Raw genomic sequence first — 55,116 nt, 5'->3', positions numbered from 1 at the left:
GAGAAGGATAATCCATCCGGCGAAGTATGGTATAACCAGCCTTGCATAATTTGGCTTGATCTGTCGCATTCATATTCAACAGATATTAAAGCCTTCCGACTGTTCACAGAAATCTGCCAGCATTTCTATCTTATGTAAGAACTCTTCAGCCGGTGGTTCCGCTTTTTCCCCTAACATGGATTTGATCTTGATTTGTGCCTGTTCCGACAGCTGGTCCCATTCTTCCTTCAACCCCCTTTTTACAGAGACATACCCCCTAAAGAGCCTCGCCATGATACAGGCTTCTTCTTTTGTGACCTCAAATCCGTCATTGCTTACCGGACTGCCATCTTTCCGGGAACCGTCATAAATATATTTTCCCGGAGAAAATGTGTGGTCCCCATAGCCGAACAGGTAGCAAGCACCGGTTTCGTTCAGTATGACGGGCCATGTAAATATCATTCCGCTTTTACAATCGACCCCCTTTTTCTTTGGTATTAAATCATAACCCATAATTATTCTGTTTCCTCCTGTTTTTGTAGTGTTAAACCCAAAGCGGCCATTGCCATTCCCAATTCCATTTCCTTTTTTTGTTCTCCCGCAAGTTCCGTGGGGAAAAGAATTGGTTCTGCAACCATTTTCTGCCAGACTTCATCCGACAGGTTTATATTAGCTAAAAAACACGCTGTCTGAACTACGTTCTTATCCAATTCCATTACTATTCTTACTTTTTCTTCCATGACTGATTATTTTTAATCGTTTTCTGGCACGTAAGCCGATACATAAGTTGTTACCTCACACGATACGATCACACGCCCGGAACCTTTACACTGCGGGCAGGTCGCACCCTCTTTCGTCCCCTTGCCCTCGCAGACCTTGCAGACCACGATATGCGGTGGGATCGTCTTTTCACGTTTGGGAGCCGGGGATTCCGTCTTGGCGGGTTCCGCCGGTTTTCTTCTGAATTTGTTTAAAATGTTGCTCATATTCATTTCGATTATCTGTTCTTACCTGTTTCATCCGGCTGCCAGGCGATAGTTACGACCGCCTTCAGACGTTTATTCCCTTTACACACGGGGCAATCCTGTTTGATGCGCTCCCCGTAATCATCCACTCCCCAGAACCAGCCGTTGCCGTGGCAATAACTACAGGGGAAGCCGCCGAACTCGACCCGTTCGACAGGACACTCTTTCGGGAAGAGCGGCGGCTGGATCAATAGCGCGTGTTGTTGCTTGCTCATGCCTCCGTCATTCCTAATGGTATCGCTATCCATGCCCCGTTGTCGTTCTTGACCTCGGCCCGGATGAACTGTTTGCTGATGGCCGGCTGGTAGGCCTCCTCGATGATCTGCACGCCTTCCATGAAACGCTCGTCTTCCGATTCCTCGGCTATCTTGCGAAGCTGGACGATACGGCTTGCCTTCAGCGTTCCTTGCGCGTTACGGGCCAACAGGCGGAGTACCATTTTTACGAGTGCCTTCGTTTTCTTGTTGTCGGCAAGCCCCTCGATATACTCCTTCACGATGGCGATACCGTCCTCCACCGTGTCGCGGTAGCCGTCGGTCTCATAATACCCTACGGTGATACGCTTGTCACCCGCGGAATTGGTAAAGGTGTCTGTACGTTGGCCGTCTTTTTTCAACTTCAATACTTCCGCCTTCATATTGATGACGCTGCGAAAGTCGTTCAATATCGCCAATTTCGTTTCCTTGATCCCCTGGCTGAGGTCATGGAGCAATGGGATCGCCCCCTCGATGGTTTCGTCCACCAATTCCTTATAGGCCTCGCGATCACGTTTGGCCTGTTCCTTGGCTTTCCTCGCGGCCTGTTCTTCTTTGAACGCCTCAAACTGTTTCAGTTCTTCGTCCGTCATTTCAACGGCTTTTCTTTCTTCTGTCATAGCTTTAATTAATTTAGTTGTGAATAATCCGTGTTCTTTTCCCTGTCTTTCCTTTGGATGATCCGGAGTTTGATGGCCACCGTATCCAGTTCCTCGGTCGTCAGCCGGGAGAACCTTTTGCCCGCGATCCGGGGATTCTGGCAGTAGGCGTCCACCCGGTTCCAGTCGGTCGTGTCAATGCCCCGCTTTTGCATCAACCTCAGCACCGTGGAGCGTTTCTGCCGTAGCTGCTCACGGTAGATTTCCCGCACCTTGTAATTCTCATCCATACGCTGCATGTCCTCGCACATGGCATCGTACTCGTTAACGGTCATTTCCCGGAGCGATTCGGTTCGTCCTCCGGTGTATTGACTGACCAGCGAGGCTTTCAACTCGCCCTTATCCTCCGTGGGCAGACGGTTCAAGAGGATATAAAAACGTGCGTAGTTCCTGCTCATTCGAAATCCTCCTCTTTAAATCCGTACTCGGTCATCAGCGCCGTATGCGATAAATCCGACAGGCGGTCTGATACTTCACTGTAAATGAATGATTGGTCGCCGGGGGAAAAGGCCGTTGCTCTTTCCACCGCGTCGTTTACGATTGCTTCTATCACTTCATCCATGATCCTGTTATTTATGTTGTTCGACTTCCTTTATCGCCACCTTGCAACGGGTGGCGTTCACGATTTTATTAGCCAGTTCCAGTTCCTCGACCTCGACAACTATCAGACCGGCGGTCTTGGCACGCCGTATCCGGATGTCGCAGGGGTATTCGCCTTCGTTCCAGAGCAAGATCACATGGGCGGCGTATTGCGGCTCCATACCTAACTGGTAAACCTTTTTCTTATTCATGGCCCACCGCTTTTATCCCATTGTCACTCCAATACTCCTCGGCCAGCCTCGGGTAGGCGACATACTCGCCGGTCTCACCGATAAACCGTCCCTTGCTGAAAGCCTTTCCTCCCTCGACCCATATTTTCAGCGTGGCATCATACATCACGCTTTCGGCCGCGTCACCTTTCGGGTTCTTGCCTTTGGCATGGCTGATGAAGATGAACAGCTTGCCGGGGAAAGCCTCTTTCAGCGCGATGTAGTCACGGTAACTCATGCGGGTGTACTGGAAACTGTCAACCACCACGATGTTATAACTCTTGTGGCGACGTAAGCGGGCTTTTAACGCTTCCATGTCCTCCTGTATGAAAGCCAGCCGGCGGCTTACTTCCGACATGCCGTGCATCTTCAGGTTGTTCTGTACCGTCAGGCACGCGCCCTCTTCCAGGCTGTTGTAAACCACACGGTCATACTTGCAAAGCTCCTTGCACAGTTGCATGACGAACGACGTCTTACCGTTACCGCTGTTTCCCCAGATAAACCACACGCCGACACGCTCCGGTGTTCCGAACGCCTCCTTCCATTTTCCCTCGAAGGGGAAAGTATTATATTTTTTGTCCAGTATATCCCGGACGCTCAATGCTCGTTTCATATCTTTTGAACGGTGTTTGAATGTTATTAAAACGCTGTTTTACTCACCCATCCGTTTGGCTCGGTGGATTGCCTTCTTCACGCGGCGAAGGTCGAAGTCGCACGGCTCGGCATCCCGGATCACCTCCTCGATCTTCTTCTTGTCCTGCACGCCGTTGGCCACGCAGATGGAGTAGACATCGCCGGCGGTCGTTTCCTCCAGTTCGAAGTATTTACGCCCCATGCGGCTGAAAAACTCCTTATATCCGGGTTTCTGATGGCGCAAACCGAGGCTGATGCGCTTCTTGATGTAGTCGGTGGAAAGGAAAACGATTCCGCTTTTATCCTCCAGCTTGTTGTACATGCTAATGAAGTAATGGAACACCGGCTCGGTCAGCTTGTCCGCCTCGTCGAAGATCAAAAGCGGAGCGTCCATCTGTATCACGTCGTCCAGGATCAGGCCCCAGATCTCACGGATATTGTGCCCGTCCGTCTTGATCCCGACCTTTTGGGCGATCTCACGCACGAAGTCACCCTTCTTCATGTCCTCGGAGCAAAGGATGTAGAAAACCTCCTTGTGCTCTTCCGTGTAAAGGCGCGCCGTCGTCGTCTTTCCGCATCCGGCCTCGCCGACCACCCACGTCACGTTGCGCCAGCGCTGGGCGTCATCCAGCACATAGCTTATTTCCTGATAGGCGGACGTTTCCACGATCTGCCAGCCGGTTTCGGCCTTTCCGCCGCCTACCTGCGAGGCGATCTTGCGGAACATATCGTCCGAGATATTCTCATACTTGCCGTTCATGATACTGCTGATCGTCCCGACACTGGTGTTCTTTAAGCTGCCCGCTGCCTTGTTCTGGCTCGGGTATTTGGCGACGTATATCCGGAGTGCCTCGCGGATAGCGTCCTTTTCTTTGGTACTTAATGGCTCCATTTCAATTATTTTTATCGTTATTGTTTTCTATTTATAATTTACCTGCCACCTTGCGGGTATCCACAATCTTGTTTTCCGTCAGCTGATCCCAGGTAAGGAGGCTGGCTTTCTTGGTGCTCCTACCCAGCCGGATTTCTTCCGGGTCGCAGCTGTACCGTCCGGTCCTGCGGTCGATTTCACGCTGCACCTCTTTGGTCACGCCTTTCAGTTTCGGGGTACTCAGTCCTTTCTGTTCGGGAGCCACGCCGTAAGCCCATTCTATTTCTTTGGCTATCACCTGGCGTTCGATACGGTCGCGGATATTCGCCTCCTGTTCCTGCCGGATAAATTCGGCCTCACCTTCCGCTTGGTCCTGAATGGCACGGTGAATAACCATGTAAGGTTCCGCCACCCGTTCGAACCGGAGCTGCCCGGCATTGTCCCTCCAATACAGGCGGATACTCCGGAGGTCGTTCGGGTCGTACTTGACATGGAACTTGCGGTACGTGTTTTTCCGCCGCCACTCATGGTCAGGCTCTCCGGGGACTGCAAATACCTCGTAGGTCTTTTTCAGCTTGCCGATGGTTATCTGTATGCCTTGATCGGTGAAAGTGGCCGGGCGTTTTGTCCAGATCCAGAAGATGTCCACCATGTCGTGCACCGTTACCACGTCGGTTTCCTCGTTCACGCTTTTTTCGTACATCTCAATGCGGGGAATCCCGGTCGCCGGGTGCTTGGCCTCGTTCCAAGCCTTGCGTGCTTCAGCGTAGTGGGCTTTCAGTTCGTCCAGGGTGAAAAGCTGGTCGTCGTTTTCGTCAACAAACTCAAGGTTCGGACGGCTTTCGGCTCTCACCGCCGTGATGTTCATACCGGTAAACCGCCAGTCCTTATGCAGTTCCTGCTGCTGGAACCGGCTGAATATGTTTTCAATCGTCTTGGATTGCCCGCTGTACGGGGCTGTCGGACGGTGGATATGGCATATCCTGTCGAAAAAGCCTTCCTTTTCGTCCCCTTCCTTCCGGTTCAGTTTCTTGTGTCCGCCCTGGTTGTCGTGCACAATCTCGAAAGGCTTGTGCCCGCTCACCTGGATGGCCATGCGGTAGGCGTTGTATTGCGCCTCGAAATTCTCGTGATCGCTGATATAGTAACCCAGAAGAACCTCGCTGTACGCATCGACCACTTCGTACACCATCGTGGTGCGTACCTTTCCGTCCTCGTCCCTGTAATACAAGTTCAGTTTCGTACCGTCGCCGTACCAGAGGGTGTCGCGCCGGTCGGGTAGTTTCGTCTTGTGCTTCCTGCCGTAACGCTGGTGGGCGGCCATTTCGCCGAATACAGCGTCATACCAAAGCTGCTCAATTTCCGGACGTTCGAACCATTGCACCATGCTCCGCTTGCTTTTGAGCGGTTTCCAGTCCTTTTCCAGCGCGATGCGGTTTATTTCATCAAATATTTGCGCATAGTTATAGACTGGGACCCGGCTCCGGCGCAGGGCGATCAGTTGGCGGCCCATCTCCGGGGTAATCTTGACGGTGCTTTTATTGCCGACCTTTCCGGAAATAAGGGAAGCATAACTTTCCTTTTTGTACCGGCTGATTTTCTCTTTCAGCCGGGCGAGGTTTTCCGGCAGGGTGTGGTGGTATATCTCGCGCAGGTTCTCGCTGGTGGCTGCCACATTTTCCCATACGGTGCTCAGGCTGTTGCCGTACATCTTGCGATCTCGCATCTTTATCTCCAAATCAATGACAAGCGCGTTAAGGACCGAGGCGTTCAGCGTGTATTCCGCTTTCAGCTTGTCGCTAAGGCTGGTTTCCACGCCGTTCATTTCATAGCGATGATCCTCGAAAAATGTACGGGCTTTGTCGTCTATCTTTACCCTGTCTATCATACGCTGTTGTTTTAATAATTCTGTCGGATCGCCGTATTTCGCAACGAAACGGATCTTGTATTTTTCACGGAGCGAGGAATAGATTATCAATGCGTAGGAACCTTCGCCACCGCCACGATGAGCAGTTCGGATGTTGCCTCTTGCGATATTACTTTTCAAAGTGTTATACTTTATAACAGGATCATCGCCGGAGGTAAGCTCCTCGTAGGTTACACATAGTTCGTTTTCAAAATATTCCATCACTCGGTTATTTTGTTTACATTTGCAGAAAAATGTTAGTTATGGATAGAATTGAAGATCCTATAACAGAGAAATTGAGAAAAGAACCCGGAACGGCAACCTATACATTCTATCGAATATTTATTGGAGATCGTGCCGGCATAGCTGAAACAGACGCGAAAGAACTTGTCCAAAGCATTAAGTCTTTCGGTGGAAGTGTTGGCATTAAAAATTTCTCTGAAGTTTATCTCCATGATAATGAAAGTATGGCATCATTATATTCTACGTTCCAAATACATCACACGCAAGATGCTGTCCTCGTTAAGGTGGCATCGCTTTTCGCGTTCGCAGCATCGCATAAACTCTGTCTCGCTAACCAAACATTTGTGCCCAAATAACTCTTTTAAAGGCGGGCGCACAATTCTATGAAATTCAGGATTGGTGCTTGAACATGCCATGTGTCTGCCTTTTTTCATCGCCCTGCAGCAGGCGTCATATACTTTCTTTGTTGCCATAATTTAATCCTCCTCTAATTTATTTGTCGGCACTCGTTTTAACAGCCGTGCGGAATTGCCGAAGTTCAGCACGACCAGCATAACCAGCCATAAGGGATTTTCTTCTGCCATTCCAAGTAGCAGGGTGAAGCTGAAAAGAAAATACCCAGCATAAAACTTTTGTTTTGCGGTGAGCGACTTCCACCACGCCAGCTCACTCTTGAACAACTCCTGCCATATCGTTCCCATGGTTCATATCGTTTATCGGTTCGTCACCCACTTCAACTCCGCCACGCATCAAAGCCATTTTCCGGATCGCCTGCGCCAGCCGGGTGTTCTTCCGGTATGCCAGGCTGTATGATACCATTTCCGGCGTGCAATTCATCAGCAAAGCGATCCGCTTTACCTCTCCATATTCTACTATGATTCGTCTCTTCATTTCTATATCTATCTTAATCTGTTATTGTTGTTACTCAGCATTTTCCACTCTAAAAGAAAAGCTCCTATCTACCAATACCCGCTTCACAAAAGACAGGTCATGTTTATCCACCGGAAAGAACACGGCTTGACAGTCCACGCTCGGATAAGACTTGATAGCTGTTTTCTCTGCCATTCCCTTAACCAGTTCGTAAAGAAATCCTACTGTTTCTGCCGTCGCCTGAGCGATAATCACTTTTGCCTTCATCGTTTCTTATTTATATTCGTTTATAATCGGTTTCAAACTCACGCCGTAGCAACTCATCAAGCGCCGGATAAGATTCTTTACATAAAAATCGGGAGCGGAAAACACAATCCCGGTCTCTTCAGTGTATCTGAAACTGATACCGTCCATCATCAACACGTAAGCGACTTTGTGCTTCACGCTTTGTGTCTGCCATTCTTGAATCTCGTCATTCATATCCTTTGTCATTTTTAAGTTTTACTTCTAATATTCGTTTATATGGCCGCCTTTTCATATCTTTGAGGCGTGTTTATATTTTAAATACACTGCAATATTAATAGTAAATCTTCTAATAACAAAATATTTCGCGAGTAAATTTACTAATAAAATTATGGGCACAGTTCAAAGAATACGGCAATACATTGAAAATAAAGGTATTAGCAAATACAGATTTTACCAACAATCTGGATTATCTAATGGAGCATTAGATAAGGGTGAGAATATAGGCTCTGACAAATGTGAGAAAATACTCTACGCATTTCCTGATCTTAATTCAGATTGGCTTCTTACTGGTAGAGGTTCAATGTTAAAAAATAATGGATTAGAATTGATTGATAATAAAGAAGATATAGAAAAAAATGAATTACCCGAAGTAAACTATGAATATAAAGGAGCACCTTATTATAATGTAGATTTCATTGGTGGCTTTGATTTAGTACTAAATGATCAAACCAATAACCCTGATTATTACATCAATTTCCCACCATACAATAAAGAAGGCGTTGTTTGGTGTAATATCACTGGTCACTCAATGGAACCAGAATTAAATAATGGTGATTTTATTGCTCTGAAAGAAATGACTGACCCGATTGAGTATTTGCCATACGGTGAAATCTATGGAATTATAACAGACAATTACAGAACAGTTAAACGAATACGCATGTCAGAAAGAAAAGGCTTTGTTCGTTTAATACCCACAAATAAGAGTCCTGAATATGGAGAACAGGAGATTCCTATCAATATGATACGAAAAGTGTTTGCAGTTTTGGGAAGTATGCATAGATTATTTTGATATTTAGATATTTACGCCTTATTATATAGGCTGCAATAATAAAAAACTTATGATTTTATACTACTCAATATGCGCAAAAACCCCGTATTAGAACCACAACGAAGTATTATATATAGGTAAATGTACCATAAAAACATATAGTTTTGCATCCCCAAACGCATCCCCTTATAATACATTTCGTTTTTGTTTTAGTAAAAATGCGCCTCCAAATGCATCCCCAATCGCATCCCCAACACCAAAAAAGCGGTATTTCCGACCGTTCAAATCGGTAGGAAACCCGCTATCATAAGGGAAGCCGTTTAAATACGGCTTAAATACTAATAAAACAACTACTTACCGCTTCTTATCAGGTGCGACTGGATAATCATTGCCCGTTTCGTTATTTTGCAGCTTCCATCGATCATCCCGGCGTGTAGAAGGCTGCTTTTGGTAATACCTACTTCTGCCTCCGTCAACACGTCAAAGATGGCTGAAAGACTGCCGAAATAATAGTTCTTCTTCTCATAGATCAAATGTACATGGATAACCTTCGTCATAACTCATTTGGTATTTTTCTTTCTCGCAAAGATACCAAATAATAATTATTTGGAATAATCAAAGAAATATTTCTCACGATCATAATCGAAACCGGATAAAAGAAAAGAGGCCGTTTAAAGCCTCTTTACCACTCCGGCAAGCAAACACCCGTCCGAGCCAATCAAACATCCCTGTGCGCCCCGTTTGCGCCCGTACGGGTCCTATATTAATCCTGTGTACCCCCCAATGTAAAGCAACCGTTTAAAAACCGTTCAAAATAGGCCGCCGATGTAAGCCCAGTGTAAAGGCTGTGTCACTTTTCGTTTTGCACACTTCTCCTACTCTTCACCCGTCTAACTTATTGATATTCTTATTGTATGGTCATTTTCCCTACCAGTAGGTCTTTACACATTTCGTTTTACCCCCCTTATATGGGAAGCTTATTCTTCTTGTCTGTAGCCATTCCCTACGAAAGGCAGACAAGTATTAGGGGTGGCTGTTCCCGGACCATTTGATCAAACTGAAATTGAAAAGCGAGAAGATGTGTTGGTATATACAACACCTGTACTCCACACAGCCGTAGGAGTGACAGGAATGGTGGAATTAAAGTTGTATGTATCTTTCAAGCAATTACAGGAAAGTCGACGAAGCTAGCTTACTTTAAAACAATGGATGTAAATGGAAAAAATTCATAACTATGAATGAAGAAAAACATAGTTATGAATTGAAAATTTCATAGTTATGATTTTTCAGTATCAAAATAGGCAAGTAATTCTTCTATCGTTTGGGTGATATAGGTACCGCCGGAAGTCTCATGGATGATAAAGTGGGTGGTCTTTAAATCGCCAGTCTCAATCCAAATATTCGATTCCACTTCCCGATTCGCCAAAATTCCGTTTCGCTGGAGCCCTTTACGCACCATAGCGTATTTCTGTCCATGTCCAACGAGGCGAATCTGTCGAGAGAATTGATTATCTATACGGAATAATCCGGTATCCTTATCGAAAACAATCCCTTTCCGGGCGAAAAAGTTGCTTAGATGACCACTCAATGCCAAATCCTCGGGAGTACCGGTAGAGATACCATTCGCTTTGTCCATTAACCAGATCTTATCCGATATCTGAAGAGCCAGCTCCAAATCGTGAGTGGACATAAATATCGTCTTATTCGTTTTCCGGGTTAGATGATGGAGTAATTGCATAATCTCTACCTTGCTGGGGAAATCAAGGAATGCGGTAGGTTCATCCAAGTAAATAACCGGAGTCTCCTGAGCGAGCGCCTTAGCGATCATCACTTTCTGGCGTTCTCCATCCGATAAGGTATGGACCATGCGGGATGCTAGTTCCTCAATGCGGACAAGGGCGATGGATTCTTCCACGATCCGCTTATCATCCTTGCTCAACTTACCCCAGAAGCCGGTATACGGGCTACGTCCCATCCCGACCAATTCCCGTACCAACATATTCCGGATCTCACATTTATCGGTCAGCACGACACCGATCGTGGTGCTCAATTCCTTATCGGAATAAGTATCTATATCTTTTCCTAGGACCAATATTTCCCCATCTAATTTAGGTTGGAAAGCCGATAACGTGCGCAATAAAGTAGACTTCCCCACCCCGTTAGCACCCAGCAAACAGGTTAATTCACCACTATAGATCGTAGAGTGTATACCTTTAGCTACCAGCTTTGTACTACTCTTAGAATGGTAACCGATCGAAAGTCCGTTAATATGAATCGTATCTTGTTTCATCTTACTCGTTCAATTCATTCTTACGTTTTCTAAATAATACTGAGGCCACTACTGGAGCACCTACTAAAGCGGTTACCGAGTTGACAGGTAACGCTCCCTCGAACCCCGGCATACGGGCGATCAAATTACAGATCAACGCCAACGCCGCACCGGCGAATAAGACCGCAGGCATTAAAATCCGATGGTCGGAAGTTTGAAATATGGCCCGGCATAAATGCGGAACGGCTAGCCCCAAGAAGATAATAGGTCCGCAATAAGCAGTGACAATCGCCGTAAGGACCCCAGCCGAGGTGATAACCAACAAACGGGCCCGCTTGATATTAAGTCCCAAATTGCGTGCGTAGCTATCCCCAAGAAGCATCAAGTTCATGGTCTTGATAAGCAGGAACGAGAGAGGGATCAAGATTGTCATAAGAATCACGAACAACGTCATCTGATTACCGGAAACACGGGCGAAACTACCCAATCCCCAAATCACGTATGCACGGATATCCTCCTCGACGCTAAAGAATTTAAGTACACCGATCACGGCGTTTGCCACGTAACCGATCATCACACCGATAATCAACAACGTGACATTTCCTTTTACCTTTTGGGAAACATACACGATCAGCGCCATCACGGATAAGGAACCGATCACGGCCGCTATCGATAAGGCGATCTCCCCCATAAAACCAAGTTTACTCAAGGCAACGCCCCCTAAACTACCGCTTAACAACACCACGAAAGCGACACCCATGCTCGCTCCCGAACTGATACCTAAGACCGAAGGTCCGGCCAATGGATTACGGAAAACGGTTTGCATCTGTAAGCCGCTGATGGATAAGCCAGCTCCCGCTACCAACGCTGTCAATGCCTGTGGTAGTCGGGATTTCCAGATAATATTCTGCCATGTAATAGGCTCATTTCCTAAATTCCAGATAATATGCCAAACCGATTGAAGAGGAATAGAGACTGACCCCAACACCAAATTCAAAAAGATTAGAACAAAAATAGCCGTGACAATCGCCAGCATCCATAGGGTATTTGAATGTCTCATCAGTGTTCCTTATTTAAGTCGAGAATAATAGACCGACTCATGATCCGGTAATAAATCCGGATGAAAGATATGAAGCAAATCCGCTAGGACGATCTCCGGTTCTGTCGGCATACTCTCATAAAACGGCGTGTTCTTCATATTACAATAGATAATTCCTTTCTCCCGGAACGCACGGAAATCCTCATAACGAGGATCTTGCTCTTTCAATGCCTCATAGCTGAACGTTCCCGGGAAACTATTCACGATACGCCAATAATCAGCGTCGTCCGCTTGGTTATAGACCGTCTCGAAGTCTAATGTAACACCACCGGATCGCTCATCATCTTTCAAGAAATAATCAGCGCCGGCATCCTTGAAAAGTTGCGCTAAGAAGCTCTTTCCTCCTACGGCATACCAGTTTCCACCCCGTAACTCGCCACTAAAAACGATCGGACGTTTTTTAACCTTACCATCCGCCGTAAGTTCCTTTAATTCATTATACCTCTTCTCGATGGTGGCGAAACGCTCATTGCCATCTTTCTCTATCCCCAACAGCAAGCCTACGAACTTGATCCACTCGGCCTGTCCCAATGGCGTAGTCTCCTTATAACCCAAATGGGGAATCAAGGGAATACCCACGTCTTTCAGCGTCTCATAGCCTCCCCGCTTGAATGGCGATACAAGGATCAAATCAGGATTCATGCTCATGATAACCTCGTTATCGAAATTCCCCTCGATACCGATCTTAGCGGTTTTACCTTCTTTCAGGCGTTCGTTCATCTCTTTATTGAACAAATGCCGTGTACTGGTAATCCCAACGACCCTATCCAAGGCACCCAATTTAATAAAGTTCGATAATTGCAGGGAAGTCATACAGATAACGCTTCGGATAGGAAGCTCTATCACCGTATAATCAGCGGGAATCCCCGTGGGTTTCGCACCTCTTTTCACGAACGCATAATGAAACGTGGTGCTTTCCTCATTTTGAGGATCTTGGATATCAGCCAAGAGATATTGATCCGCATAGGTAAGCTTGAATCCTTGGGCGTATAAAGGCTTAACCTGCTCTTGCGAGAACGCAGATTGCTCTACGGAAGCCGTCTTCCCTATTTCTCCTTTTTCACGGATACCTGAAGTACATGATAAAGTCAATACCGATAAAAGCAAGCATCCACCCGCTATAAACTTATTCATAATCCTTGTTTAATTGACAGTTGATCATTGACAGTTACTCTCGTCCTGCTCCACGGGACAGCAACATTTATTTATGAACCGGCAGGTCTTCTGACTTACTTCCATTCAGGACGCCTTCCCGATTACAAAACCAGTGGCCAAGGTATTGTCCGAATGTTTAAAAGTTCACAGCAGCGTGGTCTGTCCGGGATTCTCACCCGGTTCCCTTTTAATCCGCCTCCCGGAAAAAGAGATAAGCGGAGCCTGTTACAGTGACAAAAGTAGTAAGAATATTTGTATACATCCACAATTTTAAGGACTTTTGCGTTTCAAATAAAAACAGATACACATGAATCATCCTATTCACTTCGTCTCATTAGGTCCCGGTGATCCGGAATTAATTACGCTGAAAGGGCTTAAAACATTACAAAAGGCTGATATTATCTATTGTCCTGCTACACAAGGCAAGCATGGAATCATATCTCGGGCGACGGATATATTGAAAGCTATTGAGGTAGACGAATCCTTGATCCATCCGTTTATTTTGCCAATGAGTAAGGAACGGACAGATGCGTTAAACGCTTATAACGAATTGTTTCTGGATGCCCAAGCTGAATATTTGAAAGGGAAACAAATCGTGATCGTCGCCGAGGGAGACGCTGGTTTTTATTCATCTATACAATATGTATACGATAAATTCGAGGAAACAGGAATCCCGGTAGATCGAATCGCAGGAATTCCGGCATTTATAGCGGCAGGTGCCTTGGCCGGGATACATATCGTAAAACAAGAGGAGCAAATTAACGTAATCCCCGGGACTGCGTCGTTCGATGAACTTTCGGCAAAAATAGAAAATGGAATGATCATCGTCATCATGAAATTACCGGGTTGCCAAGAGGCTATTCATACTTGTATCCGGCAGTATGCGGATAAGGCGGTTTTTCATTATTTCGAGAATGTAGGAACAAGAAAAGAATATTATACTACTGATATCGCCACTATACATTCCAAGGATTTCCCCTATTTCTCCCTACTGATTATCCAACCTCGCTAAAAGAAGAAGGCTGCCCGGAGAGTAACCAAACCCGGACAGCCCATCTTATTACGCTACATGCAATATATGCTTAAGCTGATCGATATGGAAACGAAGTGTATCCATATAAGGTTTCACTGAATTATGGTACATGACCGCTTTTGCGTGCATATCTTCCAACTCGCTTACTTTACGGTTCGCCTCACGCATTTTACAAGCGTTGTAGCGAATACCCGATACATGTCCTTTGATATCCTCGATCGCTTGGTTTCCCCGGTTGAAGATAGACTCTGCTTCTTCCGGAGCGTATACCGTATAGGCTTGGGCAACGTCATCCAGTAACGCCTGTTGATAAGAGCCGGCTATCGGGAGCAATTGATGGATCGCATGATGACATAAAGAATGAACCTCGTTTTGAAGCTTCTTCAATTCTACTTCCCACTTTGATTCACATACTTCATCCAATTGTTTGACTTCCGCTACGACACGACCGCTAAACAATTCCACTACCATCTTTTCCCATGCTTCTGCTACCCACGATTTAGTAGCAAATGTAACCTGACTAAATCTTACTGTTGACATAACCTTAAATTTACATATTATATTGCTAATGTTATTAGTCTCTTATCTGTTTCAATTTATCACACTCAAACCATTTTAGGTTTCTTTTTATCGTTGTGACATCACAAAATTAATCAAATTATTACAGATGAATAATTTTAAAGACTATTTTATAATTCTTTAAAAGTACAACAAGCAAAACGTATGATTTTTGCAAAGCTCACTTTACAAAAAGTTTAATTTCAAGCCTGACAGCTATCACAAAAAGCAAGATCCTCGCCATCTTCGCACAAAAATATCAAAATAACACAATCTTATTATTCCATAAAGGGGGAAAACCTTGTTCCGTATCATTTTGTTATTATAATAAATTAGATTTACTTTGTTCAAACTATATAAACTTACATAAAGCACATGAAATCGGACATTGAGATAGCAAGAGAAACAGACTTGCGTAAAATTAAGGAAGTTGCGACAACGTTAGGTATCCCTCGTGAGGAAGTACAAAATTATGGCAGGTATATTGCCAAGGTTCCTATCCATTTGATCGATAAAAAGCAAATGGACCAGCATAATTTAATTTTAGTGACCGCTATCACTCCCACTAAAGCGGGAATCGGAAAGACTACGGTTTCGATCGGTCTGGCTTTAGGGCTGAATAAAATAGGGAAGAAAGCGGTGGTCGCTTTACGTGAGCCGTCTCTTGGCCCGTGTTTCGGCATGAAAGGTGGTGCTGCCGGAGGTGGATATGCCCAAGTGCTTCCCATGGAAAACATCAACTTGCATTTTACAGGGGATTTTCATGCGGTTACTTCCGCCCACAATATGATTACCGCTTTATTGGATAACTATATTTATCAGACCCGCAACACCTGCGAGGGATTGAAGGAGATCAAATGGAAACGGGTTCTTGACGTAAACGACCGTAGCTTACGTAACATCGTATCGGGTCTAGGCGGCTCGGCGAACGGTGTCCCTACCGAGACCGGATTTGACATCACTCCCGCTTCAGAGATCATGGCGATCCTTTGCTTGGCTACGGATATAGAGGATTTGAAACGACGTGTCGGAAATATTTTATTGGGTTATACAAACGAAGATAAGCCTTTCACGGTAAATGATCTTGGCATAGCCGGAGCTATTACCGTATTGCTAAAAGACGCATTACTGCCGAACCTTGTACAAACAACGGAGAATACTCCCGCATTTGTACATGGAGGTCCTTTCGCTAATATCGCCCATGGATGTAATTCCATATCGGCCACCCAAATGGCTCTTACTTATGGAGATTATGTGATTACGGAGGCTGGTTTCGGCGCTGATCTGGGCGCGGAGAAATTCTTTAATATCAAATGTAGAAAAGCGGGGCTTTCACCGAAACTGACAGTCATCGTAGCGACTGCCCAGAGCTTGAAACTTCATGGTGGCGTTCCGGAGAAAGAAATCAAGGAACCGAATATCGAAGGATTAAAGAACGGATTCGCTAACTTAGATAAACACATTGAGAATATGAAGAGCTTCGGCCAGCAAGTAATCGTTACTTTCAACCGTTTCGCTACCGATACGGACGAGGAGATTGCGTTAGTGGCTGAGCATTGCGAGGAGAAAGGGGTTGGATTCGCCATGAATAACGTTTTCGCCGAAGGCGGTGAAGGGGGTACGGAGCTTGCCCGCTTAGTGGTTGATACGATCGAAAATCATCCTTCCGCTCCTTTACAATATACATATGATCTGAATGATCCGATCCGTACGAAGGTACAAAAAGTGGCCCAGAAGATATACGGAGCTTCTTCGATTGTTTATACGACTTTGGCCGATAAAAAATTGCGTCAGATCGAAAGCTTGGGTATTTCCCATTATCCGATCTGTATCGCCAAGACTCAATATTCATTCTCTTCCGATCCGAAAGCTTATGGGGTCGCCAAAGATTTCGAACTAAAAGTACGAGATGTAATCATCAATAACGGAGCCGAGATGATCGTTGTCGTCATGGGCGAGATCATGCGTATGCCGGGACTCCCGAAAGAGCCGCAAGCCCGAAAGATCGATATCGTGGATGGCATGATTGAGGGATTGAGTTAATAGACAGTAAAACGATTCAAATAAAAAAGGTGCGCCTCACACATTCAGTAAGGCGCACCTTACTTTTGCTTATTTATGAATAAACTTTATAGAACCTCTAGCTGTATTTAGCAAATAGATTCCTGCTGGCAAGCGAGAGATGTCAATACGATTCGACTTACTCTCTGCCATTTTCCCTCCAGTTATCGCATAAATAGAAATCCCGCTTTCCGTTCCTTGTACTTCCAACACATCTCCATAAATATGAAGTTTCAGTTCGTTCTCCTCTACTACAGGAGCGATAGAGGTTGTTCCATTGAAATAGTCATGTGTCTTTCCTGAATATTCCCAGCTTGTCTCAGCGGGGAAATACATTTTCTGATAATTTTTCGAAATCATCGGGTTTCCCGCGTCCACGATCTCCGTCTTGCTTTCTGACATAAGCATCCAACTACCACCGAAATCAATGGAAGACGAGGTTTTCGTGACATTCTTATCGTAAGACCACTCCATTTTCATCTTGAACGTCTCTCCCTCAGCCGTACCTGTCATGAGTATCGAGACCGGATATTTATCTTTGTTGAAAGTGGCTTCTATATCCACTTTCGCCTCGGCTTTCCATGCGCCTCCCTCAAAGCTGGAGGAAGTGACGGAGAACTTCTCATAGCCATTTCCGGTATAAGTGTATTCTGTTTTCTCGCCTGCCACGTCGGCTGCCGAATAAGAGATAGCGACCAAAGTGCGTCCTTGGTTATCATTCTCCATCACGGTCTTGCCATCATATACCCAATCAGACGAACTTGAGTTCCATTTATAACTGTCTATACGAACCACGCTTTTATTACCATCGCATATATAAACATCTTTCTGTTCCTGCGCATCGTTCTTGTCATAGGTAATACTATAGTCCGGACATCTTCCAAACAAATACCCCGGAAGAGAGAATGATTGCGCCATCAATGAAGAAATACCTACTAAACAGGCTACCAATGTAAATAATACTCGTTTCATATTCTTGATTTTTTACGATTAAACTTAAAAACTATAACCTTTCTCCGCAATTCCCGCAAAATGTAGCGGTCGGAGCTAATTGCATTCCGCATTGAGGGCAAAAGCGGCTTTCCGGCGTTGAGACCTGTCCCGGTATCTGCGGTCGCAAAGGATCTTGTGCTGCGGAAGTAGCGGTGGGATTCGGTTGCGGCATCTCGTTACCTTTCTTGAAAAGCTCCTTGAACTTACCGGACAAGCCGCTCAACTTACCATACAGATCGAAAGTAACTTGCGTGGCGGGAGCTACTTGCATATAGCTGCTCATCATTTTCACCAAGATCCAGCTATCAATAAAGGCATACTTTACTGTATAGGCGAACAACAATGAAATAATGAAAGCCATGAAACCGCTCCAGCCGAACAAGCGGAACAATCCACCGAAGAGGATAAACGCAATCAACGTAACCACCACGAACGATAAGATGACCATCCCCGTTGTCTTCGCCGCATCCTTGAGCAACGTCTTCCAGTTCTGAAAATAGATAATGACACCATCTGCCGCCGATTTATAAGGGTTTTGAGCCGGATGGTAAAAGGTGTAACCTAAGCAGCACTCGTCCACATACCCCAACGAGATATCGAGAAACATGTTGGTGAGGCTCTTTATCCCGTCAGCTCCGGGGAGCGCCCCGAGCAAACTGTCCGTAACACGTCCCAACGTACGTTGTAACTGTTTAATGGAACCCGCCACAAGTTTATCCAAGGCAAAATACACGTTGGATGTACCGAAACGTTCCTTTACCATCGTCTTTCCCATCTCGAAGGGTTTGGCAGGTACATAGCCGGTTTGATACGCCATCGCGATCACGGCCACATGCCCGGCTTTTACGAGATAACCGATGTAGTGATTCAAGAAGAAATTCACTACCCCTATAAGTCCCAACCAGATGAAAAACATGATCGCTACCACTCCGTCGCTATTGAACAGGACCGATATGCCCATCAAGATAGCGAAGAGCAGCACGGCTATCAATATATTCAGCAATCCTAATCCTAGTTTTATCCAACCGAATTGCAGGGTCTTGAAGAAAATCTCTTTTGCTGTCATAAAGTATACATTTATGGGTTATTATGCTATTTCAACAGACGGTATTTACCGATGATAGGTAATTCCTTAGCTCGCCCGTTCAGCGCGTTAATGATACCGATGACTGCCAGTACCGTAAACACGATGTAAACGAGGTTCAATACCGTACCGCAAAGAGAGTAGATGCTCCATAAGCCCAATCCCCTCCATAGGATCGCCCGCAAGAGGGCGGTCAGAACGGAGTCCGCTATGATCCAGCCAAACATGGCGATGCATAAAAGCAAGCCTTGGTTGGCATGGAACCGGGCGAATTTCGAGTCCTTGGCCGCAAGGATCGGGATCAATACCAGAATCCCGAAATAAGCAAGGATAGCCATTACCTTATTTTGCTCTACATCGGCTTTATCGAACTGGTCGGTCAGGTCCGCGGTCTTGTTCATACCACTTAATTTGTCGCTCAAGGCATCGGCCGTGGCGGTAGCCTTAGCCATTGATTCCGCATCGGTCGGTTGTACCGGCGGAGGTGTCTGTTGCCTGTTCGGTTCGGCGGCAACTATTTGCATAGGTGATCCGCAGGCCGGGCAAAATCTCACGCCTTCATTCACTTGTTGTCCACATTTTCCACAGAATGCCATAATTTGTTTCCTCCTAATTTTAGTATTGTTATTATTTGAGTAGATCTCCGAAAGCTTCCATCAAGCTGTCTATCTCGCTACCGAACAGCATCCGTACGGCGAAGAACATCAGCAACGACAAGACCGAACCGATTATCATCATGATCAGCATCGCACGGGCGAAGTTCGCCTTGTTCACCTTCTGGCAGCCTCCGCAGGGCCAGATAATGAGTAGGATGAGATTGATCAACGGAAGAAGCATCAACAGGAAGATACCGATATACCCACCCGTCGTGATCGGTTCATACTTGCTTCCCGGGGGAAGCGGAGCGTTCGGATCGCCCGCCGGAGCCACGTATCCCGGTTGAGGTTGTGCGTAAGCCGGTTGCGATGGCGGGGCATAAGCCTGCTGCGGTAGTGGCTGAGGCGCAGGTTGCGGCTGCACATAGGTTTGCTGGGGCGGTGGCGGGGCTTGCGGTTGTGCCTGTACCGACATCGGCGTACCACATGAGGTACAGAATTTTATGCCATCCGGGACATTTGTCCCGCAGTTTGTACAAAAAGCCATGATTTCTCCTTTCTTTAAAGTAACTGTTATACATCATTCCATTTTTGTTCCGCAACCGCTGCAGAAACGATGCCCGGCGATAACTTCCGTGCCGCAGTTCGGGCAGAAACGTTTCGCCGCAGGCGCTTGTTGCACGGGTTGCGTCAAACGGGTTCCACACTCTTGGCAAAAGTTGGTTCCCTCCGGATTATAGGCCCCGCAATTGGGGCAGCTATGCTCCTGCTCCTCGGCTTCCCGGCGGGCACGTTCCTCGGCCTCGGCACGTTCGAGGGCGGCTTTCCGCCGCCTGCTTGTTGGCTGCGAGTAAATCTAGCTCTGCCCTTATCTCCGGATAGTTCTCGCCGCCATCCGTCTCATATACTTGCCGTCCGAGACGGGCATAGATCTTTCCCTCCCTTTCCGAGAACTCTTTCATCTCGGTCTGGGCATTGAATATCTTCACGTCGGGATCATCCTGCAGCATGAATCCGGACAAGCCTTTTACGATTCCTGTTAAAATATCTCCCATACCACCTTACTCTTTCTTAGTTCCTTTCGCCTTATCCGAGAAATCTCCCATATCCAGATTCTTTATCCCGACCTTCGTGGCCAGCGCCGTCAGTTTCGTCACCTTGGCGATTATCTTGATCTTGGTGACACCTCCCACCTCGTTGTCTTCTATCGTTTTGTTCAATACGCTAACGGGTTCCTCCAAGTCTTTCATGATGGCATCCATCTCGTCCTTGGTCATCTTATCTCCTTTTTTCTCCAGCTTTTCAATGGCATCATCCAGTTTTGCCAAGGCTTTATCTACCGGCGAACCTCCGCATGCCGTCATAAGCACGAGGCTTATGATGAACATGAATGTAAATAATGTCTGTTTCATGATACGTATGTTTTTAATGGTTTACAATCCTTCTATTGAAACTAGCTCTTGGCTTGTCATCAGTTTTCCCTTCTTGTTATACATGTTTGTCTTCACAGGGCCAATGCCGTGGCCATACCAGATCTTCTGGATAGCGGTCTGCTTGATACCGATCACTTTCGATACGGTAGTGTTCTCAATCACGACGCAGTCGATACTCGTCCCGTTCACGTCGAGGGTTTCCTCGGCCACGGCCTTCACGCCCGTCACCTCCGTATTGGTCTTGATGCCGGCCAAGTTCAAGGTGATGGTATAGTCGCCGAAGGTATCGCCTACCTTGACATTGGAGGGAAGTTGGAAGGGTGTTCCGGTCACGGTTACTTGCATGCCCTCCATGATCTGTCCTACCAACGACTTGGGATCGTAGGTCACCGTGCCATTCTTCACCTCGAATGTCTGTGTCATCGGTTGCTTGAGCACCGGGTTCTTTTTATTGTCCATCACCATCATCGAGTAGGTAACGGTGCAGTTGTCCGCGTCTCCCGTCACCTTTGTAGCGGTAGTCTCCGTGTAACTGTTGATCTTTCCTTTCTTGTCCTTGTCGGCGTAAGTCAGTTTCACGCCTTCCTTATGTAGGAAGAAAGGTTCTTGCGCGCTCATTCCCAATACCGTCAGCAAGGAAACGGCGATCATAACTAGAAATCTAATGTTCGTTTTCATAATCGTTGTTATTTTAAAGTGAATAATTTTTCTCTATTTCTTCTTCTGTCCGCCCAGCATCTCGAGCAAGGCCTTCATCCGTTCCTCGTCGCTCTTGCTCTTGTCGTTGACCTCTTTCAGTTGCTCCTTGATCTGCTCATTGGATTTTTGGATGGCATCGCGTGTCTCGTCCACTTTTTGGGTGTTCTCCTCGCACGATTTCCCCGTCATCATCTCCAGCAGGCCGCCGGCAGGCATCACAGTCATTTGATACCCTTCGGGCACTTGGAAGAGGTGCGCCGGTTGCGGCCCCATCTTGACGCGGCGAAGCACGATGGTCCTGTCCATCACATACACCGTATTGTCGTGGGCGATGCAGCCGTTGTAGTTCGATACCTTCATGGGCGAGTAAATCCATTCGTGATAGCCGGCGCCATCCTTGCCGCCATCCTTGTAGATCGATTCGCTCTTGACATAGTAGTGGGCACACTCCTTACCGTCTATCTCCTCCATGCCCAAAAACTCTCGGGAGGTAGAGTGAGACACTTCCCAGTCGTAACCCACCAGCTTATTGGTGGATAACTTGTCGATCTCCTCCATCACCATGCAGGTCTTCCGGGCCTCGTTCATCACGTAGGCTTTCTTTTCCTTCATATCGAAGATCATGATGGTCTTTTCGCCACTCCCTTTCCGGCACCACTCACCATAGAAAGAAATTTGCGCCTGCGCCGCCGTCGTTACGTACAGCGCGCATATCAATAATAAGATTAACCTTTTCATGTCCATTCCTTTTAGTGTTGTTAGTAATCATCGTCCCGGGCTAGCTTGGAAAGCGAGCCGCGTTCTCTCCCTTTGTCGGGCAGGATATCCACCCTTGTATCTACGTCCACCAGCCGGGAGAAGGCTTTCAGGTCCTCATTGCTGAGGCGTATGCAGCCCATCGTTATCCGTCCGGGTATCACTTGGGGGTTGGCGGTCCCGTGTATGCCGATGCCCGTGAAGCCGGGTGTTTTCAAGCGGAAGAAGCGGGGGCCGTATATCTCGCCGGGAGTTTCTTGCCTCGTCGAGTCTCGCGGCCAAAGGGAGGTATCTTCCACGGACTCTATCACGAAATGCCCTTCCGGTGTCCGGAAATCCCATTCCTGCTGCTTGTCGCCGTAATTGCGTCCGCAAGCGATGGGAAAAACGGCGAGCGTATCGCCTTGCGGACAAAGAACGGTTATCCGCATATCCTGTTTGGATACTATCACCCGGTTCGTGCCGTCCGCTTTTTCTTCCTGCGCCCGTAGCGTCGCCATCGGCACTCAGAGGAGTGCCAATAGCAACAACACGATCCGGCGTATATGGCAAGAGAAAATGTTCATCCCGTTCCTGTTTTAATGGTTACCTTAAATCTCACCCGGGCTTTCCGAGTCTCCGCCGCCCTCCGGGACACCTTTGGCCAAACGGTAATCGGCTATAGAAGCGTAGCTGATGTCGTCCTCCAGTACGCCGCCGTCCTCGAACGTAAGGCCGCTGAGCACGCTCTCCCGCAATTCTTTCGAGGGAGTGAATACGATCCGGACGTTCTTGATCATGCTGTTCGCCCGGAAACTGTTAATATCTTCCACGCCATCGCTCTTGAAGGTGAGGCGAAAAGTACCCAAGCCCGGTATCTTCACCGTGTGTCCCTGCTGGAGTTGTTGGGGCACGAACTTGGCCAGAAGCTCCAGCGAGGCCTCCATCTCGATGGGAGCAGTAGTGGTGTTGGCGGTGGCGGCGCACGTCATCGCCTTGCCCGAGAGCGGGGTCTCGCTTTTGGGGGTCGCGTACCATTTGCCAGGTTCCTGTCTTTTCTGCGGATTCACTTTCTTAATTAACTTGTACTTTGCCATCTTGTTTTGTTTTAAATTGTTGATAATGTGATAATTGTTATTTCTCTCTATTCTCGTTGCCGGTCTTGCAGGCGTGAGGCTCTAGGTGTCGCACGTGTGAGGCAGCTGATGTCATACGTGTGACACCGTTAACGTCGCACGATGGTCTTGCTCGTCGATGACTCCCCAGCGTTCCCCTCTGGCCACCGTCGCCCGATTCGCCTTGCATTTGTGCGGGTGTTTGCTTCGTCTCGGTGTTTAATTGATTCTCCATAAGCGTATTATACTCTTCCCAGAGGAGAGTGTCTTATTCACCAAGTATTTGTACGCCTCGCTCTTGAGCCGTCCCTGTATCCTCTCCGCCTCGTAATACTTGTCGCGATCCTTCACGCCGCTGATCAGCGCCAACGCGTCTCCCGCCAGGCCGTTCAACCCGCTCATGCTCACGAGGTCGTCCCAGAATTGCTCGTTCGTTATATCGTTCGGCTTGGCTTGCGCCGCCCTTTCGATCACTTGCCGCAGCGTGGCGAAATTCCAGCCCAGGTCGCTTAGGGCCCGGTTTACCGCCTCCTTCTTTTCTTTCAGGTCGATGGATCTGGTGCAGACCAACTCTCCCCCGAAGATGATGGGGCACTCTATATCGTTAAACGACTTAACCTTAAACGGGTTGACTCCGTAATACATGGTATAGGTCAACGAATGGCTTCCCGGCTCGCAAGGCAGGTTGATCAAGTCGAAGTTTATCAAGCTCCAATCCGATTGCGCTATCACCCGGGAAACAGCGGACAAGCAGAATAGCGTTATCACGGTAAATATGAATCCTATGCGTTTCATTTGTGTCCTCCTTTCCATACGTTCAGTAATGCTTGCAATCCTTTATTCTCCGGATCTATCAGCAGCCCCTCGTTCAGGTAGTAGGCGGCCTTTACGCTATCGCCGTTCTGTACGCTCAGCAACGAGGCACCGGCGAAATTGCGTGCGTTGAAGGGGTTCGCCTGTACGGCCGTCTCATACAGCATGAGCGCCGCTCCCACGGCCGTGGGTAATACGACCAAGGTGTCGGCGGCTTTCGCCGTCAGGTAGTCATCGTCGAAATTAAGGTAATGGTGCGGGCAGCTATAGGTGCTCAGGTGAAAATACTTGCGGTATTCCTCCTCCTTGGGGAGCAGCCTGCGGGCAATGGCCCTGAGCTCGCCGCTCGTAAGGTCCTGCCAATAGGAGAAATCCCATACGGTGGACGGGAAAGCGGGGTTGCACATCGCGTTGGCGTAGCATTCTCTCGCCTTATCTTCCTTTCCCTTGTAATCCCACGAGATGGCCTCGAAGAAGTAAGGGTAAGGCGACGCTATGCTTTGGGTAGCCAACAAGTCCCAAGCCTCGCTCCGCTCGCTGTCCTCATCCAATTCCATATTGACAAGCTCCTGGCTCAGTTTTTCGGTCATCGTATCCAGCTTCCCGGTTAGGTTGGTAAGCGCAGTAAGGAGTCCTCCCTCATCTTCCCATCCCCAATCTTCCATATCTTCCTCGTCCTCCTTGCGCTGTTTCTCTTCGGCGGCTTTCTTGGCGGCGGCCCTCTCGTCGCGCTGTTTTACGTAGATCAGCTCGCTCAACCCGTAGCGAAGGCTGGCCACGGCTACCACGGCTTGCCCGTAATAGTAGTTCGCCTGTAGCATATAGCCTTGCTCGTAAAGCTTGTTCCCTTTTTGGAACATCTCTTCGGCCTCGGCCATAAAAGCCGTTTCCGTAGGATAAGCGCCACTTTGCCCGGTGGGCAAGGAAGGCAAGACGAAAGCGAATGCTCCCATAGCGGCAAGACTGAGTAGTAGAATCGATAGCTTCTTCATGGCTTTCTTATTTGAGCGTGTTATACATTCTATATTATATGAATACCTATTTCACCAGTTTATAGCCCTCCTGAGAGGTCGGTATCAACGACGGATCGGGCGAGAAGGTGAGCAACGTGACGGAGGGTTGCGGTTTCATCCGTTCCGCATAGTTACCCATTCCGGCTCCTCCTTTCACGGAGAACTTGCGGTGTACCACAGCTCCGCTATTCTTTTCAATCCAGACGATGTCGGTCGTCTCGATATGTTTCAAGTCTTTAATCGAGTTGTCCATGCTGGATTTAGTGCCAAAGAGGTCTCCTATGGCTTTCATCCCGGCACTCAGGTCGTTCTCGGTACCAGTGACACGGGTGATCTTCTCACAATCGAAGCCGCCCCAACGCACGTCCTCTACCCCGACAGATTCTTGCGTGCTGGACTGGACAAAGCTATCGTCCTGTTCCACCTTCTTCTCTTTCTGAGCAGTATGGACAATGCCATACACATTCCCTATCTTGTCGCAAAAGAACGCATAATAGTCCGAGTCGGAAGTCGCCTTTAGCTGCGCCACCTTGTTTTTAGACGAAATCTGGTAAATCTTATAATCGCCTTCGTCAAGCAGGATAAGCGTCTCGACATTGCCAGAGTTGTTCCAGAAATGGTAATAAAGGATTTTGCCCGACTTTTGTATTTCCACGTTCACCTTGTTCCCCATTGACTTAGCTGTCAGTTCCATACGGAAGTTGCGAGCGAACCACGGATTCTCCTTGTCGATCGCCTTACGCTGGGCCGGCGTGAGCGACGGATCGACAAAGGCACCGTTATCCGGCCTGTCGCCTTGTTTATCCATTTCCAGATCGCTCCCCTTTTCGGAGGCGGCCGCTTCCTTCCGCTCCTTTACGGCCTCGGTAGCCGCACGGAGCTTCTCCTTGATCTTCTCCTTGCCGCCGCAAGCCGTTACCATCAAGACGAGGCTCGCCAAGCACATCAGTATGTAGAATTTCTTTTTCATATCGCTCACTTATTCGTTACATCTTGACAAACTCCACCCGCCGGTTCTTGGCACGACCCTCGTCCGTTCCGTTATCGGCGATGGGAGATGATTGTCCTTTGCCGGAAGCGGAGAGGCGATCGGCACTGATGCCCAGTTCAACCAGTTTACCTACGATGGCGTTGCTGCGGGCCTCGCTTAACGTCTGGTTGGAAGCCTCGTTGCCGGTGCTATCGGTATGGCCTTCTACGGAGAATCTCAGGTCGGGGTTATCGGTCATTAATTTGACGATACGATTGATCTCACCCATACTCTCTGGTTTGATGGTGGACTTGCCGACATCGAAGGTGATGCCATACGTGATGAACTTACCGTCGCTCATCATGCGGTCGTACAATGGCACTGCGCCTTTGGCGACACGTATGTTGCGGATGGAAGTGTTATTCGTAAAATATCCACCGCCTCTATAAAACTGTATGTCAAAATGTCCGGGTGCTACCGTATTCGGAATATTGGCATAGCGGATACCATTTATGTAAACTTTCATTGCCCGTTGATTGAAGGACAGTGAGAAGTGGTTCCATGAGTTCGGGATAGTCCGAAAAGAGTCATCGCTTCCGCTACGGCTGTTCTCCCCAGAGGAAGGAATAAAGTCCCATCTTAGGCGTGTACGATGGTCTGAAGCACTATAATACCAGTCGTCAAGATTGATAGTTTGAACACGACTTCCCGATTCGGGTTTGTAAAAACGTACGATATAGCAATTTTCCGGCTCATCATCTCCCTTTTTTGTAAAAGGCCCTACCCAAAAGTCAAATTCCAGCGTGAACTTTTCCGGCAAATAACTTTTCATATTATCGAATAGCGGTGCAATGACCGGATCATCCTGACTCACGCAAAGTATCACCTTATCGCCATTGATTTGAGCGATCTCAACAGTACCTTTTAATAAATCCCACTGGCTGAGGAATTCTCCTATCTGTTCCCGGGTCACATCATCCTCAAAAATAATCTCATCCCCCGGCACGAAGTCACTCTTGGCATACGTCATTTCGAGTGATTGCTGTGGTTGTTGCTGTTCCTGCTGTGCCAGATCTTCCCCATCATCCATAGTTTCAAAATTCCCTTGTGAATTTGTACTTGTTGGTGGCTCCTCCTTTTCATTATTATTATTCCCTTTCCCCGTCACCACATCCTCCGCTCCCTCGAAAGCCTTGTCTACGGTCTGTTCCACTTTCCGTTCCACGTTCCTCTCCGTTGCCCGTTTGGCACTCTCACCCGCTTTCTTGAGGAGTTTCTTTCCCCATTGGGCTTGCACGTCCATTGTCCCGATTAGGAGCAACATGGCAGATAAAATAAATACTAGCTTTTTCATTTCCTTTAATTCATTAGATTAATAATTCATTCCTATTTATTTACCGAAACACCTTCTGATGGATCGGTCCAGATTTATCAAGGATCTCCGAAAAAAGCGAGAAACCTTCTTACGGCACGATATCCCTTTTTTACGTTCTTCTTCCATTTGCTCGGCCACTTCCTCGACACGTTTGATCCGCTCGTCGGCAGTGGCAGGCTCGTCACGCGAGATGCGCTCATCGATGACCTCGATCACCTCCTCATAAGAAAGCAAAGGCTTCTTGTGTTTTTCTTCTTCCATACTCGAACCAGATTTGGTGAAACGTCCGATTTCTTTATTCGCAAAATTAGCCCCGAGAGCGATCGCCCGTGAGGAGAAATGACGCATTCTTATAGGATAATCGACGCATTTCACTAGGACAAACCAAGAGAATCTGCGCATTGAAAATAATTAACTAATTAAAGAGCAGTCGATTAGAAATGCTAGCCGGCCGAATCGCCTCCGATAGAATCTATGGAAGAATAACAATGGGCATTATTAGCTCCTTATAATGCCCATTGTAAGCACGTCACGTTGCCCATCGTAACAGACGCTCTATAAACAAGAGTTATTCTTGAGGATGGATTGTACCCGGATTGGTTTATAATATATTTCCATGTACAGCCGACGCCACCCGACCTATCCCGGTGATTTACCAAAGTGGCTATCTGACCATCAAGGATTTCAATCCGGAATTCAATATCTATACCCTCGGATTTCCCAATGATGAGGTTAAATATGGATTTCTCAATTTCATAGCCCCTTTCTACACGGAAGTACCCGCTACACGGAATCATTGAATGAGGCTTTTCCTGTATTGCGAAGGCGTTACATTGAAGATCTGCTTGAAAAGGCGGGCGAAATAATTGGCATCCTCGAAGCCGCATTTAAGGGCGATGTCGCCGATCAGTTCCTCGGTAGAGGCCAAGAGGCGTTTGCTCCTCTCCATGCGCATCTGCAGGATATAGGCGGAAGTGTTGTAGCCCGTGATGGCACGGACCTTGCGATTCAACTGGGATCGGCTCATGCACATCTTATCGTCTACCATGTCCGAGTTCAAGCCATGGTTGGATATCAACGCATATATATAATCATTCAGGCGAGCCAAGAAGTCTTGGTCGGCAGGGTTTAGTTTTACATTCAGTTCTGTCCCCTCACGCATAGCCTTGGAATACTTCTCACGCAGCAAACGACGCTGTTCCAGCAACTTTGTTATCCGGATATTCAGCTCTTCCGCATTGAAAGGCTTCTCCAGATAAGCGTCCGCCCCGACTTCTAAGCCACAGACACGTTCCTTTCCTCCTGATTTTGCGGTAATGATAATGATCGGAATATGGTTCAACACCTCGGATTCACGTACCCGCCTACATAACTCATAGCCATCCATCTCGGGCATCATCAAGTCGGTGAGGATCAAGTCCGGCATTTGCTCCGCCGCTATCTCCAGCCCCTCCGCTCCGTTTTGCGCATATATTATTTGATACGCACCATTAAGCAGCCGGCCGATATAATAAGAAATGTCCGCATTATCTTCCACGATCAATATAGACGGGCGCATAGACGTGCTATCCGGCTCCATCGTCGCATCCGGCAGTATCACGGTCTTGTCCGGTTCCGGATGAGAGGCGTTATCGTTAGATTCCTCGCCGGGTACCCAACGTTCCCAGAAGGAGTCACCATGTCTCAATGGCAACATCACGACAAACTCAGAACCAACCCCGGCCGTACTCTTCACGCTCACCCGGCCCTCCATGCTCCTCACCATCTGCCGTACCAAAGAAAGGCCGATCCCCGTGCCCATCGTGCCTGCCCCTCCGGTCTCACCTAGGTAAAAAGCCTTGAAGATATGCGGCAAGTCCTCCTCGGCTATACCGCAGCCCGTATCCGCCACATGCGTGACAAGCATACTCCCCACACACTCCATCGTCACGACAACCCTCCCACCTCTCGGCGTGAACTTGATAGCGTTACGGAGTAAGTTATCCATGATCCTCCGGAAATACTCGGGCACGAAATCCATGCTGATAATCGTCTCCGAAGGAGTAAAACAAAGGTCTACCTGCCCTTGGCGGGCATACGCCCGGTTATCTTCCACGATCATGCTCGTATAAGCTACGATATCTCCAGTCCTCCATTCCGGATCGCCAATCTCAGATCTCACTTTCGCCACTTCCAATAATTGGTTCACCAATTCCAGCAGGTTCTTTCCCTGCCGTCCAATCATATTCAGCCCGGTCTTGAGTTCCTCCTCGCCTATTCCCCCTTTCCGCAACTCTTCCGACACACCCAAGATAACCGTCAGCGGCGTACGAAACTCATGCGTGACATTCGTGAAGAAATTGGCCCTCACCTCCTCCATGCGCCGCATCACCTGCTGATTGCGGGACTTCATCCGCAAGGCATACCATAAAAAGCCCATCGCTACCACCGTAAGGAAGAGTACGATCAAGCAAGCGATCAGGAAAATATTCTTGGTACGCTGCCCCATCTCATAATTCTTCTGTATCAATGAAAGCTTCCGGTTGCTCCTCTCTTTCTCGTAGTCCACACGGAGGTTCTGTATATGGTTCATATTCTCAGTATTTCGCATGCTATCAGCATAAGCGAGACTTGATGTATAAGCGTTGAGGGCATTCTTATAATCACCCAGCTTCTTATAACGCAAGTAATCCAGATGATACACGCTCGACAAATGCTTCCACGCCCGCGGCACCTTAGCGGCACCCTCCGCATGCTCCAAGAAAGCCTCCGCCATTCGCAGATCTCCCTTGTAGATATTCACCCGTGCCAAGGCCAGGCACGATTCCAGCCAATGATACAGATCGTTGTCCGCCACCATAAGGTCGTATGCGTTACGATATTCGCGTATCGCCTGATCCCATTGTCCCTTTTTCTCGAACAAGCGTCCTATATGGTTATGGCAAAGCGAAATGCCGACAACAGACCCGGCCGCACGATTATGCTCCATAGAATAATTGTAATAAACAAAAGCGGAATCCATCATGCCACGCATCTCGAAGATAGAGCCAAGGTTCGCATAGTTCATGGCCAAGCCGAGATCACTATCCAAGGTACGTTCCTCTTCCAGCGCTATTCGGAAAATACTGTCGGCCATCTCGCAATTTTCCAATGTTAGATACACGTTTCCGATACCACTCAAGGAAATGGTCCGGTTTTTTCTTGCTTTATAGCTTTCCTTATCACCCAGTCTCTCGCACAACGACAATGCCCTATAATGATAATTGGAGGCCTCGTCCATGATACCTAACCGCCGGAAGTTCGTACCGATATTATTCAAGGCCTGTATGACCTCCGAGGTATCTTTCCTTTGCATAGCCAATCGCAAGCCTTCCCGGTGGCATCCTATCGCCTCATTAAAACGGGCCGCTTCCCGGTAACGTACCTCTAATTCCTTATAGGCGAGTATCACTCCCAGCTCATTTGCAGTTCTCTCGAAATACCTTAGACATGATTGTAGAGAATCGATGTCCGGACAGGCCGAGACCACACTATCTATACCCACCTGATCATTTTGGGAAAGACCAACCTCTCCCTCTCGATGACAAGAAGGTATCAGCGAGAGTATCCACATCAATAAAATGCATATAAAACAAAAATGCTTTATATACAAAAATACTTTCAGAAGTAAACAAACAGATTCAATCGATACCGCAAAGAGAGTGTTTATTTCCCGAATCACCTAAAACAAGATGTTTAGAGAAGTCCGAAAGCTGTATATTCAGACTGATTTCATGATGAAATGGAGTAAAATCATTAAAAAGAAAGAGAAACGTGGTAGATATTTTTTCATAATGCCTCGAAGATGTACATCCGGTAAGCCCCGATCCGGATAGTATTAATATGAGGAAAGCGTGGGACTATTAACTTATTTAAGAGATAGGCTCTGGTAAACCCGTACGGTAAATAAGCAACAGCCCACGCCCTTTGTCCATATACGTATAGCATATAACAATGACGTGAAGAGTACAACTTATTCTCCCGTGAAAAATTTACCAGATTTTATCTCTGAGAACGAAGCTAAACACTTTCCTAGTGTCTAAATATGTCCGCTATCTGACGATAGCGACACAAATATAGTAATAAAATCAGACCCGGAAAGAGTTTATGTACTCTTTTTAGCTGTTGCGTTTATTGATCCGTATGTTTTTTTACCGAATTAAGCCACTGGGCGGGAGACAAACCCTCTACCTTCTTAAATGCCAAGAAGAACGTGGAACGAGTCCGAAAACCACATTCCTCATAAAGGCTATCTACCGTATGACCAGCATTCTCCGGCAGGAGCAACCTTCGCTTGGCTTCCCCCACTCGCATCTCGTTGATAAGCTCGAAGAAGTTCTGTTTTAAGTATTCGTTGATCGACCGAGAAAGTAATTTTTGGTAAATACCAGTCTCTCTCGATAAGATGGATAAGGAAAGGTCCTTTCGCAGGAAAGCATTTGTTGTCTCCAGATACTCTTTCACTTGGGAACATATATCTCTCATTTGTTCCTCGTCTGGTATAGACTGAAACCCTACCGTCTCATCCTTAACGAGCATCCGTGACGTTCCTTGGATATAAGGAACAGTTGGATGAGCAATAAAATTATAGACGAGGAAGCTCATCGCCATCACATTCAATATCTGTATCAACCAAGCATCAGTCCGAGGCCAAATCGCATAGCAGGTCATCACGGTGACAAACAAGGCAGCGAACAGGATCATAAGTTTCGGAATCCATTCCTTTTGCATGTATTCGGCATCAGACCAATTATCCTTTATATACTGCTTCTTCCGGTAAAGATAAATAAAGATAGCGACAAAATAACCGATCATCTGCGAGGTAATCACGGCAGCGTTAAAATCACCGATCCAAGTATCATCACCGGTGACCTCATGAAGTATACTCTCCATACGCTTCCGCATAGGAATGGATAACACGATAACGACACAGACAATCGCCGGTAAAAAATGCAACAATTGGACAGGCTTGAAACGAGGATCAAGATCAAAGTTGCGGCGGGTAAATAACCACAGCAACGGCATCAACAGCGTATTGACCGAATAACTGATAGGGAAAAAGAACAACGTTATATCATGCCAACCAAGCATGCGGCTCATGTTGTAAATATAAACAGGGATGTTAGGAAGAACGATAATCGCTGCGGCATAACCACTCTCGCCACGAAACCGAGTGGCAATCAATAACAACATCGCCAATAACACCAAGATAATGATGCTACTAAAGTTAACGACAAGTATAAATTCGTGGTAGCTCATTTTCTTAGAGAGGGATGCCCTTCGGTTAAAGCATCCCTCATTTTATTTCATCTTTTAGCATAACAATCAATAAGCTCTGGCGAACAGTACCCGACAAGCCGACGGTTTACCTGTCACCATACACTTACCCGGAGTCTTATCTCCAGCTAAAGGAATACAGCGGATCGTAGCTTTTGTCTCGTTCTTGATCAATTCCTCTGTCTCTGGGGTTCCATCCCAGTGAGCCATGATGAAGACGCCATCCTCGATCTTCTCCTTAAATTCCTCATACGTATCTACGTTTATGATGTTAGCCTCACGGTGATCGTACGCTTTCTTGAAGATATTCGCTTGGATTTCCTCCAACAGATTCTTCACGTATTCCTCAATGCCATCACAAGTGATCGTTTCCTTCTCCAAAGTATCACGGCGCATCACCTCGATTGTATTATTTTCCAAATCACGACCACCCATAGCCAAACGCACGGGAACACCTTTCAACTCGTACTCAGCGAACTTCCAGCCCGGCTTCTTATTATCAGCGTCGTCATATTTCACGGAGATACCCAACGCCTTCAACTTAGCCACGATACCAGCGACCTTCTCGCTGATCTGCGCTAATTGCTCAGCGCTACGATAAATCGGGACGATCACAACCTGAATCGGAGCCAAATGAGGAGGCAATACCAAACCGTTATCATCGGAATGAGACATAATCAACGCACCGATCAAACGTGTGGAAACTCCCCAAGAAGTAGCCCAAGCATAGTCGCTCTTGCCGTTCTTGTCGATGAAAGTAACGTCGAAAGCCTTACCGAAGTTCTGTCCCAAAAAATGGGAAGTTCCCGCCTGCAAAGCTTTTCCATCCTGCATCATCGCCTCGATCGTATAGGTATCCAAAGCACCAGCGAAACGCTCGCTCTCAGACTTCACGCCCTTTATTACTGGCATTGCCATATAATTCTCAGCGAAGTTCGCGTAAACCTCTTGCATCTTCTTAGCTTCTATCTCCGCTTCTTCACGAGTAGCGTGAGCGGTATGGCCTTCCTGCCACAAGAACTCAGCCGTACGAAGGAACAAGCGAGTACGCATCTCCCAGCGCATCACGTTCGCCCATTGGTTGCACAAGATAGGCAGGTCGCGGTAAGACTGAATCCAGTTACGGTATGTATTCCATATAATGGTCTCCGAAGTCGGGCGAATGATCAATTCCTCTTCCAGTTTAGCTGCCGGATCTACGACAACCCCCGTACCGTCATGATTTGTCTTCAAACGATAGTGAGTAACCACGGCGCACTCCTTGGCGAACCCTTCTACGTGCTCAGCTTCTTTGCTTAAGAAAGACTTCGGGATCAGCAAGGGGAAATAAGCGTTCACATGACCGGTTTCCTTGAACATATCGTCTAGGATACGTTGCATCTTCTCCCAGATAGCGTATCCGTAAGGCTTGATCACCATACAACCACGCACGGCGGAATTCTCCGCCAAATCTGCCTTAATTACCAAATCTTGGTACCACTGCGAATAGTTTACACTTCTCGGTGTAAGTTCTTTCAGCTCTTTTGCCATTTCTTTATATTTCTAAATTATACTGTTTTCCTTAATCTGAATAAGTAATGGGTTGCAAAGGTAAGAAATAATCGTATATCTTTGTAAAAACTATATATAGATAATATCATGAATATACACAAGATCACACGTTACTTACTTATGTTATGTGCATTTACGTTCTTAACTCTCACGGCGAAAGGGCAAGATGGAGAGCCTTTGCGACTGGCCGTGGCAGGAGTATCCCACGGACATCTATGGGAGGTGATAAGCCGTTTGGATAGAGGCGATTTCAAGATTGTAGGAGTCGCCGAGAAAGATGATTACTTACGGGAACATAACGGTCTGCGGGATAAGCTGGATCCTAACCTATTCTATGCGGACCTTGGCGAGATGCTGGATAAGACCCATCCGGAGGCGGTCATCGTATACGAGCCGATCCACGACCATCTTCGTGTGGTAGAGGCTTGCGCACCGAGAGGCATACATGTTATGGTAGAAAAGCCATTAGCCGTCAATAACGAACATGCTACCCGAATGGCATCGCTCGCCCGTGAGAAAAATATCTTGTTGCTTACCAACTACGAGACTACGTGGTATAATACCAACCATGAGGCATTCCGCCTTATCGACAGCGGTGCTATCGGGAAGATCGATCGTATCAACGTATACGACGGGCATCAAGGTCCCTTCGAGATCAACTGCGGAAAAGAGTTCACGGACTGGTTAACCGACCCCATGCTGAATGGCGGCGGGGCAGTTATCGATTTTGGATGTTACGGAGCCAACTTAGCCACCCGTCTCATGAAAGATGAAAAGCCTCTTAGCGTATACGCCGTACTACGGCAGAATAAACCGAATCTTTATCCCAAGGTAGACGATGACGCAACTATTATCGTGGAATATCCTTCCGCAACCGTCCAGATCATGGGATCATGGTGTTGGCCGATGGGTAGAAAAGATATGCATATCTATGGCGACAAAGGATATATTTACCAAGATACGCCTAAGGAAATGCGAATTTATACCAACGGAAAGGAGCGCCAAGAAATAGCACCTTCCTTGAACGCTCCTTATAATGATTCCTTTTATTTCTTGAAAGCCGCTGTCCGTAAAGAGATTGACGTACCTCCCACGGACCTTTCCTCGTTGGAGAATAACCTAATGGTAGTGCGGATATTGGACGCTGCCATTCAAAGCGCGAAATCTAAAGCGGTTATCCAGCTCTTTTGAGAGTTTAAAACACATCTTTCCAATGTTTTAGATTCGTATCGATGGTATCCAAGACCTCCTTGCTTCGCCCCTCCATCATTAACTTATACATGGTCTGGGCAAAACCAAGCATTTGGGAGAACTCAATCTTGGGAGGCATCGCTAATGCGTTCGGATCGGTCATGATGTTAACCAAGGCCGGTCCGTCAGCGTTAAACACTTTCTGCAAAGTGGGGAATACATCGTCGGGGTTGATCACGTTGTAGCCCGCCATTCCCATTGAAAGGGCGACCCGGGCGAAATCCGGGTTCAGCATCGTGGTCTGCCAATCCGGCAGTCCGGCCACCTCCATCTCAAGTTTTACCATTCCTAGGGAACGGTTATTAAATACGATTAATTTAATCGGCAAATGGTATTGCACGATCGTAGCAAGGTCGCCCAACAACATTGAGATACCTCCATCACCACACAACGCAACGACTTGCCTGCCGGGATAAGCCAATGCCGCCCCTATCGCTTGCGGCATGGCGTTCGCCATCGAGCCATGATTGAATGATCCCAACATCTTCCGCATACCCGTAGCTTGCAAATAGCGGGCACCCCATACACAAGTCATACCCGTATCCACGGTAAATATGGCGTCGTCCGAGCTAAGCTCGTCTACGACCGAGATCACGTACTCTGGCTGTATCTTCTCTTCTTTCCCCCGGACAGCGGCGGCAGAACGGAGATTTTCCCGAACTTTCTCATATTTAGCCAACTGCACCAATTCCGGATGGGCATCTTTCGCCCCTATTCCACAATAAAGTGTCACTTTCTTCGCATTATTCAACAAATCCGCTAATTCCCGGATTTCCTGTTCGGCGGGACAAACCCGTTGTCGCGTAGGAAAAGAAAAGGTAGAGGACAAACCCGCTGTAGCATTCTCTGCCGCCAAGTCACCGGGAAGTCCGATCACCCCGACCCCACATGATGAAATCGCCGCTTGCATAGCGCCTTGAAGCATCCGGGGAAATTGTTCCGGCGTAGTGGCTACTTGGTTATAATAGCTACAATCATCGAATAATTTGATCGTATTTGTCTCTTGGAAATATTCCGTACCAAACTCCCGGGAAGGGATCGTGGAAGCGATCGCCAAGACCCGTGCTCCGGATCGTTGGGCATCATACAGCCCATTAATTAAATGTACATGCCCGGGGCCACTACTACCTGCGCAACAAGCCAACTCGCCTGTCAACTGGGCCTCCGCCGCAGCGGCATAAGCCCCCGTTTCCTCATGACGGACATGAATCCACCGCAATCTGCCGTTTTTCCGAACAGCCTCGTTCACCTCATTCAGGCTATCGCCTGTCACGGCGTATATACGTCGTACGCCTGCTTTTTCCAGCGTATCCACTAACTGGTCCGCAACTTTCTTCGCCATAGTTTAAACTCTTCTTTTTATTTTATAAGAAAACTATCAAGGGCTGGAGAAAGTTTTTGGAAAGACTGATTTTTATTTGATGCAATCCGTCAATGTTCGTAAAAAAGCGACAATCGCAGTCTCCTCTTCCTGAGATAAACCTAAGTTCCCCAGTTCATCCTTATTTACGGTCTCGGGATATTCCGCCGGGGGGAAATCCTCTACATCCCTTACGTTATAAAAATGTACGATCTCCTCCAAGGTCTTGAAATATCCATTATGGCCATATGGAGCTGTCAGAGCGATATTGCGGAGCGTAGGCACACGGAACTTCCCGTATTCTTCCGGATCACGCAGTCGTGAGCCCAAGCCAAGATCCATCGTATCCTTACCACACGTATTATAGGGAGCCGAAACCTTAAAGAATGGATTGCCCGGATTTGAGGGAATCCCCAGATTATCATAGGTATGATCGGTGAATAGCACCTTCCCGGCCCGTTCGTCGGGATCCAAGATATGGCACTCGGCACATAGCCCTTTTTCCTTGAAAAGCTCATAGCCTAGTTTCTCCTCTTCTGTTAATTGACATTTGCCGGCTTGCCAAGCATCGAACTTCGAGGAGAATGGATTCATCTCGGCGGAACGCTCGTAGAGGGCGATCACCTCGTTTATATAGTAAACATATCACCAAATGTACGATTTATTTCTCAAGATATATGAGCGATGGCCTCTATTTATGGAGAGACATCCCCATGTAGATACCGATGCAATAAGGAATTAACCAGATGAACCACACAACAATGCTAAATCTGTTGAAATGCTGTTTGGCTTTTAACGAACCTTTAAAGTAAGTCCAAATCGCCCAGATCGCATGGATCAGCATCAAGCAAATAGCGATAATTCCCGTTACGGTATGTACCGTATCATGTAAATGGGTCAGTTGGGCGATATGCTCCATCAAGCCCGTTCCAATAGCGTCCGCATAAAGTCCTAATACAAAAAACCAAAGATGCCACGCTTTTAACTGTCCTTGGAAACGCTCGCCCCAGACCCCGATCGTATAGCATATCAAGGCGGATGATATGACACAAATGGCCGTAATCAGTAAATGAATATCAAGTTGATTGAATACCATATTTTTCCTTTTTCAAAAAGAACAGAAGCTTCCTAAAAAAGTTCAGGCTATTGGCAAAGAATTCATACATTCGCGTGTCTAAATAAAAACGACAGGGCAATCCCGTTGAAAAATATGAAACAAAATATACTCGCTCTCTATCTGATCAAGTTATCCAAATGGTTCTCGCTCGTAATGCCTATCATTGTCCTATTCTACGAGGATCATGGTTTAGGACTACAAGACGTGTTTATTTTGAAGAGTGTCTACTCGGTCGCCGCTGTCACTTTGGAGATTCCCTCGGGCTATCTGGCGGACGTATGGGGGCGTAAGAAATGCTTGATTCTAGGTTGTATACTTTTCTTTGGAGGGTACCTATGTTATTCTTTCACCTCCACTTTCACGGCATTTCTCTTCGCCGAGATTTTGTTGGGAACCGGGCAAACCTTGGTAAACGGAGCGGATTCGGCGCTGCTCTACGATACAACCGTACGATATAAAAAAGAAGAACTTTATTTGCGGTATGAGGGACGTATCACGATGATCGGTAATTTCGCCGAGGCCATCGCCGGGATATTCGGTGGATTGCTGGCCGCCTATTCCTTGCGATTGCCGTTTTACGCCCAAGCGTTTGTCGCCTTTATCGGCATTCCAGCGGCGTTCGCCTTGCAGGAATTCAATACTAAGAGCAAGGTGCAGAACCCGGTTTCCGAGATTCTCCGCATCTTGAAATATTCCTTGGTCACGAACCGTAAGCTATGCTATAACATCATGTTCTCCGGTATCATCGGAGCCGCTACATTAACGATGGCATGGTTCGTGCAGCCCGTATTGATGAAGTTGGAAACCCCGACCTCCTATTACGGTGTCATTTGGACCGTGCTCAATCTGACTGTGGGATTGTCCGCCCTCTATTCTGATCAGGTAGAGCGGTATTTCGGGATGCGTAAATCAAACACGTTTATACTACTTATAATCGTAGGTGGATATATATCGCTCGCTTATAACCTTACTTATTGGGGATTAGCGATCTTGTTCATTTTCTATATAGTCCGGGGCTTCGCCACACCGATTTTGAAAGGTTACATTAATCAAATGACCTTCTCGGAGATGCGGGCTACGGTCTTGTCGATCCGTAACTTTGTGATCCGCTTGATATTCGCTGCCATCGCCCCATTTATAGGTTGGCTAAATGATTTCTATTCTTTACGTGTCGCCCTGTTAGTTTCCGCCGGAATTATTGCCATACCCGGAATTTTATTCTTAGTTTTGCAATTCCGTAAAGCAGATTAAAAATATAATAGCATGAAAAGACAACTTATGACCGGACTGTTTGCCGCTTTGGCTTTCACAGCGGTAGCCCAGTCGAATGAGTGGCGAGACCCCGAGGTCAACGCCGTAAACCGTGCCCCGATGCACGCCAATTTCTTCGCCTACGAGACCGCCGAGGTGGCAGCGAAGGACGCCAAGGAACAATCCCAGAACTTCATGACCTTGAACGGTCCTTGGAAATTCTTTTGGGTAAAGAACGCTGACGCTCGTCCTACCGATTTCTGGCGGACCGATTACAACGACAAAGGATGGAACAATATGCCTGTGCCCGGTGTATGGGAACTGAACGGATATGGAGATCCTCTCTACGTAAACGTTGGTTACGCTTGGCGTGAGCAATTCAAGAACAACCCGCCCGAGGTCCCTACCGTTAATAACCATGTGGGTTCCTACCGTCGTGAGATCATGGTTCCTGCCAGCTGGAACGGAAAAGAGATCATCGCCCATTTCGGTTCCGTTACCTCCAATATGTATTTGTGGGTAAACGGGAAGTACGTAGGCTATAGCGAAGACAGCAAGCTGGAAGCGGAGTTTAACTTAACTCCTTACTTGAAACCCGGACAAAAAAACCTGATTGCTTTCCAAGTATTCCGCTGGTGTGATGGCACTTATCTGGAAGACCAAGATTTCTTCCGTTACAGCGGTGTCGGACGTGATTGTTATTTATACGCCCGTAACCCAAAGCAACAGATCGCCGATATACGTGTGACTCCGGATCTGGACGCTCAATACCAAAATGGCTCGTTGGCAGTCAACCTGACCATGAAGGGTAAAGGTACAGTAGAGCTTGAACTATTGGATGCCCAGAATAAAGCTGTCACTACCCAATCCTTGAACGCTTCCGGAAAGGTCAGCACGACGATAGAAGTCTCCTCTCCCCACAAATGGACTGCGGAGACTCCCTATCTATATACTTTACGGGCTACTTTAAAAGAGGGAGGCAAAACAATCGAGGTAATCCCCGTAAAAGTAGGTTTCCGTAAGATCGAATTAAAGAACGCCCAGATACTCGTGAACGGGCAACCGGTTCTTTTCAAGGGTGCCGACCGTCACGAGATGGATCCCGATGGCGGTTATGTCGTTTCACGCGAACGCATGATACAGGACATACAGATCATGAAGAAATTCAATTTGAACGCCGTTCGTACCTGCCACTATCCCGATGACAACTTCTGGTACGATCTTTGCGATAAATACGGTATCTATGTCGTAGCCGAAGCCAATATAGAGTCTCACGGAATGGGATACGGCGAGGAGACGTTAGCCAAGAACCCATCTTATAAGAAAGCGCATCTGGAACGTAACCAACGTAACGTCCAACGTGGCTTCAACCATCCGAGTATCATCTTCTGGTCCTTGGGTAACGAGGCTGGATACGGTCCTAACTTCGAGGCCGCTTACGACTGGATCAAGAACGAAGACCCCAGCCGTGCCGTACAATACGAACAGGCCGGAAAGAACGGAAAGACCGATATCTTCTGCCCGATGTATTACAACTACGAGGATTGCGCTAAATACAGCGAGGATAACTCCATGCAAAAGCCTTTGATACAATGTGAATACGCTCATGCCATGGGTAACTCTCAAGGAGGTTTCAAGGAATATTGGGATTTGATCCGTAAATACCCGAAATATCAAGGGGGCTTCATCTGGGACTTCGTGGATCAATCCGTGCGCTGGACCGGCAAGAACGGGAAAATGATCTATGCTTATGGCGGCGATTTCAATAAGTTCGACGCTAGCGATAATAACTTCTGCGATAACGGCTTGATCAGCCCGGATCGTGTTCCGAACCCGCATATGTACGAGGTGGGGTATTATTACCAAGATATCTGGACAACCCCCGGCGATCTGTCGAAAGGTGAGATCAAGGTGTACAACGAGAATTTCTTCCGTGACCTTTCCGCTTATTATCTGGAATGGGAAATGCTGAAAGGCGGCAAGGTTGTTCGTAGCGGACGTGTCGATGACCTGAAAGTAGCTCCCCAACAAACATCAACGATCCGATTGGATCTAGGCGAGACTTGCCAATGCACGGAATGGTTGCTGAATGTATCTTATAAACTGAAGAACCGTGAGGGCTTATTACCCGCCGGACATACCGTGGCCAAGGATCAGCTGACGTTGAACCCGTACAAGGCTCCATCTATGGATTTGAAAAACGTGGAAACAACCAATATCGAAACCAAGGCTCCAGCCGTACAAGATAACGACGCCAATTACCTGATCGTGGAAGGTTGTGGTTTCCGTACCGAATTCAACCGTGAGAATGGTTACCTGATCAAATACGAGGTAAACGGCCAAGACATGATCAAGGAAGGAGAGGCTTTGACTCCTAACTTCTGGCGTGCGCCGACAGACAATGATTTCGGAGCTGGCCTACAGAAGAAGTACGCCGCATGGAAGAATCCGGAAATGAAGCTGACTTCTCTTAACCAACGGATGGAGAACAAGCAAGTGATCGTAGAGGCCGTTTACGATATGCCGACCGTATCCGCCAAGTTGAACTTGACGTACGTGATCAATAACAAGGGTGCGATCAAGGTTACCCAGAAAATGACAGCAGACAAGAATGCCAAGGTATCCCCCATGTTCCGCTTCGGTATGCAAATGCCGATGCCGAGATATTTCGAGAATATCGAATACTACGGCCGTGGTCCCGTGGAGAATTATATCGACCGCAAGGGTAACGCGGACTTGGCTATTTACCGCCAGACCGTAGACGAGCAATTCTATTCGTATATCCGTCCGCAAGAGAATGGAACGAAATCGGATATCCGCTGGTGGAAAATGCTGAACGAGGCTGGCAACGGTATCGAGGTCGTAGCCTCTGCCCCATTCTCCGCTTCCGCTTTGCATTATACGATAGAGTCTTTGGACGACGGTGCCCGAAAGGATCAAAGACACTCTCCAGAAGTAGAGGAAGTCGACTTGACAAACCTTTGTCTCGATAAGGTACAGATGGGATTAGGCTGTGTAAATAGCTGGGGAACTATCGCACTCCCGGAATACCAGATTCCTTACGGCGACTATGAGTTCACGTTCATTCTTACTCCGGTAAAACATAGCATCGAGATCGAGTAAAACGAATCTTTTATCTAGTGAGAGATATATGAAAGAAGGGGAAAGCAATAGATGTTTTCCCCTTCTCACGTTTTCTATCATCACTATTCTTTAACAGGCACAGCCTACAAAATCCCTGAACAGCTCCACCCCCTTTATCAGCGAGGAACGTGGACAAGCGATATTCCAACGCATGAAGCCTTCGCCTTCTGCTCCATACATCGTTCCGGCATTGAGCCATAGCTTCGCTTTCTCGATCAGCAAGTGCTCCAATTCTTCCGATGATTTACCTAACTTACGGCAATCCATCCATACAAGATAAGTGCCTTCCAACAAGGTTATCGGAAAGTCCGGCAGATATTTCCCGCAAAAATCTTTCATGTATAAGTAATTCTGCCATAAATAATCGATCAGTTGCGACAGCCATTCCTCTCCCTCATTATAGGCCGCTATGGTAGCTATTACACCAAAAGGATTCACATCGCATACCTCGTTGATATTGATTGCCCGGTCTATCTTCCGACGTAGGTTCTCATCGTAACACACGATATTGGCGATTTGTAATCCAGCGATATTGAAAGCCTTGCTAGGCGACAGGCATGTCACGGAATGCCGTAGGAATTCTTCTGAGATAGATGCGAACGGTGTAAAAGTATATCCCGGAAATACGAGTTCGCAATGTATCTCATCTGATACGACTATTAGGCCATTATGGATACAGATCTTGCCGATACGACTTAGTTCCTCACGTGTCCATACCCTTCCAGCGGGATTATGAGGATTACACAACAGCATGACCTTTACCTTCGGATCAGCGGCTTTTTTCTCCAAATCCTCATAATCAATCGTGAATGTATCATGGGCATAAGACAAAGGGGTGCGGATAATCTCACATCCGTTATTGCGGATGGACGAGAAAAAACAGTTATAAACCGGAGTCTGCACCAGTACTTTATCACCCGGCTCGGTTAGCGCCTTGATAACGGCAGAAATTGCCGGAACAACTCCGGAGGTACAAATCATCCATTCTTTTCGTATTTGCCATCCATGCCGACGTTCAAACCAGCCTGTCACCGCTTCGTAATATGCATCCGGTACTCGAGTATAACCGAAAATACCATGTTCTACACGTTGCCGTAAGGTTTCGATAATAACGGGTGCCGTACGGAAATCCATATCGGCCACCCACATCGGTAGAACATCCGTATCCACAGCGCTATCCCATTTATAGGAGTTCGTACCGGTACGAGGCACTATTTCATCGAAGTTATATCTCATATTCTTTATGCGGAAAAGCAAGTACGTTCATTCCATAGCCTCAGTTGGCAATTACCCGGAGCCTTAATGTTCTCGTCGAGGATTACCTCACCATAGCTTCCGGCGGTGATGCTTCCCGTACGGGGATTCTTCACGCTACGGATCGGGCTATTGATAGTCGCCTGCACGGAACTGTATTCAAAGGCTAGATCGCAATCATCTGCCATCGTACAGTTCTCCATCATAAGATCGTGGGCGTAACAAAGCGGCTGTGTACCCGAGATTTTGCAATTTACCAAACGCAGGTTCTTCGAGTGCCATCCCAAGTACTCGCCGTTAATCTCGGAATCGTATACGGTAACATTCTCCGTATTCCAGAAAGCGTCTTTCGAGTTGATGACCGCATTACGGATTTCCACGTTCTTACAATACTGGAACGAGTAGTTTCCATTTTGAGCGTAGTTCCGGATTTTAATGTTCTCGCCGTGCATAAATAAATAATCAGCATGATCTATTTGCACATTTATCAATTCCACGTTCCGGCAATGCCAAAGGGTTTCTTGAGCATTGGGTAGTTGTACGTTTTCCAGTCTGATACCGTCCATCTCCCGAAACATCTTTGGGGCTTCCACCCGTGTATCCGTCATCACTAGATTTTGGGAGTACCATAACGCAGCACGTCCACCTTCGGTAAACAGGCTATTCTTGATGGTGAAGCCATCCACGTGCCAGAACGGATATTTACCCTCAAAACGACAGCCTATGGCTATGATATTGCTACACTCTTTCAATGCCGACTCCCCGGCATGAATAACGACATTGTCTAATTGTAAATCGTGAGAGGCGAACAAAGGACGCTCACCACTAAATTCCATATCCTTTATCTGTTGCATAATGAATCTTATTTAAAGTTTTCTACAAAGAACCGTTCAATCTTATCGAAGGGAATGACACTCATCTGATCGTATAAATCGACATGATTCGCTCCGGGTATAATTAGCAATTCCTTATTGTCACCTTTCAGTTTCTTGAAAGCATCCTCGCTGAAGTAACGTGAATGCGCTTTCTCTCCATGAATAATCAATACGGCGCTACGAATCTCGTCACTATACGAGAGTATAGGCATATTGATGAACGATAAAGCCGAGGTCTTGTTCCATCCGCCATTCGAGTTGAGCGAACGCTTGTGGTAACCACGCTTCGTCTTGTAATAAGCGTAGTAGTCTTTCAAGAATTGGGGCGCATCGTCGGGTAACGTATCGGGCAAACCTCCCGCAAGGGCGTATGAGCCGTTCTTTGTGTCAGCGGTACGCTGTTCATTGAGTTGCTTGCGCAATTCATAACGTGCGTCGGCATCCATCGCATCGAAGTAACCATTAGCGTTCACACGGCTCATATCGTACATCGTAGAGGTTACGGTCGCTTTGATACGAGTATCGATAGCCGCCGCATTAAGAGCCATGCCTCCCCATCCGCAGATACCGAGGATACCGATATGTTCCGCATCCACATCATCACGTGTCGAAAGGAAATCGACGGCCGCACAGAAATCTTCCGTATTGATGTCGGGAGAAGCTACATAACGAGGCTCTCCGCCACTCTCGCCTGTATATGACGGATCGAAAGCGATCGTCAGAAATCCACGTTCTGCCAATTCCTGCGCATATAAACCCGAGGATTGTTCCTTCACGGCACCGAACGGACCGCTAATAGCGATAGCAGGCAATTTTCCATCCGCATGCTTGGGTTTGTACATATCGGCGGCAAGCGTAATGCCATAGCGATTACGAAAAGTAACTTTACTATGGCTCACCTTGTCACTCTGTGGGAATACTTTATCCCACTCCTTAATTAGATTCAAATTCTTGTCCATTGTATGATCGGTATTAATTTGATTGTCTGTAGCGAACAGATTTCCCGTAGCGCAAAAGCATATGGCTATTGCCGTACATAATTCTCTTAATGACTTCTTCATGTCGTTCCTTGTTTATTTTTACGAAGGCAAAGATAGAGGCTCAAATAGCATCCCTTTGTAGACAAATTACGGATGTCATGACCTCAATTACAGGTTTTGTGGAATCAGCCAGAAAGCCTGTAAATACACATAATCCGTAACAATGGTTATATAATCCGTAATTAGGGTTATAACTATATATGAATTATCCTCTATTTTTGCGTACAGAATTATTGATTAAATACGTACGGCTTATGGATAAGATACTTAACTTAGATAGTGTAGACCTATATAACAAACTATACGGCCTCGAAACCCTAAATCCGCTTGTCAGTGTCATAGATTTGAATAAAGCGACGAGTAGTGTAGATCTCATCCGCTTCAATTACGGCATCTACGCACTGTATCTAAAACTAGAGAAAGCCTGCGATATCAAATACGGACGCCAGACATACGATTACCAAGAAGGCACGATCGTTTGCTTCGCCCCCGGACAAACTGCGGAAACAAATCCGACAACCGATAAAGTCCAAGTAAACGCACATGGTATTCTTTTCCATCCCGATTTACTGCGTGGAACGTCACTCGGAAAGAATATAAAGAAATATACGTTCTTTTCTTACGAGGTAAACGAGGCGTTGCATCTCTCGGAAGAAGAAAGATCTATCGTGATGGATTGCCTGAAGATCATCCGTATGGAACTGGAACATGGCGTGGATAAACATAGTAAAACCTTACTTGTAAACCATATCGAACTGCTGCTTAATTATTGTATGCGTTTTTATGAAAGGCAGTTCATCACCCGAGGCAAGACAAACCGGGATGTGCTGACACGTTTCGAAAACCTGTTGGATGAGTATTTCGAAAGTACACTCGCCGAACAGGACGGATTGCCTACGGTGAAATACTTTGCCGACAAGCTTTGCCTCTCATCGAACTATTTCGGTGACATGTTCAAGAAGGAAACCGGCAAATCACCGCAGGAATACATCCAAGAGAAAGTAATCGAGCTAGCCAAAGAACGTATCTCCGGCACGGCGGACACAGTCAGCCAAATCGCATATTCCCTCGGTTTCCAATATCCGCAGCACTTCTGTCGGCTATTCAAGAAACGGGTAGGGTACACGCCAAGTGAATACCGTGCGCAGATCGGTCTATCAACGAATCTATAGAAGGCGTTCAAGAAGATGTTAGATATTAAGACTGTATATGAATGTAACCGGTGCTTGGGATGCAAGACGCTGCACCCACAAGTAAGCCTCATCAATCTAGAGAGCCCGAACCTAGAGCAAGAGGCCGTAAAGTTCGAGTTCTACGCGATCCTCTTGATAGAAGACTGCCCGGACGGTTGCTATTGTTGCGGACGTAAGTATTACGATTATTCCAACGCTACGATGGTGTTTCTTACACCCGGTGAGATTTTCCGCATGAGCGAGAATAATACGCTACCCAACAAAGGGTACCTTTTAGCGTTCCATCCCGACCTATTGTTCCACACGTCATTGGACAACCCTATTAAGAACTATACCTTCTTCGCTTATCACAAAGAAGAGGCTCTGCATCTCTCTCAACGTGAGACAGCCAAAGTTACGTGTTGTCTGGAAAACATCGAGGACGAGCTTCACCATGCCATCGATACGCACAGTGGTACCATTCTATCCCGCCACATTGAATTATTATTGGATTATTGTACACGCTATTATGAGCGACAGTTCATTACCCGGGAAAATAAGAACAAGGCTATCTTGGAGAAATTGGAAAGGCTCCTCGACGAGTATATCATTTCCGGTAAATTAGAGAACGGCCAGCTACCCACCGCCGAATATTGTACGGCAGAACTGGACCTTTCTGTCGCTTACTTCAACGACCTGTTAAGATTCGAGACCGGCAAAACACTGGAGGAATATTTTCAGTTCAAACGATTGAGCGTGGCTAAGACAATGCTACTGAAAAACGGTAATACTCCCGCTTTGGTAGCACGACAATTAGGTTATCCGAACGTACAGTATTTCAGCCTTATATTTAAGAAGATCACAGGCATCGCTCCCTGTGAATATCCATATGCGCAAAACTAAGAAACGGAAGGAATGACCTCCTTCCGTTTCTTAGAATGACATTATTTTCCTAGCTTCTTTTCCAGCATCTTCATAAAATATCCCCCGACAACCGAACGGGCTTGAAAACCTCGTTGCGTACCATCGGAAGTAAAATGCCAATCGCTTAGAGGAACACGTGAAGTCGTCTCGTTGGCGTAGTTCCAGACCGGAACCATCAGCGCATTGAAATCCTCCATCGATCCGGTCAAACAAGCGGACCATAAAATCCAGTCGGACTTCGTATAATCCTCCCGGTTATCCAACGGCAAACCATATTTATTTTGTTTTGTCTTGTAATAAGCCATTTCCGTAGCGGCAACCTCTTTTGGGAAGATATTCAAGCCCAGCAAGCGATCCCAGACCAGATTATATTTTTGGCTCCAAGTGCCCGGCTTATCGAAAGTCAGGCGGTAATGATCACCATCGTTCGCCATCTTCACCCACTTAGCGGCCATCTCACGGGCGACTTCCGTATATTGTCTAGCGATATCGGCCTTACCTAACATCTCCGCCAATTTTCCGTAGCCGGCAACTCCCATAATTGCCTTGATGGACAAGTTCGTGTTATGGGCGAAATGTCCGGCAAAATCATCCGTACAAAGTTGGTTCTTCGGATCAAGGCCTTCCTTCAACAAGTAATTCGCCCATGTAGTCAAGACCTCCCAATGTTGGGCGGCATAATCAGCATTGCCATCCACTATTGCTATAGCGGTCGCTAGCACAAGCATATTACCACTTTCTTCCACGGGCATATCGCCACCATAGGTTTGACCGTTCGCAACCGGATAGGTACCCACATCGTGAGCCGGAAAAGGTTTCTTCCATTGTCCGCTCTCGCTATAATAGAAAATGGGATTCATCATTCCCTTCAATAAATCCGTGTTGTATACTAAGAATAAGGGGGCGGAAGGATACGTAATATCCACTGTTCCGATAGAACCGTTACTGAAATTTTCTTTCGAAAGGAATAAGAGAGTCCCTTCCTTATCAGTCACCAACTTATGGGCGGCGATCGCCTGCCGATATGCGATAGCGCATAGCTCGGCGTATTTCTTCCCTCCTACGGCACTCGTCTCGCTCATCAAAGAAGAATCGAAGGAACCGCAACGCCGCATCAGATCCTCGTAAGAAGCCTCCCCTTTTTCGAACGCCTGATGAATATCCACCTTTCCGTCGTGCTTCCAATAAGGCATCCGGTTGTCTTGGAAATACTGGATCGAATATAAATCATCGTAACCGATCATCAAATGTCCGGAGACGGTTTCCTTGGAGACCTTGCCGATCGGGTCCGTATAAGCGAGGACTGTCATTTGCTCACGCATATCCGAAGAGAGACTTTGCGATCCAGCCGGTAAATTACCAGTAGTCATGAAAGCTTTCTTCGTAGCATAATACTCGTCGATCGTTGCGGAGACTCCCGGTTTCTTGGGGATAACCAAATAGAAATATCCCCAGTCAATCCGTACATCATCCCCGGTTTTCGCCAGAACCTCTTGATCGATTGTTCCTGTCTTCAGGTAAATTAAATCAGGGGTTTCCGTTTTCTCGAAAGTCACCTCTTGATCGATCGTATTCACGGCCCATTGCGGCGTGGCTTCCAGGTATAGTTGCACGTCGTGATCTTTACCGTCGATGGAACGGACTTGATAGGTTATATAATTAAACGGAGAAGTCATAGCCTCCAGATCATTCAGCAAGAAAGGAGCCGTGAAAATCAAGTCCAGACTCACGCCACCGCACTCAAAGGTATAGAATGTTTGCGTAGGCATCACGTTCATGGATTTCTGGATCGCTTTCTCATCGAACGTATCTCCTCGTTTCACCTTCCGCATGATTCCCATATCCACATAAGCGCCTCCCCCATTGTTCCGGCAATGAGCGGCCAACACGTTACCCGTAGGCTTCAAGCTCTCCGCCACCGCTTCCGGTATCTCTTTCAGCAAATCATAGTCCAGACCGTTCCCTGCCACGGCGATTTGCTTTCCATTTAGATACACCTCGATATTATCATCATGCGAATATTGGAGGTAGAGGGCATCCTTTTGCTCATCCGAAGGCCAGTCAAACGTACGACGTACCCAGATATCTCCTGTAGACCAAGGCGTGGAACGATTCGGATTATCTTCCGTTCCGAAAGCGGCTTTTCCCCGCTTCCAACTTTTCGGATCATAAGCCTCGGCGAACCAATCGCCGGCAGGCTGAGACATCGTATAATCGGCCTCCCATAAGCCATCCGAGGCCATACCGATCACCGAGGTCACCTGTATATCGTCCATTCCCATGAAACGGTATGACTTACCATCTACTCGTATACCGCCTAGAAGCGGATAATCACGGCCGGTCCAATGCCGTACCGACTCATCATTCAATTGATCGGCAAACGACCATGCGCTTGTATAGGGGTCGATCGTGACCAAAGGAACGGCCGGAGCACGTAAAGAGTTCTCTGCCGCCGCCGTATATACCTCGGAAACTTTCACTTGCGTACAACAAGATAAAGCCGTACAACAAGATAAAGCCAATAAATAGTTTCTCATCTGCTTACTTCACGGTTTTATGAATGGCCTCCAGCACGATCTTCTCCATGATCTTATAGCCTTCCAAGGTAGGATGCACACCATCTTTCGACAGGTTAGCGGGCAATCCGTTTCGCTCATCTTTCATGGCGGAATGATAATCCACGTATGTCAAACCATTCTTATCCGCATACTCCTTGATCCATTTATTGAGCTGGATAACCTTATCGGCCGGTTGCATACCCGGTCTCCAAGGAAAATCATAAGCCGGCAATACGGAGCAGAAAATCACCTTGATATGATTTGCCTTCGCCAATTCTGCCATAGAGACCAAGTTCCCAAACACGTTTTCCAAGGCGATCACACCGTTATTGTGAGCGATATCATTGATTCCCGCCAAGATCACCACGGCTTTCGGTTTCAAGTTAATAACGTCTTGGCGAAAACGAACTAGCATCTCCGAGGTTGTCTGTCCGCTGATCCCACGGTCTACGAAGTTATTCCGGATAAAGAAAGTCGAATCCGCCGGCCACCATCCGTCTGTAATGGAGTTCCCCATAAATACCACGTTCGAAGGAACTTTCACGGTCTTGTTAGCCTCCGCATAACGACCAAACTGAGCCCAGTCCCCTTTCTCAGTCTGGGCAAATAACGTAGTGGTAGCCAATAAACAACCCGCTACCAGTAAAGCTTGTTTCATGTTTTTCATATTACTTGATTATAAAATACAAACCAACGATCTTGTTTTCATCAAACAAAAGTAATCAAAATTGTCCACTCACCCATTCACACAAGAAAATATCTTATATTTGCTGTCATTGAAAAATAAAAACATCCGAATATGCTGAAAAAGATTCTTTCCAACACGATCGTACGGTTGATACTGGCCGTCTTGATCGGACTTCTGGTTGGGCTTGCCGTAAACGAGTCTGTGTTAAAAGCGGTCATGATCGTAAAACAAATTACGGGACAGATTATTTTCTTCTTGGTTCCGTTGATCATTCTAGGATTCGTGGCGCCTTCTATCGCCCGCTTGAAAAGCAACGCATCCAAAGTCTTATTATTCGCTTTTAGTATCGCATACCTGTCATCGGTTGGCGCCGCTACCTTTGGCGCCGTTGTGGGTTATGAATTAATACCGCATTTGCATATTCAAACCGCCTCGGAAGGTCTAAAAGACATCCCTCCCATGTTGTTTAATCTAGAGATTCCGCCAGTGATGAGCGTTATGTCGGCATTGGTATTGGCCGTGATGCTGGGACTTTCTACCGCATGGGTTAAATCCGAGGAGATGGAGAGGTTGCTGGAAGTATTCCAGAACATGGTACTTAAATTGGTAGAACGGGTCTTGATGCCGGTCCTGCCGCTTTTCATCGCCGCAAATTTCTGTGTCCTTAGTTATGAGGGGGCGATTACAAAGCAGTTGCCTATCTTTTTATCCGTCCTGTTGATTGTCATCATTTGCCATTACATCTGGTTGACCTTACTGTATGTAGTCGCATCGATCTACTCCCGGAAAAATAGCTGGGGCGTATTGAAATACTACGGACCCGCTTATTTGACAGCCTTAGGCACCATGTCATCCGCCGCCACCTTGGGCACGGCCTTGACCTGCGCCAAGAAAAGCAAGATCTTGCGAGAGGAAGTAATTGACGTGACTGTCCCCCTGTTTGCGAACATCCATCTATGCGGCTCTATCTTGACGGAAGTGTTTTTCGTATTGACCGTCTCGCAAATATTATATGGCAGCATGCCGGACTTCACGACGATGTTCGTATTTATCATCTTGCTTGGTTTCTTCGCGATCGGCGCTCCCGGCGTACCGGGCGGTACGGTGCTCGCCTCATTGGGCCTGATCATCGCTATCCTAGGTTTCGACGAGGCGGGAACGGCATTATTGCTTACGATATTCGCTTTGCAAGATAGCTTCGGTACGGCTTGCAACGTGACGGGAGATGGTGCTCTTACCTTAATCACGGATACGTTCGATCAAGGGCAAACGGGAAAAGCTTCCACAGCTTTATAAGGACAAAACCTCATGGCTATTTTACTGCAACCCGCCTTGCAGTAAGTGGTATCACTTCCTTTTCATTCGATACTCTATGGGTGACTCCCCCGTATGCTTCTTGAAATACCGTCCCAGATAGGATTGGCTGGGAAAGTTCAAGTGGTTCGTTATCTCCTGCACGGTCATTTCCGTGGTACGCAACAACACCTTTGTCTCCAATATGATATGCCGGTCTATAATGGTCTTCGCCGACTCGCCCGCCACTTGCCGGGTGATAGTGGAGAGATAACGGGGAGAGATACAAAGCTCGTTCGCATAGAAAGAGACCTCTTTCTGGTCGAGATAATGGGCATGGATGCAATTGATGAACTTATGGAACAACTCCTCCCCACGGTTGCACCCATTTTGCTGGCGGCTCGAGAAGGAGTACCTTGTCTTATCATACATATTAAGGAAGAAGCATTGCAACTGGTTTTTCACGATCATATCACGGTACACGTTATTCCGATCCATGTAAATCAGCCAAAACAGCCGGATGATCACATTTATGGTCTCCTCCTGATCGGCGGGATGCGTATAGCAAGGGCTATCCTTTATGAAGCGGAAAAAGGGCGGATCCAGCCGGAATACGGCCTCGTCGAACAAGACCTTCGAAAAGGATATATATTGTACCTTGAAATCCTCGCTACTCGCGTTCAACGTCAGGATCGTATCCGGTATCAATACGATCACCGTGTTGCGCCGGATATCCCATCGGCTCAAATCGACGGATATATTCGCCGTTCCTTTATAGCAAAATAAGATCATGCCATATCCGCTCTTGTAAGGACGATCCAATAACTCCCTCAAATCGGAATCGCCTATTATGAACGACTCTCCTCTCTCTATCTCAAATGGATTCATATGTCTACTATTTTGCCCGCGAATATAAGAGATCATTAGCATATAACGGATCATTCCATCTCAAAATGAACAATCATCGCCTCATTGTGGAAACAATGGTTCGCCGATAAGCGAGTAGCTTTGCATCCGAAAATATAGGTATTAGTTAAGATGAAAAAGCAAAATCGATTGATGAAGACTGCGATCGCCTTATGGTGTATCGTAGCTGTTGGGTGTAAACAAAGCCCTGTAATCCAACAAAGTTCAGGGTATGCGACAATGACCGTATTCACTTCGGAGAAAACTTTATCCAATAATTACTCGGCGAGTATTCGAGGAAAACAGGATATTGATATTTATCCGCAAGTATCTGGTTTTATTACAAAGCTTTGCGTAACGGAAGGCGAGAGCGTAAAAAAAGGACAAGTCTTATTTATTATTGATCAAGTTCCTTATCAAGCGGCCTTAAACACCGCCATTGCGAACGTAGAGGCCGCTAAGGCATCCGTAGCGACAGCGCAACTGACCTACGACAGTAAACAAGAATTGTATAAAAACAAAGTAGTTTCCGAGTTCGACCTAAAGACCACCTACAACACTCTACTCTCGGCAAAAGCCCAATTAGCCCAAGCGGAGGCACAAGAGATAAACGCCCGTAACAACCTTTCTTACACGGAAGTGAAAAGCCCCTCGAACGGCGTCATCGGAACCCTGCCTTATCGTGTAGGCGCATTAGTAAGCGCAAGCCTACCCAAACCACTCACCACAGTATCGGACAATTCCGAGATGTATGTGTATTTCTCCATGACCGAGAACCAGCTGTTGGCCTTGACCCGTCAATACGGCTCGAAAGACAAAGCCTTGGAGAATATGCCCGAGATCGAGCTTCAGTTGAACGATAAATCGCTTTATCCCCAAACGGGAAAGATCGAGACGATCAGCGGCGTTATCGATCAAAACACCGGAACGGTCAGCTTGCGTGCCGCATTCCCGAACGAGGAGCAATTATTGAATAGCGGGGGCTCCGGGAATGTGATCATTCCGGTTACATACGATAACTGCGTCGTAATTCCCCAAGCCGCCACGTTCGAGATCCAAGACCGGGTATTTGTCTTCAAGGTAGTGGACGGCAAGACGCAATCCGCCCCCGTAGAAGTGACCCGTGTGAACGGAGGACAAGAGTATATCGTAAACGCCGGATTGAATAGCGGCGACGTGATCGTAGCCGAAGGCGTAGGTTTATTGCGTGAAGGAACACCGATTGAAGTAAAACAAAATTAAGAACAATGAAAGTTAGCACATTTATAGAACGCCCCGTACTGTCCGCCGTGATTTCCATCACGATTATGGTTGCGGGTATCATCGGGCTTTTCACCTTGCCCGTAGAACAATATCCGGATATCGCCCCTCCTACCGTTATGGTCAGTACGACTTACTTCGGGGCGAATGCCGAGACCATGCAGAAGAGTGTCGTAGCCCCTTTGGAAGAGGCGATCAACGGCGTGGAAGATATGACCTACATGACCTCCACGGCTACCAACTCCGGTACCGCCACGATCACGATCTATTTCCAACAAGGAACCGATCCGGACATGGCCGCCGTAAACGTACAGAACCGTGTATCGAAAGCGACCGGGCAATTGCCGGCCGAGGTTACCCAAGTGGGTGTCACGACTTCCAAGCGCCAGACCAGTATGTTACAGATCTTCTCGCTCTATAGCCCGGACGGTTCTTATGACGAGAACTTCCTCAGTAATTACATCAGCATCAACCTAAAACCAGAGATACTCCGTATCTCCGGAGTCGGCGAGTTGATGGTTATGGGTGGCGATTACAGTATGCGTATCTGGATGAAGCCCGACGTTATGGCCCAATACAAATTGATCCCCTCGGACGTGACCTCCGTGTTGGCCGAGCAAAATATTGAGTCCG

60 protein-coding genes, 1 pseudogene and 1 riboswitch (2 of these 62 cut by a window edge) are annotated in these 55,116 nt (G+C 47.1%); of the genes and pseudogenes, 12 read left to right on the top strand and 49 right to left on the bottom strand.

Annotation, left to right across the window (positions count from 1 at the left end):
- The 12 genes in view from HMPREF0999_RS03270 to HMPREF0999_RS03220 are tightly spaced (at most 53 nt apart) and all read right to left on the bottom strand, a layout consistent with a single transcriptional unit that may run on beyond the window.
- A protein-coding gene (locus HMPREF0999_RS03270) for a hypothetical protein (protein ID WP_005647439.1) crosses the window boundary here: on the bottom strand, positions 1-73 show its start. Its footprint begins 131 nt before the window's first position; only the first 73 of its 204 coding nucleotides appear in the window; the start codon lies at positions 71-73; its stop codon lies off the left edge, out of view.
- Between the two features lie 2 nt (positions 74-75).
- Positions 76-441, bottom strand: coding sequence for a hypothetical protein (locus tag HMPREF0999_RS03265; RefSeq protein WP_229032827.1), 366 nt, complete (start codon positions 439-441; stop codon positions 76-78).
- A gap of 53 nt (positions 442-494) precedes the next feature.
- Positions 495-719 carry a hypothetical protein gene (locus HMPREF0999_RS03260; RefSeq protein WP_009275156.1) on the bottom strand — a complete coding sequence of 75 codons (225 nt, stop codon included), beginning with the start codon at positions 717-719 and terminating at the stop codon, positions 495-497.
- Between the two features lie 12 nt (positions 720-731).
- Positions 732-965, bottom strand: coding sequence for a hypothetical protein (locus HMPREF0999_RS03255; RefSeq protein ID WP_009275155.1), 234 nt, complete (start codon positions 963-965; stop codon positions 732-734).
- Positions 966-976: 11 nt separating this feature from the next.
- A complete protein-coding gene (locus HMPREF0999_RS03250; protein WP_009275154.1) occupies positions 977-1,219 on the bottom strand; it encodes a hypothetical protein in 243 nt (80 codons plus the stop codon).
- Entirely contained in the window at positions 1,216-1,878 is a 663-nt protein-coding gene (locus HMPREF0999_RS03245) for a DUF3164 family protein (RefSeq protein WP_009275153.1), read from the bottom strand. Before HMPREF0999_RS03245 ends, HMPREF0999_RS03250 begins: the two co-directional genes overlap by 4 nt.
- Before the next feature lie 8 nt (positions 1,879-1,886).
- Positions 1,887-2,315, bottom strand: a complete 429-nt coding sequence (locus tag HMPREF0999_RS03240) for a hypothetical protein (protein WP_009275152.1) — start codon at positions 2,313-2,315, stop codon at positions 1,887-1,889.
- Positions 2,312-2,479: a hypothetical protein gene (locus HMPREF0999_RS22615; RefSeq protein ID WP_005647455.1), complete on the bottom strand. Its 168-nt coding sequence runs from the start codon at positions 2,477-2,479 to the stop codon at positions 2,312-2,314. Before HMPREF0999_RS22615 ends, HMPREF0999_RS03240 begins: the two co-directional genes overlap by 4 nt.
- Positions 2,480-2,486: 7 nt before the next feature.
- A complete protein-coding gene (locus HMPREF0999_RS03235) occupies positions 2,487-2,708 on the bottom strand; it encodes a hypothetical protein (RefSeq protein WP_009275151.1) in 222 nt (73 codons plus the stop codon).
- Entirely contained in the window at positions 2,701-3,339 is a 639-nt protein-coding gene (locus tag HMPREF0999_RS03230; RefSeq protein ID WP_009275150.1) for a hypothetical protein, read from the bottom strand. Before HMPREF0999_RS03230 ends, HMPREF0999_RS03235 begins: the two co-directional genes overlap by 8 nt.
- 39 nt (positions 3,340-3,378) lie before the next feature.
- Complete coding sequence (locus HMPREF0999_RS03225) at positions 3,379-4,251, bottom strand: AAA family ATPase (RefSeq protein ID WP_009275149.1); 873 nt, start codon at positions 4,249-4,251, stop codon at positions 3,379-3,381.
- Positions 4,252-4,282: 31 nt separating this feature from the next.
- Positions 4,283-6,358, bottom strand: a complete 2,076-nt coding sequence (locus HMPREF0999_RS03220; protein WP_009275148.1) for a hypothetical protein — start codon at positions 6,356-6,358, stop codon at positions 4,283-4,285.
- A 41-nt stretch (positions 6,359-6,399) separates the two neighbouring features.
- Here HMPREF0999_RS03220 and HMPREF0999_RS03215 point away from each other — a divergent pair, with 41 nt between their 5' ends.
- Entirely contained in the window at positions 6,400-6,735 is a 336-nt protein-coding gene (locus tag HMPREF0999_RS03215; protein WP_009275147.1) for a hypothetical protein, read from the top strand.
- A 120-nt stretch (positions 6,736-6,855) separates the two neighbouring features.
- Here HMPREF0999_RS03215 and HMPREF0999_RS03210 read toward each other — a convergent pair whose 3' ends face one another.
- The 4 genes from HMPREF0999_RS03210 to HMPREF0999_RS03195 are packed head-to-tail and all read right to left on the bottom strand — an operon-like array spanning position 6,856 to position 7,729.
- Positions 6,856-7,080, bottom strand: coding sequence for a hypothetical protein (locus HMPREF0999_RS03210; RefSeq protein ID WP_009275146.1), 225 nt, complete (start codon positions 7,078-7,080; stop codon positions 6,856-6,858).
- On the bottom strand, positions 7,046-7,270 hold the full coding sequence (locus HMPREF0999_RS03205; protein ID WP_009275145.1) for a hypothetical protein: 225 nt from the start codon (positions 7,268-7,270) through the stop codon (positions 7,046-7,048). The genes HMPREF0999_RS03210 and HMPREF0999_RS03205 overlap by 35 nt, the downstream gene beginning before the upstream one ends.
- 30 nt (positions 7,271-7,300) lie before the next feature.
- On the bottom strand, positions 7,301-7,516 hold the full coding sequence (locus HMPREF0999_RS03200) for a hypothetical protein (protein WP_009275144.1): 216 nt from the start codon (positions 7,514-7,516) through the stop codon (positions 7,301-7,303).
- Between the two features lie 6 nt (positions 7,517-7,522).
- A complete protein-coding gene (locus HMPREF0999_RS03195; RefSeq protein ID WP_009275143.1) occupies positions 7,523-7,729 on the bottom strand; it encodes a hypothetical protein in 207 nt (68 codons plus the stop codon).
- 154 nt (positions 7,730-7,883) lie between these two features.
- On the opposite strand from HMPREF0999_RS03195, the gene HMPREF0999_RS03190 reads away from it, so the two are divergent.
- The gene (locus HMPREF0999_RS03190; RefSeq protein ID WP_009275142.1) at positions 7,884-8,564 is read left to right on the top strand and encodes a helix-turn-helix transcriptional regulator; all 681 of its coding nucleotides are present in this window, start codon (positions 7,884-7,886) and stop codon (positions 8,562-8,564) included.
- A gap of 329 nt (positions 8,565-8,893) precedes the next feature.
- Here HMPREF0999_RS03190 and HMPREF0999_RS03185 read toward each other — a convergent pair whose 3' ends face one another.
- The 4 genes from HMPREF0999_RS03185 to HMPREF0999_RS03170 all read right to left on the bottom strand — a co-directional run bounded on the left by HMPREF0999_RS03185 (position 8,894) and on the right by HMPREF0999_RS03170 (position 13,045).
- Positions 8,894-9,100, bottom strand: coding sequence for a hypothetical protein (locus HMPREF0999_RS03185; RefSeq protein ID WP_009275140.1), 207 nt, complete (start codon positions 9,098-9,100; stop codon positions 8,894-8,896).
- 719 nt (positions 9,101-9,819) lie between these two features.
- A complete protein-coding gene (locus HMPREF0999_RS03180) occupies positions 9,820-10,833 on the bottom strand; it encodes an ABC transporter ATP-binding protein (protein ID WP_005857094.1) in 1,014 nt (337 codons plus the stop codon).
- Position 10,834: 1 nt separating this feature from the next.
- Complete coding sequence (locus HMPREF0999_RS03175; RefSeq protein WP_005857096.1) at positions 10,835-11,872, bottom strand: iron ABC transporter permease; 1,038 nt, start codon at positions 11,870-11,872, stop codon at positions 10,835-10,837.
- Positions 11,873-11,881: 9 nt separating this feature from the next.
- Positions 11,882-13,045: an ABC transporter substrate-binding protein gene (locus HMPREF0999_RS03170; protein WP_005857097.1), complete on the bottom strand. Its 1,164-nt coding sequence runs from the start codon at positions 13,043-13,045 to the stop codon at positions 11,882-11,884.
- Positions 13,046-13,107: 62 nt separating this feature from the next.
- Positions 13,108-13,307, bottom strand: a riboswitch (cobalamin riboswitch).
- 66 nt (positions 13,308-13,373) lie between these two features.
- Between HMPREF0999_RS03170 and HMPREF0999_RS03165 the strand changes: the two genes are divergently transcribed.
- Positions 13,374-14,078, top strand: coding sequence for a precorrin-2 C(20)-methyltransferase (locus HMPREF0999_RS03165; protein WP_005857099.1), 705 nt, complete (start codon positions 13,374-13,376; stop codon positions 14,076-14,078).
- Positions 14,079-14,126: 48 nt separating this feature from the next.
- Here HMPREF0999_RS03165 and HMPREF0999_RS03160 read toward each other — a convergent pair whose 3' ends face one another.
- Entirely contained in the window at positions 14,127-14,639 is a 513-nt protein-coding gene (locus tag HMPREF0999_RS03160; protein ID WP_005857102.1) for a hypothetical protein, read from the bottom strand.
- Between the two features lie 393 nt (positions 14,640-15,032).
- Between HMPREF0999_RS03160 and HMPREF0999_RS03155 the strand changes: the two genes are divergently transcribed.
- Positions 15,033-16,700 carry a formate--tetrahydrofolate ligase gene (locus HMPREF0999_RS03155; RefSeq protein ID WP_005857104.1) on the top strand — a complete coding sequence of 556 codons (1,668 nt, stop codon included), beginning with the start codon at positions 15,033-15,035 and terminating at the stop codon, positions 16,698-16,700.
- Between the two features lie 69 nt (positions 16,701-16,769).
- Here HMPREF0999_RS03155 and HMPREF0999_RS03150 read toward each other — a convergent pair whose 3' ends face one another.
- From HMPREF0999_RS03150 to proS, 19 genes are all read right to left on the bottom strand, one after another.
- Positions 16,770-17,690: a hypothetical protein gene (locus tag HMPREF0999_RS03150; protein ID WP_005857106.1), complete on the bottom strand. Its 921-nt coding sequence runs from the start codon at positions 17,688-17,690 to the stop codon at positions 16,770-16,772.
- A gap of 31 nt (positions 17,691-17,721) precedes the next feature.
- The gene (locus HMPREF0999_RS03145) at positions 17,722-18,777 is read right to left on the bottom strand and encodes a zinc-ribbon domain-containing protein (RefSeq protein WP_005857108.1); all 1,056 of its coding nucleotides are present in this window, start codon (positions 18,775-18,777) and stop codon (positions 17,722-17,724) included.
- A 26-nt stretch (positions 18,778-18,803) separates the two neighbouring features.
- A complete protein-coding gene (locus HMPREF0999_RS03140; protein ID WP_005857110.1) occupies positions 18,804-19,391 on the bottom strand; it encodes a DUF4870 domain-containing protein in 588 nt (195 codons plus the stop codon).
- 31 nt (positions 19,392-19,422) lie between these two features.
- Positions 19,423-19,938, bottom strand: a complete 516-nt coding sequence (locus HMPREF0999_RS03135; RefSeq protein WP_009275139.1) for a zinc-ribbon domain-containing protein — start codon at positions 19,936-19,938, stop codon at positions 19,423-19,425.
- 33 nt (positions 19,939-19,971) lie between these two features.
- Positions 19,972-20,247: a zinc-ribbon domain-containing protein gene (locus HMPREF0999_RS23295; protein WP_080598096.1), complete on the bottom strand. Its 276-nt coding sequence runs from the start codon at positions 20,245-20,247 to the stop codon at positions 19,972-19,974.
- Complete coding sequence (locus HMPREF0999_RS03125) at positions 20,150-20,446, bottom strand: hypothetical protein (protein ID WP_005857114.1); 297 nt, start codon at positions 20,444-20,446, stop codon at positions 20,150-20,152. The genes HMPREF0999_RS23295 and HMPREF0999_RS03125 overlap by 98 nt, the downstream gene beginning before the upstream one ends.
- A gap of 6 nt (positions 20,447-20,452) precedes the next feature.
- A complete protein-coding gene (locus HMPREF0999_RS03120) occupies positions 20,453-20,803 on the bottom strand; it encodes a hypothetical protein (protein WP_005857116.1) in 351 nt (116 codons plus the stop codon).
- Between the two features lie 21 nt (positions 20,804-20,824).
- Positions 20,825-21,502, bottom strand: a complete 678-nt coding sequence (locus tag HMPREF0999_RS03115) for a hypothetical protein (RefSeq protein ID WP_005857118.1) — start codon at positions 21,500-21,502, stop codon at positions 20,825-20,827.
- 33 nt (positions 21,503-21,535) lie between these two features.
- Positions 21,536-22,261: a DUF4412 domain-containing protein gene (locus HMPREF0999_RS03110; protein ID WP_005857120.1), complete on the bottom strand. Its 726-nt coding sequence runs from the start codon at positions 22,259-22,261 to the stop codon at positions 21,536-21,538.
- Between the two features lie 20 nt (positions 22,262-22,281).
- A complete protein-coding gene (locus HMPREF0999_RS03105) occupies positions 22,282-22,779 on the bottom strand; it encodes a L,D-transpeptidase (protein ID WP_009275138.1) in 498 nt (165 codons plus the stop codon).
- Between the two features lie 90 nt (positions 22,780-22,869).
- Positions 22,870-23,355 (bottom strand): HU family DNA-binding protein, encoded by a 486-nt coding sequence (locus HMPREF0999_RS03100; RefSeq protein WP_005857125.1) that lies wholly within the window; start codon positions 23,353-23,355, stop codon positions 22,870-22,872.
- A gap of 237 nt (positions 23,356-23,592) precedes the next feature.
- The gene (locus HMPREF0999_RS03090; RefSeq protein WP_009275137.1) at positions 23,593-24,168 is read right to left on the bottom strand and encodes a hypothetical protein; all 576 of its coding nucleotides are present in this window, start codon (positions 24,166-24,168) and stop codon (positions 23,593-23,595) included.
- The gene (locus tag HMPREF0999_RS03085) at positions 24,165-25,178 is read right to left on the bottom strand and encodes a hypothetical protein (RefSeq protein ID WP_009017339.1); all 1,014 of its coding nucleotides are present in this window, start codon (positions 25,176-25,178) and stop codon (positions 24,165-24,167) included. The genes HMPREF0999_RS03090 and HMPREF0999_RS03085 overlap by 4 nt, the downstream gene beginning before the upstream one ends.
- A 46-nt stretch (positions 25,179-25,224) precedes the next feature.
- Positions 25,225-26,169 carry a hypothetical protein gene (locus HMPREF0999_RS03080; protein WP_009275136.1) on the bottom strand — a complete coding sequence of 315 codons (945 nt, stop codon included), beginning with the start codon at positions 26,167-26,169 and terminating at the stop codon, positions 25,225-25,227.
- A 16-nt stretch (positions 26,170-26,185) separates the two neighbouring features.
- Positions 26,186-27,523, bottom strand: a complete 1,338-nt coding sequence (locus tag HMPREF0999_RS03075; RefSeq protein ID WP_009275135.1) for an OmpA family protein — start codon at positions 27,521-27,523, stop codon at positions 26,186-26,188.
- 36 nt (positions 27,524-27,559) lie between these two features.
- Positions 27,560-27,946, bottom strand: a complete 387-nt coding sequence (locus tag HMPREF0999_RS03070) for a hypothetical protein (RefSeq protein WP_005857143.1) — start codon at positions 27,944-27,946, stop codon at positions 27,560-27,562.
- 391 nt (positions 27,947-28,337) lie between these two features.
- Positions 28,338-31,136: a response regulator gene (locus HMPREF0999_RS03060; protein WP_005857145.1), complete on the bottom strand. Its 2,799-nt coding sequence runs from the start codon at positions 31,134-31,136 to the stop codon at positions 28,338-28,340.
- A 557-nt stretch (positions 31,137-31,693) separates the two neighbouring features.
- On the bottom strand, positions 31,694-32,821 hold the full coding sequence (locus HMPREF0999_RS03055; protein ID WP_005857147.1) for an AraC family transcriptional regulator: 1,128 nt from the start codon (positions 32,819-32,821) through the stop codon (positions 31,694-31,696).
- Between the two features lie 66 nt (positions 32,822-32,887).
- Positions 32,888-34,369: a proline--tRNA ligase gene (proS, locus tag HMPREF0999_RS03050; RefSeq protein ID WP_005857149.1), complete on the bottom strand. Its 1,482-nt coding sequence runs from the start codon at positions 34,367-34,369 to the stop codon at positions 32,888-32,890.
- Positions 34,370-34,477: 108 nt separating this feature from the next.
- On the opposite strand from proS, the gene HMPREF0999_RS03045 reads away from it, so the two are divergent.
- Complete coding sequence (locus HMPREF0999_RS03045; RefSeq protein ID WP_005857151.1) at positions 34,478-35,581, top strand: Gfo/Idh/MocA family protein; 1,104 nt, start codon at positions 34,478-34,480, stop codon at positions 35,579-35,581.
- A gap of 4 nt (positions 35,582-35,585) precedes the next feature.
- Here HMPREF0999_RS03045 and HMPREF0999_RS03040 read toward each other — a convergent pair whose 3' ends face one another.
- From HMPREF0999_RS03040 to HMPREF0999_RS03030, 3 genes and pseudogenes are all read right to left on the bottom strand, one after another.
- Positions 35,586-36,983, bottom strand: a complete 1,398-nt coding sequence (locus HMPREF0999_RS03040) for a thiamine pyrophosphate-dependent enzyme (protein ID WP_009275134.1) — start codon at positions 36,981-36,983, stop codon at positions 35,586-35,588.
- 72 nt (positions 36,984-37,055) lie between these two features.
- Positions 37,056-37,613, bottom strand: a pseudogene (locus HMPREF0999_RS03035) (cytochrome-c peroxidase); the annotation flags it as partial.
- 79 nt (positions 37,614-37,692) lie between these two features.
- Entirely contained in the window at positions 37,693-38,097 is a 405-nt protein-coding gene (locus HMPREF0999_RS03030) for an HsmA family protein (RefSeq protein WP_005857157.1), read from the bottom strand.
- Positions 38,098-38,211: 114 nt separating this feature from the next.
- On the opposite strand from HMPREF0999_RS03030, the gene HMPREF0999_RS03025 reads away from it, so the two are divergent.
- Positions 38,212-39,369, top strand: a complete 1,158-nt coding sequence (locus HMPREF0999_RS03025; RefSeq protein ID WP_008779829.1) for an MFS transporter — start codon at positions 38,212-38,214, stop codon at positions 39,367-39,369.
- Positions 39,370-39,381: 12 nt separating this feature from the next.
- The gene (locus HMPREF0999_RS03020; protein WP_009275133.1) at positions 39,382-42,492 is read left to right on the top strand and encodes a glycoside hydrolase family 2 TIM barrel-domain containing protein; all 3,111 of its coding nucleotides are present in this window, start codon (positions 39,382-39,384) and stop codon (positions 42,490-42,492) included.
- Between the two features lie 90 nt (positions 42,493-42,582).
- Here HMPREF0999_RS03020 and HMPREF0999_RS03015 read toward each other — a convergent pair whose 3' ends face one another.
- The 3 genes from HMPREF0999_RS03015 to HMPREF0999_RS03005 are packed head-to-tail and all read right to left on the bottom strand — an operon-like array spanning position 42,583 to position 45,703.
- Positions 42,583-43,749, bottom strand: coding sequence for a MalY/PatB family protein (locus tag HMPREF0999_RS03015; protein ID WP_009275132.1), 1,167 nt, complete (start codon positions 43,747-43,749; stop codon positions 42,583-42,585).
- 5 nt (positions 43,750-43,754) lie between these two features.
- The gene (locus HMPREF0999_RS03010) at positions 43,755-44,621 is read right to left on the bottom strand and encodes a DUF3737 family protein (RefSeq protein ID WP_005857164.1); all 867 of its coding nucleotides are present in this window, start codon (positions 44,619-44,621) and stop codon (positions 43,755-43,757) included.
- Between the two features lie 8 nt (positions 44,622-44,629).
- The gene (locus HMPREF0999_RS03005) at positions 44,630-45,703 is read right to left on the bottom strand and encodes an alpha/beta hydrolase (RefSeq protein ID WP_005857166.1); all 1,074 of its coding nucleotides are present in this window, start codon (positions 45,701-45,703) and stop codon (positions 44,630-44,632) included.
- Between the two features lie 233 nt (positions 45,704-45,936).
- Here HMPREF0999_RS03005 and HMPREF0999_RS03000 point away from each other — a divergent pair, with 233 nt between their 5' ends.
- Both HMPREF0999_RS03000 and HMPREF0999_RS02995 read left to right on the top strand, forming a co-directional pair.
- Complete coding sequence (locus HMPREF0999_RS03000) at positions 45,937-46,854, top strand: helix-turn-helix domain-containing protein (protein WP_005857168.1); 918 nt, start codon at positions 45,937-45,939, stop codon at positions 46,852-46,854.
- A 15-nt stretch (positions 46,855-46,869) separates the two neighbouring features.
- The gene (locus HMPREF0999_RS02995) at positions 46,870-47,757 is read left to right on the top strand and encodes a helix-turn-helix domain-containing protein (RefSeq protein ID WP_005857170.1); all 888 of its coding nucleotides are present in this window, start codon (positions 46,870-46,872) and stop codon (positions 47,755-47,757) included.
- A gap of 41 nt (positions 47,758-47,798) precedes the next feature.
- On the opposite strand, the gene HMPREF0999_RS02990 is transcribed toward HMPREF0999_RS02995, so the two are convergent.
- A complete protein-coding gene (locus tag HMPREF0999_RS02990; RefSeq protein WP_009275131.1) occupies positions 47,799-50,315 on the bottom strand; it encodes a glutaminase domain-containing protein in 2,517 nt (838 codons plus the stop codon).
- A 4-nt stretch (positions 50,316-50,319) separates the two neighbouring features.
- The gene (locus HMPREF0999_RS02985) at positions 50,320-51,003 is read right to left on the bottom strand and encodes an SGNH/GDSL hydrolase family protein (protein ID WP_005857175.1); all 684 of its coding nucleotides are present in this window, start codon (positions 51,001-51,003) and stop codon (positions 50,320-50,322) included.
- A 132-nt stretch (positions 51,004-51,135) separates the two neighbouring features.
- On the opposite strand from HMPREF0999_RS02985, the gene HMPREF0999_RS02980 reads away from it, so the two are divergent.
- Positions 51,136-52,320 (top strand): dicarboxylate/amino acid:cation symporter, encoded by a 1,185-nt coding sequence (locus tag HMPREF0999_RS02980; RefSeq protein WP_005857177.1) that lies wholly within the window; start codon positions 51,136-51,138, stop codon positions 52,318-52,320.
- 51 nt (positions 52,321-52,371) lie between these two features.
- Here the strand turns inward: HMPREF0999_RS02980 and HMPREF0999_RS02975 are convergent, their stop codons facing one another.
- Positions 52,372-53,205 (bottom strand): helix-turn-helix domain-containing protein, encoded by an 834-nt coding sequence (locus HMPREF0999_RS02975; protein ID WP_005857181.1) that lies wholly within the window; start codon positions 53,203-53,205, stop codon positions 52,372-52,374.
- A gap of 150 nt (positions 53,206-53,355) precedes the next feature.
- On the opposite strand from HMPREF0999_RS02975, the gene HMPREF0999_RS02970 reads away from it, so the two are divergent.
- Together HMPREF0999_RS02970 and HMPREF0999_RS02965 are read left to right on the top strand one after the other, a co-directional pair.
- Positions 53,356-54,465, top strand: a complete 1,110-nt coding sequence (locus HMPREF0999_RS02970) for an efflux RND transporter periplasmic adaptor subunit (protein WP_029257190.1) — start codon at positions 53,356-53,358, stop codon at positions 54,463-54,465.
- A 5-nt stretch (positions 54,466-54,470) separates the two neighbouring features.
- On the top strand, positions 54,471-55,116 hold the 5' end (the start) of the coding sequence (locus HMPREF0999_RS02965; protein ID WP_005862602.1) for an efflux RND transporter permease subunit. Its footprint extends 2,558 nt past the window's final position; 646 of the gene's 3,204 nt are visible here — the first part of the coding sequence; it begins with the start codon at positions 54,471-54,473; its stop codon lies beyond the right edge, outside the window.

Source organism: Parabacteroides sp. D25 (assembly GCF_000307475.1).
Taxonomy (GTDB): domain Bacteria; phylum Bacteroidota; class Bacteroidia; order Bacteroidales; family Tannerellaceae; genus Parabacteroides; species Parabacteroides distasonis.
Note: the sequence above shows the minus strand (reverse complement) of the source record. Positions and strands in the feature narration are given on the sequence as shown.

What these genes read in the sequence shown, in the direction of transcription:
- HMPREF0999_RS03265 (WP_229032827.1), bottom strand. Translation starts at nt 441, where the DNA reads ATGATATTTACATGGCCCGTCATACTGAACGAAACCGGTGCTTGCTAC.
- HMPREF0999_RS03260 (WP_009275156.1), bottom strand. Translation starts at nt 719, where the DNA reads ATGGAAGAAAAAGTAAGAATAGTAATGGAATTGGATAAGAACGTAGTT.
- HMPREF0999_RS03255 (WP_009275155.1), bottom strand. Translation starts at nt 965, where the DNA reads ATGAGCAACATTTTAAACAAATTCAGAAGAAAACCGGCGGAACCCGCC.
- HMPREF0999_RS03250 (WP_009275154.1), bottom strand. Translation starts at nt 1,219, where the DNA reads ATGAGCAAGCAACAACACGCGCTATTGATCCAGCCGCCGCTCTTCCCG.
- HMPREF0999_RS03245 (WP_009275153.1), bottom strand. Translation starts at nt 1,878, where the DNA reads ATGACAGAAGAAAGAAAAGCCGTTGAAATGACGGACGAAGAACTGAAA.
- HMPREF0999_RS03240 (WP_009275152.1), bottom strand. Translation starts at nt 2,315, where the DNA reads ATGAGCAGGAACTACGCACGTTTTTATATCCTCTTGAACCGTCTGCCC.
- HMPREF0999_RS22615 (WP_005647455.1), bottom strand. Translation starts at nt 2,479, where the DNA reads ATGGATGAAGTGATAGAAGCAATCGTAAACGACGCGGTGGAAAGAGCA.
- HMPREF0999_RS03235 (WP_009275151.1), bottom strand. Translation starts at nt 2,708, where the DNA reads ATGAATAAGAAAAAGGTTTACCAGTTAGGTATGGAGCCGCAATACGCC.
- HMPREF0999_RS03230 (WP_009275150.1), bottom strand. Translation starts at nt 3,339, where the DNA reads ATGAAACGAGCATTGAGCGTCCGGGATATACTGGACAAAAAATATAAT.
- HMPREF0999_RS03225 (WP_009275149.1), bottom strand. Translation starts at nt 4,251, where the DNA reads ATGGAGCCATTAAGTACCAAAGAAAAGGACGCTATCCGCGAGGCACTC.
- HMPREF0999_RS03220 (WP_009275148.1), bottom strand. Translation starts at nt 6,358, where the DNA reads ATGGAATATTTTGAAAACGAACTATGTGTAACCTACGAGGAGCTTACC.
- HMPREF0999_RS03215 (WP_009275147.1), top strand. Translation starts at nt 6,400, where the DNA reads ATGGATAGAATTGAAGATCCTATAACAGAGAAATTGAGAAAAGAACCC.
- HMPREF0999_RS03210 (WP_009275146.1), bottom strand. Translation starts at nt 7,080, where the DNA reads ATGGGAACGATATGGCAGGAGTTGTTCAAGAGTGAGCTGGCGTGGTGG.
- HMPREF0999_RS03205 (WP_009275145.1), bottom strand. Translation starts at nt 7,270, where the DNA reads ATGAAGAGACGAATCATAGTAGAATATGGAGAGGTAAAGCGGATCGCT.
- HMPREF0999_RS03200 (WP_009275144.1), bottom strand. Translation starts at nt 7,516, where the DNA reads ATGAAGGCAAAAGTGATTATCGCTCAGGCGACGGCAGAAACAGTAGGA.
- HMPREF0999_RS03195 (WP_009275143.1), bottom strand. Translation starts at nt 7,729, where the DNA reads ATGAATGACGAGATTCAAGAATGGCAGACACAAAGCGTGAAGCACAAA.
- HMPREF0999_RS03190 (WP_009275142.1), top strand. Translation starts at nt 7,884, where the DNA reads ATGGGCACAGTTCAAAGAATACGGCAATACATTGAAAATAAAGGTATT.
- HMPREF0999_RS03185 (WP_009275140.1), bottom strand. Translation starts at nt 9,100, where the DNA reads ATGACGAAGGTTATCCATGTACATTTGATCTATGAGAAGAAGAACTAT.
- HMPREF0999_RS03180 (WP_005857094.1), bottom strand. Translation starts at nt 10,833, where the DNA reads ATGAAACAAGATACGATTCATATTAACGGACTTTCGATCGGTTACCAT.
- HMPREF0999_RS03175 (WP_005857096.1), bottom strand. Translation starts at nt 11,872, where the DNA reads ATGAGACATTCAAATACCCTATGGATGCTGGCGATTGTCACGGCTATT.
- HMPREF0999_RS03170 (WP_005857097.1), bottom strand. Translation starts at nt 13,045, where the DNA reads ATGAATAAGTTTATAGCGGGTGGATGCTTGCTTTTATCGGTATTGACT.
- HMPREF0999_RS03165 (WP_005857099.1), top strand. Translation starts at nt 13,374, where the DNA reads ATGAATCATCCTATTCACTTCGTCTCATTAGGTCCCGGTGATCCGGAA.
- HMPREF0999_RS03160 (WP_005857102.1), bottom strand. Translation starts at nt 14,639, where the DNA reads ATGTCAACAGTAAGATTTAGTCAGGTTACATTTGCTACTAAATCGTGG.
- HMPREF0999_RS03155 (WP_005857104.1), top strand. Translation starts at nt 15,033, where the DNA reads ATGAAATCGGACATTGAGATAGCAAGAGAAACAGACTTGCGTAAAATT.
- HMPREF0999_RS03150 (WP_005857106.1), bottom strand. Translation starts at nt 17,690, where the DNA reads ATGAAACGAGTATTATTTACATTGGTAGCCTGTTTAGTAGGTATTTCT.
- HMPREF0999_RS03145 (WP_005857108.1), bottom strand. Translation starts at nt 18,777, where the DNA reads ATGACAGCAAAAGAGATTTTCTTCAAGACCCTGCAATTCGGTTGGATA.
- HMPREF0999_RS03140 (WP_005857110.1), bottom strand. Translation starts at nt 19,391, where the DNA reads ATGGCATTCTGTGGAAAATGTGGACAACAAGTGAATGAAGGCGTGAGA.
- HMPREF0999_RS03135 (WP_009275139.1), bottom strand. Translation starts at nt 19,938, where the DNA reads ATGGCTTTTTGTACAAACTGCGGGACAAATGTCCCGGATGGCATAAAA.
- HMPREF0999_RS03125 (WP_005857114.1), bottom strand. Translation starts at nt 20,446, where the DNA reads ATGGGAGATATTTTAACAGGAATCGTAAAAGGCTTGTCCGGATTCATG.
- HMPREF0999_RS03120 (WP_005857116.1), bottom strand. Translation starts at nt 20,803, where the DNA reads ATGAAACAGACATTATTTACATTCATGTTCATCATAAGCCTCGTGCTT.
- HMPREF0999_RS03115 (WP_005857118.1), bottom strand. Translation starts at nt 21,502, where the DNA reads ATGAAAACGAACATTAGATTTCTAGTTATGATCGCCGTTTCCTTGCTG.
- HMPREF0999_RS03110 (WP_005857120.1), bottom strand. Translation starts at nt 22,261, where the DNA reads ATGAAAAGGTTAATCTTATTATTGATATGCGCGCTGTACGTAACGACG.
- HMPREF0999_RS03105 (WP_009275138.1), bottom strand. Translation starts at nt 22,779, where the DNA reads ATGGCGACGCTACGGGCGCAGGAAGAAAAAGCGGACGGCACGAACCGG.
- HMPREF0999_RS03100 (WP_005857125.1), bottom strand. Translation starts at nt 23,355, where the DNA reads ATGGCAAAGTACAAGTTAATTAAGAAAGTGAATCCGCAGAAAAGACAG.
- HMPREF0999_RS03090 (WP_009275137.1), bottom strand. Translation starts at nt 24,168, where the DNA reads ATGAAACGCATAGGATTCATATTTACCGTGATAACGCTATTCTGCTTG.
- HMPREF0999_RS03085 (WP_009017339.1), bottom strand. Translation starts at nt 25,178, where the DNA reads ATGAAGAAGCTATCGATTCTACTACTCAGTCTTGCCGCTATGGGAGCA.
- HMPREF0999_RS03080 (WP_009275136.1), bottom strand. Translation starts at nt 26,169, where the DNA reads ATGAAAAAGAAATTCTACATACTGATGTGCTTGGCGAGCCTCGTCTTG.
- HMPREF0999_RS03075 (WP_009275135.1), bottom strand. Translation starts at nt 27,523, where the DNA reads ATGAAAAAGCTAGTATTTATTTTATCTGCCATGTTGCTCCTAATCGGG.
- HMPREF0999_RS03070 (WP_005857143.1), bottom strand. Translation starts at nt 27,946, where the DNA reads ATGCGCAGATTCTCTTGGTTTGTCCTAGTGAAATGCGTCGATTATCCT.
- HMPREF0999_RS03060 (WP_005857145.1), bottom strand. Translation starts at nt 31,136, where the DNA reads ATGTGGATACTCTCGCTGATACCTTCTTGTCATCGAGAGGGAGAGGTT.
- HMPREF0999_RS03055 (WP_005857147.1), bottom strand. Translation starts at nt 32,821, where the DNA reads ATGAGCTACCACGAATTTATACTTGTCGTTAACTTTAGTAGCATCATT.
- proS (WP_005857149.1), bottom strand. Translation starts at nt 34,369, where the DNA reads ATGGCAAAAGAGCTGAAAGAACTTACACCGAGAAGTGTAAACTATTCG.
- HMPREF0999_RS03045 (WP_005857151.1), top strand. Translation starts at nt 34,478, where the DNA reads ATGAATATACACAAGATCACACGTTACTTACTTATGTTATGTGCATTT.
- HMPREF0999_RS03040 (WP_009275134.1), bottom strand. Translation starts at nt 36,983, where the DNA reads ATGGCGAAGAAAGTTGCGGACCAGTTAGTGGATACGCTGGAAAAAGCA.
- HMPREF0999_RS03030 (WP_005857157.1), bottom strand. Translation starts at nt 38,097, where the DNA reads ATGGTATTCAATCAACTTGATATTCATTTACTGATTACGGCCATTTGT.
- HMPREF0999_RS03025 (WP_008779829.1), top strand. Translation starts at nt 38,212, where the DNA reads ATGAAACAAAATATACTCGCTCTCTATCTGATCAAGTTATCCAAATGG.
- HMPREF0999_RS03020 (WP_009275133.1), top strand. Translation starts at nt 39,382, where the DNA reads ATGAAAAGACAACTTATGACCGGACTGTTTGCCGCTTTGGCTTTCACA.
- HMPREF0999_RS03015 (WP_009275132.1), bottom strand. Translation starts at nt 43,749, where the DNA reads ATGAGATATAACTTCGATGAAATAGTGCCTCGTACCGGTACGAACTCC.
- HMPREF0999_RS03010 (WP_005857164.1), bottom strand. Translation starts at nt 44,621, where the DNA reads ATGCAACAGATAAAGGATATGGAATTTAGTGGTGAGCGTCCTTTGTTC.
- HMPREF0999_RS03005 (WP_005857166.1), bottom strand. Translation starts at nt 45,703, where the DNA reads ATGAAGAAGTCATTAAGAGAATTATGTACGGCAATAGCCATATGCTTT.
- HMPREF0999_RS03000 (WP_005857168.1), top strand. Translation starts at nt 45,937, where the DNA reads ATGGATAAGATACTTAACTTAGATAGTGTAGACCTATATAACAAACTA.
- HMPREF0999_RS02995 (WP_005857170.1), top strand. Translation starts at nt 46,870, where the DNA reads ATGTTAGATATTAAGACTGTATATGAATGTAACCGGTGCTTGGGATGC.
- HMPREF0999_RS02990 (WP_009275131.1), bottom strand. Translation starts at nt 50,315, where the DNA reads ATGAGAAACTATTTATTGGCTTTATCTTGTTGTACGGCTTTATCTTGT.
- HMPREF0999_RS02985 (WP_005857175.1), bottom strand. Translation starts at nt 51,003, where the DNA reads ATGAAAAACATGAAACAAGCTTTACTGGTAGCGGGTTGTTTATTGGCT.
- HMPREF0999_RS02980 (WP_005857177.1), top strand. Translation starts at nt 51,136, where the DNA reads ATGCTGAAAAAGATTCTTTCCAACACGATCGTACGGTTGATACTGGCC.
- HMPREF0999_RS02975 (WP_005857181.1), bottom strand. Translation starts at nt 53,205, where the DNA reads ATGAATCCATTTGAGATAGAGAGAGGAGAGTCGTTCATAATAGGCGAT.
- HMPREF0999_RS02970 (WP_029257190.1), top strand. Translation starts at nt 53,356, where the DNA reads ATGAAAAAGCAAAATCGATTGATGAAGACTGCGATCGCCTTATGGTGT.